We start from the raw sequence: 45,290 nt of genomic DNA, 5'->3' as shown, positions 1-45,290 counted from the left end.
ACTGGACCTTCAGAGCTTCGTCGCTCATGAGACGTAGGTATCCCAGCCGGATCATCGGTGGTCAAACACTCCGGGAAATCCGGCGTTTCTACCGCTGCTCCTACCGGGATTAGCCGGTTAAGAGAGGATCACGTGGCCGGCACTGGTGGACCCCGATGCCCAGGGTGCCGCGGAAGGCCTCGAACTCCTCGGTCAGTTTCGGCTTGCCGGCCCGCCAGGAGCCGACCGCGGCCTCGTTGTCCCAGACCAGCTCGCGCGGGACCGCGCCCATGCGGGAAAGCAGCGCCCAGTGCCCGGCGATCAGGTCCGGGCCCTGGCGGGAGGGGATCATCAGCGCGAACGTCATCCGGGAGTAGCCCGAGACCATCACCAACACCGGCGGGCGCCCGACCTGCCCGGCCCCGAGCGGGATGTCGGCCGGCGGGAACCACAGGTCGCACTGCACCCGCGTCCCCGGGTCGTACTCCGTCCGCGAGGCCGGGTCGGGCGGGAGGTAGAACGGGCGCAGCACCCGGACCCGGTCCTTGAGCACCGTCAGCGACCGGTCCCACCCGATGCGTTCGGCGATCACCGTCGCCGGCATCCTCGGATACTCCCGCAACAGCTCGCGCACCTCCGGCTCGACCGCGTCGACGATCGAACCCGCCGCCGCGCGCACGTACCTCGGCGGGCTGTCGCGGGCCAGCGCCCGCCGCACCGCGTTACGCGAGATGCCCAGCCTGCGAGCGATGGCCTTGATCGCCATCCCCTCCACCCGGTGCAACCGGCGGATCTCCGCCCAGTCCTCCACGGTCATCACCCTCCTCAGCGTTGCGGAGGGGGTCCGTTTTCAATCGTCGCCACGGGGTCAGTTTTCACGCGTCGCCGACAAACCGGTGGAAATTCGGCGTTTGTCGAGGTCACGACGTCGGCAGTGAGCGTTCGAGCAACGGACTTCGGGGAGTGCCCGGCCTTGTGAACCGCCGGGAGAAGGTCGAGGGTTCGAGTCCCTCTAGCTCCACCACAGGCCGCTGACCTGCGGAAACGCAGGCAGCGGCCATTCGTTTGTCCGAACTCGTTCGCAATGTGCGATGACCGGGCTCCTGAGCGGTTCAAGTGGCGCCCATGCGAACTCGTGCCGATGGTCGGTCCAAAACAGCCATGCATCCATCACTCTTCGCTGGGCGAGGCGGTTGTTCCACCAATCTGGTCTTCGGCGCCGTCCACGTCGCAGGCGGACGCCATGGCGGGCATGCCGCAAGATCACTACGGCAGCGGCTCTGACCGACGACTCAGCGGCTCAGCGCGGTGAGCTTGTCCTGGCTGGCAAGCAGGCTGATCGTGGACTGAACCACCCTGGGTCTCCTGGAGATTGCTGACGCCGGACCCAGTTCTACCGAACTGGTGCAGGCTTGCGCACGACCGAACGTGCTCTCTCGGGGCTTCCGGACGGAACTACGTCAGCGCGCGGGCGGCCTCGGTGAACTCCGCCACGGCTCGGTCCGTGAGGTGGTCGATGAAGAGTGCCTCCGCGACCGCAGTGGACATCGTGACTGCGTCGCAGTGCTGGAGCGCGAGCTCGTGGACCACGTCGGCATTGCGAATGCTTGCGGCCAGCACTCGGGTCTCGCTGCCATGGAGCACTGCGCCCATCTGCTCGACCTGCCGCAGGCCGTCTCGCCCGGCGTCGTCCATCCGGCCGACGTAAGGGGCGATGCCCCAGGCGCCGGCACTGTTGGCGAGGATCGCCTGTCGTACGTGATACACGGCCGTGACCAGCACCGGCACGCCGTCATGGGCGAGTCGGGCGGTGGCGGCGAAGCCCTGCCGGGTGGCCGGCACCTTGACGATCACGTTCGACCCGAGCGCGACGATGCGCCGCCCCTCAGCGACGATCTCGTCGGTGTCGGACTCGACGGCCTGCACGAAGACCGATCCGGCACCCGCGTCGATCAGCTCCTGCACCAGCGTGGGCAGATGGGCCGGCGCGACACCGGCACGCTGGAGGATGAGCGGGTTGGTCGTGACCCCCTCGAACAGGCCGGTGTGCAGGAGCGGGGCGACGGCCGGGATGTCGGCGCTGTCAAGGTAGAGCTTCATCGGTTGTTCTCCCATGGGTCGTCGCCGGCGGCGCAGGCCAGGCTGAGGTAGCGGTCACGGATCTCCGCGGGTACCGCGTCGCGGGGGCCGGTGCGGCTCGCGCTCGAGGGCTGCCACGCGTCGCGCAGAGCGCCGACCGGTTCGCCATGGAGGACCGCGGCAGCCTGGATGCACGCGCCGCGCGCCGTCGCCTCCGCGACGTCGCGGGTGTGGACCTCGGTCTCGAGCAGATCGGCGAGAATCTGGCGGTAGGCCTCGGAGCGTGCTCCTCCGCCTGCCACGACGACCTCGCCGTCGGCGCTGGCGCCCGCCTCCTGGATGGCCCGGTGGCCGCGGACGAGTCCGAGTAGGACCCCCTCGAACGCGGCACGCGCGAACTCCTCACGGGTCGTGTCCGACCGGAGCCCGCCGAGGAGGCCGCGCGCTGCGGGGAGGGCGGGGCTGCGCTCGCCGTCGAGGTAGGCCGCCAGGACCGGGCGGTCGGGGCGGAGGTCGGCGTTCAGCGCCAGCCGTGCCAGCTCGGTGTGGTCGACGTCAAGGAGCCGGGCAACGAGATCGGTGACCTTAGTGCAGTTGAGCGTGCACACCAGCGGCAGGTAGCCGCCCGCCGCGTCGGCGACGCCGTTGACCCAGCCGCCGTGGTCGTGGACGGGAGTGGGGGAGGTCGTCATGACGACCCCGGAGGTGCCCAGGCTGTACAGGACCTGCCCGGGCCGCAGGCCTATGCCCAGGGCGGCCGCGTGCTGGTCGCCGGCGCCCGGGCCGACGACGACGTCCTCCCGCAGGCCGAGTGCGCGCGCCCAGCGGGTGATGGCGTGCCCTGCGGCCTCCTCCGGTCCGCGGACGGCGGGCAGCACGGCTGGCCAGTCCACCTTTTCGGTGACGAGCTGGTCGAGCAGATCGGGGAGCCAGCCGCCGGTGTGGGCGGCGTAGTACCCGGTGCCGCTGGCCTCGGATCTGTCGGTGACGGCTTCGCCGGTCAGCCGCCAGTTGAGATAGTCGTGCGGCAGGAGAACGGTGCGCGTTCGGTCGAGGAGCTCGGGCTCGTGCTCTGCCACCCAGGCGAGCTTGGTGATCGTGAACGCCGCCGTCGGCACCGAGCCGATCGCGTCCGCCCACGCGTCCGCGCCCAGCTCGGCCACCATCTGCCGGGCTTGCGGACTCGAGGTTGTGTCGTTCCACAGCTTCACCGGCCGGAGCGCCGCGCCGTCCCTGTCGAGGAGCACGAGCCCGTGGCACTGGGCCGCGACGCTGACGGCGTCGACGTCACGACCGTTGAGGTCAGCCGCCTCCAGCGCGCGGCCGAAGGCGAGGACGAGCGCATCCCACCAGGCCTCGACGCGCTGCTCGCTCACCGGTGGGGTCGTGGGTGGGTGCGGGGCCTGGCCGGTGCCGAGAAGCACGCCGGTGTCTGTGTCCCGCAGCTCGACCGTGCAGGACTGGGTCGAGGAGTCGACCCCGGCAACGACCCCCATCACCCCTCCCGGGCGTCGGCGGCGGGCTCAAGCCCCGGGAGTGCCTCGGGAGCAGCGGTCCGGCGCCCGACCGCGCCGGCCGGGTGCGTGAAGAGGACTTCTTCCCAGCCGTACCCGCGCGCCCGCATGAGGATATACGCCAGGGCGTCGCCCCAGACCGCGGCCACCAGGGTCGAGCCCATGGCGACCAGGCCGCCCGGGTCGACGTCCGGGCCCGCGTCGACGATGACCGTCACGTCGGCCAGCCGGCCGAGGGTGGACTGCGCCTGAGCGGTGAGCGCGATGACGGGCACGCCCCGGCGCTGGACGCGCTCGGATAGCTGGTTGAGCTCATCGGACTCCCCGCCGTGCGAGATGGTGATGAGGACGTCGCCGTGCGCGACCGCTCCCATGGTCCCGTGCAGCGCGTCCATCCCGGGCAGGAAGAGGGCCGGGGTGCCGCACACGGAGAGCAGGTGCGCCATACGCCGCGCGACGGCCCCGGACGTGCCTGACCCGGTGACGAACACCTTGCCCCGGCACTCCAGCAGCAGGTCCACCACGCGAAGGAAGGTCTCGTCCACCTGCTCGGCCACGGACAGGACGCCGGCGCCCTCACGGCGGATGACGTCGCGGGCGGCGGCGAGGGTGGCAGTCGGGTTCGTGGTCACTCGTTCATTCCTCTGTGCTGTGCGGCTGCGGGCCGACTCGCCGGCTGGACATCATGGCTGGTAACGGTCGTCGTCATGCCGCAGTCCAGGCGGCATGACGCAGGTCCCGCGGGCTGCGCTCGTGATCGGCGAGGCGGACGCCGTCGGTCCCGCCGTGGGAGACCACGACGATGTCGTCGGCCACCTCGCAGATCTCCTCCTCCTCGCTGGAGACGAGAACCACGGTCAGCCCCTCCTCATGGGCGAGGGCGCGGATCATGCGATGGATCTCGGTCTTGACGCCGATGTCGACGCCCTTGGTGGGCTCGTCGAGCAGGAGCACCCGCGGCCGTTGCGCCAGCGCCCGGGCCAGGAGCACCTTCTGCTGGTTGCCGCCCGAGAGGCTCGCGACCGGGTTGGTGACGTCCCCCCGCACCTGCAGCCGACGGGTGAGGTCGTGGGCCTCACGGCGCAGGGCTCGGTGGTCGAGCAGTCCGAGGCGACGGTGACGGAGCAGCACCGGTAGGGCCACGTTGGTGATGCTGTCGAGCTGGGCGACGATGCCGTCCTGCTTGCGCTCCTCGGTCACGTAGACAACGCCGGCACGCTGGGCCGCGGCGGGGTTGGTGGGCCGGTAGGGCCGACCGTCGAGCGTGATGGTGCCGCCGGCCAGCCGCTCGAGGCCCACGAGGGACCGCAGCAGCTCCGTACGCCCGGAACCGACGAGGCCGTAGAGGCCGAGGACCCTCCCGGGCTCGGCGGTCAGCGTGGCGCCGGTCAGGGTCGGTCCGGTGAGGTCGCGCACCTCCAGGCGCAGGCCCGCGCCTGCCGCTACGGCCGCGGCGGGAGAAGCGGCGGGCAGCTGCTCGCTCGGAGCAGCCTCCCTCGCCTCCTCACCGGCGATGGCGACGATGACCTCCTCCCGGCTGACCTCGTCCACCCGGGCGTCGATGCGCAGCCGGCCGTCCACGAGGGCGGCGACCCGATCGGCCACGGCGTAGAGCTCATCGAGCTTGTGGTTGACCATGAGAACGCCCATGCCGCGCTCGGATGCCAGGGTGCGAACCACCTCGAGAAAGTTCTCGACCTGCCGGCCCTCGAGGCTCGTGGTGGGCTCGTCAAGCAGGAGGTAGCGCGCGTCGCGGTGAATCGCCACCGCGACCTCCAGGAGCTGCCGGGTGGCCACCGGGTAGTCGCCCAGCTTGCGGTCGACGTCCACCTCGAGACCGAAGTCCGCGGCGAGCGCCCGCGCCTCCTTCCGCATGGCGTCACCCTGGAGCAGGCCGCCGGCGGTGCGCTCGTCGCCGAGGAAGACGTTCTGCGCGACCGTGAGGTTGGGCAGCAGCGACAGCTCCTGGTAGACGGTCGCGATCCCGGCGGCCAGGGAGTCCCTCGGCGAGGCCAAGGTCACCTCACGGCCGTCCACCTCGATGCGTCCGGCGTCCGGGACTGTCGCGCCGGACATCGTCCGCAGGAGCGTGGACTTCCCAGCGCCGTTGTGCCCCACGAGGCCCAGCACCTCGCCGGGACGGACGGCGACCGAGACGCCGTGCAGGACCGTGACGCCTGAGTAGCGCTTCATGATGTCGTGCGCCCGGAGCCCCGCACGGTCCTCTCGCACCCCGGTCGCCATCCGGCCCGCACTCATGTCAGCCGACCTCGCCGGCGGCGGGGGTCTGCCCGACGGTGAAGAGCTTGAGGTCCTTGAGGACCTCCTTCTCCGGCGTGGCCCCGTCGCGCCAGGCGGCGATCTGACCGACGACCTCCTCGCCGTAGATCCGCGGCTCCTGAGCCACGCAGCCGGGGTACTGCTCGGTCAGCGTCTCCTCAGCGGCGCAGAATCCGTACACCTTCACGTCTGATCCGCCCGGCAGCGCCTGGAGGGCGCCGTAGGCTCCCGGGCCGGTAGAGGCGAAGATGACGTTGATGTCGGGGTTGCCGGAGAGCATCTCCGACGTGGCGCGCATGGAGTCGTCGGGCTTGACGTTGCCATCCACCTTCGCGACCACCTTCGCGTTCGCATCGGCCGCGATGGCCTCCTCGAAGCCCTGGTCCCGCAGCCGGGTGGGCACCTCGTCGGGCTCGGTCACGAACCCGATCTTGAGGTCGGCGTCGCTCCCGAGGTCCTTGAGGACCTGCTCGGCGGTCTGCCGGCCGCCGGCGAGGTTGTCGGCGCCGAGGTACTGGACGATGCTGCCGCCCTGCGCCTTGAGCGCCTCCTCGTCGACCGTGACGTTCACCGTGAAGACCGGCACCTGGGCCTGGTTGGCGGCGTGGACGATTGCGGCGGCGGGTTCCGACTTGACCGCGTTGAGCGCGAGCGCGCACGGCTTCTTGGCGAGCATCGACTGCACCTGCGCGAGCTGGTTGGCGTCGTCGTCGTCCGCGATCTGGACCTCGACCTCGAAGCCCTTCTCGGCGCCGGCCGTCTCGAAGCCCTCCTTCATGGCGACGTAGTAGGGGTTGGTGAGGTTGGGGAGCGCGACGGCCAGGTAGGGCGTCTCGTCATCGCAGGAGGCGGGCCGCGGGATGGCACCGGAGGCGGCGGTGCTGCCGGCGCCGGCGGTGCTGCCGGTGCCGGTATCGACGGCGCCGGAGCAGGCCGCGAGGGTCAGCGCGGCCGCCGCGGCGGCCAGGCCGGTCAGGAACATTCGGGGACGGTGCGTCATTGCGATTTCTCCTAGTCGCTCAAGGGGGTTACGACGGATGGGGGTGGTGCGAAGTCAGTGCTCTCGGCGGGCCGTGGCCGCGCTGCTCCCAGCGGCGACGGCGGGGGCCGACCGGTCAGCGGTTGGCGTGACCGGCGGGCCGGCGCGCAGCTTGCGGCGCAAGAGCTCGGTGAGGGACATCCGGCGGCGGTACGTGTCGATCGTGACGCCGGCGAGGATGATGACGCCGATGACCAGTGGCTGCCAGTAGCTCTCGACGCCGACCACGTTCATCCCGTTGGACACGGTGGCGATGAGGATGGCGCCGAGGAGGGCGCCCTGGACGGAGCCGATGCCACCGAACAGACTCACTCCACCCACGACGGCGGCGGCGATCGAGTAGAAGAGCTCGTTGCCCGAGCCGGCGGAGGGGTAGCCGACCATGAGCCGGCTCGTCGTGATGAGACCGCCCATGGCCGCGCAGACGCCGCTGAGGACGTAGACCAGCACCGTCACGCGGCCGCTGGGGATGCCCGCGAGGCGCGCGGTCTCGGCGTTGCCGCCGACGGCGTAGATGTGCACGCCCGTGGCCGTGTGGCGCAGGACGACGTAGAACACGAGCGCCGCGAGGGCCACGAGCACCACCGGCATCGGGATGCCGAACAGCGAACCCCGGCCGATGAAGGCGAACATCGGATCGGTGACGTTGACGGAGTTCGCCCCGGTGAGAATGAGCGGGATGCTCGCCGCGTAGCCGAAGGCCGCGAACGTCACGATGAACGGCGGCAGCTTCAGGTGGTGGACGAGCGAGCCGTTGATGAACCCGACGAGCGCGCCGACGGCGAGCGCGACGAGGGCGGCGGCCCACCACGGCAGACCGGCCCGCATGGCCAGAGCGGCGGTCATGCCCGTCAAGGCGATCACGGACCCGGTCGAGAGGTCGATGCCACCGGTCAGAAGGACAAAGGCCTGCCCGAGAGCGAGGAAGGCGATGACCGTGCCGTTGAGCAGCAGCAGCTGCAGGTTGTCGAGAGAGAGGAACCGAGGAGACAGCAAGCCGATGACTGCCCCGACCAAGAGGATCACCACGGTGATCCCCAGCTCCTCGGGTACGCGTCGCCGTCGCACCATGCCACTGCCTCCTCGCAGACCGAATTCCAGAAGCGCTCATTTGAGCACATTGGTTGCTCAATTGGAGACACTACGATGGTGGCATCGCGAAATCAAGATGGCTCGACCATCGAACGAGCGGCTACTCTGCTCCTATGAGCAATGGTGCAGGTCTCGCGACGCCGTCAGAGCGTGCGCTCATGGTCGAAGCGGCGCGGCAGTACTACCTCCAGGACGTCAGCAAGGTCCAGATCGCGGCGAACCTCGGCCTCTCCCGGTTCAAGGTCGCCCGCTTGCTCGAGGCCGCCAGGGCGCAGGGCATCGTCACGATCGAGATCCACGACGGCGGCTTACCCGTCCCCGAGCTCGCCGACGAGCTGAGCCGGGTGCTGCGGCTCAGGCGCGCCGTCGTCATCGAGGCGCCCGAGGAGGGCGAGGAGGCGCGCCGCCTTGTCGGCGCCGCAGCGGCCACCATGCTCGGCGAGACGCTGCGCGAAGGTGAGGTGGTGGGTATGGCGTGGGGCCGCACCCTGACGGCGATGAGTGCGTCGATGCCCCCGTTGCCCCGCGTCGACGTCGTCCAGCTCACCGGTGCCGTGGGCGGTGACCTCGAGGCCTCACCGGTCGAGGTGGTCCGTCGTATCGCGCTGAGGTCCGGCGGCACGGCGACGCCCATCTTCGCCCCCCTCGTCGTCGACGACCCCCGTGCCGCCGAGGCCCTGCGGCGCCAGCACGACGTCGCCAGGGCGTTGCGCATGTTCGACACCGTGACCACTGCCGTCGTCGCCGTGGGCTCTTGGGACCCGCCGGCGTCCCAGCTGTGGAGCGCACTCGAGCCGTCGGAGCGGGAGCGGCTGCAGGATGAGGGGGTGCGCGCGGAGGTCACCGCCATCCTGGTCTCCGACTCAGGCGAGGTCCTCGCCCCACGGTTCGCCGAGCGGTGCATCGCCATCCACGCCGACCAGCTGCGTCGCGTGCCACGCGTGGTGGCCGTCGCCGGCGGACGGGAGAAGGCGCGAGCCGTCGCCGCCATCGCGCGCGCGGGCCTGTGCACCGAGCTCGTCACCGATCGCAGCCTCGCCGAGACAGTCCTCGAGCACGCCGGAGACAGGGCGGCGCTGTGACCACGGCCGGGTTCCCAGGCACCATTACCAGTGTTCAGATGCTGCGGTTGGCGGCCTCCCTGTGGTCCGTCCCCCGGGAGGAGCAGACGTCGGTCGCCACGCGCCTGACCCAGGCGGGGCTGACCCGGTGGCACTGGGACGTGGCCGACGGGAGCCTCGGCAACCCGGGCGGGTTCCGTCCTAAGGAGGCGGCGCAACTGGCGCGCGGCACCGGGCTCGCGAGCGAGGCGCACCTCATGCTCGACGACCCCGCGTCGGTTGTCCCCGACTGGGCGGACTTCTGCGACACCATCGTCGTGCACCGCGAGGCCCGCGGCTGGGAGGAGGGCTTGGCTGCCGTGCGTGAGTCCGGCCGGACACCTGCCGTTGCAATCTCTCCCTGGACGCCTATCTCCAAGGTGAGCGAACTACCAGGCGACGTGGGCGTCCTCGTCATGTCCGTCCCCCCGGGCGGGGCCGGCTCCGTCTTCGCCCCTGCCACGCTCGACCGCGTGGCAGGCCTCCGCGGACGCAAGCTCCTCGGGGTCGACGGCGGCGTCACCCGAGAGCTTGCGGGGCGATGCGCCGAGCACGGTGCCACCTGGCTGGTCAGCGGCACGGACCTGTGCGGGGCGGCCAACCCCGCTCACTGGCTCAGCACCGTGACGGGCCCCCGTCCCTGATGCCCAGCGCCCGCTGTGTGGACTTGCTATGCCGATGCCGAAGGGCGGCAGTCATGGTGATGCGTCGGATGTGCTCGACCTGCGGAATGGCGAGGTGACCGTCGCGGACAGACAGGGCACTCGCCGGCCGCAGCAAGGAACGGCTGGGATGGCCGCGGAACGTACTGACGATACGGAACGGAAGAAGTAAGCGGAGACGGGCTGTCGATCAGCCCAACCGGTGGGCGAACTGCGCGAGTGCCCCCGCAAGCGCCGCAACGTCGAGCTTGAACAGCGGATCGTATGGCAGGTGCAACGTGATCGCGGTGAGCATGTGCTCCTCCGGACGCCCCACCGCCCGCGCAAGCTGGTGAATGCCGTTCTTTGAACGCCACGTCGACACCTCGGACCGACGCATCCGTTCGACGACTGCATGGATCGCTGACCGTCCATCCCCGTCGAGGCCCTGATGTGCGGCGAACAACTCGAGCTCGGCATCGAGCCCTTCGCCCAGGCTGGCCGCAATGGCGGGGCCCGCGGCGCACTGGAGGAGCGGCGTCCGCGTGCCCGGGCGCGGCGTAAGCGGTAACGGATGACGTCCGAGTCGCACGTTCAAGGTGACCACCTCGCAGCCGACCATCGTGCTCACCGAGAGGGTATGCCCGTCCAACGGGGTACCTTCGAGCGAGGCGCGGATGAAGCCGTCGACCACCGAGGGCGCCGGACTGGTCTGCCTGGCGAGAGTAGATAGGTGACCGCCGAGCCGATAAGTGCCGTCGGTGCTGCGCCTGATCAGATCCGTCCCGACGAGGGTGGAGCAGATGTCCGAAACACTACTCTTCGAGAGCCGGACTCGGTCGGCCAGCTCGGCTAGTCCGAGCGGCTTATGCGACAGCTCGTCGAGGATCATGTCCGCTCGTTCGATGGCAGGGGACTTAGCCCGCGCGTTGCCGGTTACCACGGTTCGTACCCTTCTGCGTCACTCGCTGTGATGAGCTGTGTCGGCAGGAGCACGGTTTGGTTCGCCGGCTTGGCGCCGAACACCAGGTTCAGCCCGAAGCGCACGCCTACGCGCGCGAGTCCGCGCGGGTCCTGGACCGCGGTGCCGACGATTCCTCCGCCCGAGGTAATCTCGGCGAGGGCCTCCGACGAGCCGTCGACGCCGACGATCGGAACGTTCACGCCGCGCTCCCGGCAGGCCCGGGACGCGCCGGATGCTGTGGGGTCGTTGATGGCGAATATCCCCTGAAGGTCGGGATGCTTGCGCAGGAGGGCCGTGCCGAGCCGGTAGCCGGTGGCCTCGGTGTTGTCGCCGGTGACGTGCGCAACAATGGAGAAGGCGCCACGCTCGTTAAGCGCGCGGGTGAAGCCATCAATCCGGTCGGCGATCGCGGTCACCCTCGTCCCGCCGATGACGGCGATGCGTGCACCGTTCGGGAACCGGCGGGCGAAGTAGGTGCCTGCGAGGAACCCGGCCTGCGTGTTGTCGGTGGTCACAGCGGCGTCGAAACCTCCCGCGGCGCCGTTGATAGCGACTAGTGTGGCGCCGCGCGTCCGTGCGTACTCGGCCGCGCCGGCAAGTGACTGCGAGTCCACCGGGTCGACGACGATCAGCTCGGCCCCCGCGTCCGCGAACTCGCGGATCTGGCGTTCCTGCACGCGCGGGTCGTGTGAGGCATGGGCGGCGTCGATGCTGGCGCCCACGTTCATGGCCTCCTCGGTTGCGGCGGAGACCTCGGCCTCGAAGAACGGGCCGGCGCCCTGGACGGTGAGTCCGATCAGCCTGACGGGCCGTTCGGTGCCGTTTACGACGGCACCAAGTTCGATGATCCGCGGTCCCAGGCGGAACGAGCCGTCATGCCCGCGCAGCAGCATCCGTTGCGCGACGAGCGTGTTGCAGATGTTGAGCACGCTGCTCTTAGGGAGGGCTAGCCGACGAGTCAGATCGGCGAGCGTGACCGGGGCGCGCTGCGCAGCAACGACGTCGAGCAGCCTGGCGGCGCGCACGAGCGCCGGCGCCTTTGGGCGTGCGACTTCCGTTGCCATCGAGCTCGGAACTCCTTCCGGTGCAAGGTCACTGGATTCTGGCAAAGGTTCGAGCCGGCACATACACGGCGGCCGCGAGCTCACGGAACTCGCTGGCGCGCGCGGACTTGACACCTCTAGTCGCTCACCCTACGTTGCGTGCAACACTTCGGATCGTGGTTCGAAATACTGTACACCACGAATCGGACAACGACGTTCGAAAGGACCCCCCATGATCACGCGTCGCCGTATGGCCGCAGTTGCGGCCTCCATCGCAGCAACAGCAACCCTCGCAGCGTGTTCGTCCGGCGGAGCCGCGCCTGACGCGAGCGGTGCCGCCGGTGGCGGCGAGTACGTAACCGTCGTCAAGCTGCAGGGCATCAGCTGGTTCGACCGGATGGAGCAGGGACTCGACGCCACCGCTACGGAGCGCGGCCTGCAGTCAACGATGGTCGGTCCGGACGACGCGAGCCCGGAGAAGCAGGTCAAGATCATCCAGGACCTGATCGCCAGACAACCCGCCGCGATCGCCGTCATCCCGCTCTCGCCGCAGTCGATCGAAGGTGTGCTGGGTCAGGCCAAAGCCGCGGGCATCAAGATCGTCACGCACGAGGCACCGGGTCAGAAGAACGCCGACGTCGACATCGAGGCGTTCGACAACACCGCGTACGGCGAGCACATGATGGAAAACCTCGTCCAGTGCATGGGCGGTGAGGGCGAGTACGTCACCTTCGTCGGCTCCCTCACCGCCGCGAGCCACATGGAGTGGGCGGAGGCCGAGCTCGCCTACGCCACCACGAACGCCCCGGGCATCACCCGCGTGAGTGACCCCATCGAGACCAAAGAGGACCTGACCGCGACCTACGAGCGCGCGAAGGAGGTCCTGGCCAAGCACCCAAACATCAAGGGCTTCGTGGGCAGCGCCGCATCCGATGTCGCCGGCATCGGCCGCGCAATCGAAGAGGCGGGCCTTGAGGACCAGACCTGCGTCATGGGCACCAGCATCCCGTCTACCGCCGGGAAGTACGTCGAGACCGGCGCGGTCGACAAGATGTTCTTCTGGGACCCGGCGATCACGGGCGAGGTGCTCCTGACCGTGGCGGACATGCTCGCCAAGGGCGAGACGATCGATGCGGGTACCGACCTCGGCATCGAGGGCTATACCAACCTGCAGCCGGTCGACGGCGCCACGAACACCTTCCACGGAGACGCCTGGATCGACGTGGACGCCTCCAACCTGTCGGACTACGACTTCTGATGAACGGTCCGACTACTGTCCGCGACGAGCGGAAGCCCCTGCTCGTCGCGGACGGCATCAGTAAGCAGTACGGCGGCGTCACCGCGCTCGCCGGCGTGACGCTCCGCCTGCACGCCGGCGAGGTGCATTGCCTCGCAGGCGAGAACGGCTCCGGCAAGAGCACGCTCATCAAGATCATCAGCGGCGTCGAGGTGCCGACAACCGGAACGATCACGGTCGACGGGGTGGCGCGCACCTCGCACACCCCGCGTGACGCGATGGCGGAGGGGCTCGACGTAATCTTCCAGGACCTTGCGCTGTTCCCTAACCTCACCGTCGCCGAGAACATCGGAATCACCTCGGTGCTAGCCGGCCGGCGCGGCATCGTCCGGCACGGCTCGATGCGCAGCCAGGCGAAGCGGATCATCGCCGAGATCGGCGTCCACCTTGACGTCGACGCGTTCGTCGAGGACCTGACGATCGCGGACCGCCAGTTGACCGCCATCTGTCGGTCGCTTGCGAAGAGGGCCCGGGTCATCTTCATGGACGAGCCGACGACCGCGCTGACGCAGCGCGAGGTCGCCACGTTGCTGAAGGTGGTCGAGAACCTGCGGCAGAGCGGCGTCGCGGTTGTCTTTGTTAGCCACAAGCTCGACGAGGTCCTCGCCATCTCCCAGACGATCACGGTGCTGCGTAACGGCGCGGTGGTCGCCGAGGGGGACGCCGCGGACTTCACCGCGGCGTCGATCTCCCGTGCGATGACCGGGAGGGACCTGGGAGAGCTGGCCCCGACCGAGACCGTGCACGCCAGTGCAGCACCCGCCCTGGAGGTTCGGGGGTTGAGCCTTGCGGGCGCGTTCGACCAGATCGACTTCGCGGTTCAGCCGGGAGAGATCCTGGGGCTCACCGGACTGCTCGGCTCCGGCCGGACCGAGATCGCCGAGGCGATCATGGGGCTCGACCCCGCCGACCGCGGAACCGTCGCGGTCGGCGGGACGGAACGCCGCGTGCGCAGCATCGACGACGCTCTCGCGCTCGGTCTCGGCTACGTACCTGGCGACAGGCTCTCGCAGGGCGTGTTCATCGAGCGCTCCATCGCCGACAACATCCTCGTGGCCACCATCACCGAGCAGACCAGCGGGCTCGGCTTTCTGGACGGTCGGCGGATGGACCGCCACGTTCAAGACAGCATCGCGGGCCTCGCGATCAAGACGGCCTCGCCCCACGCGCCGGTGTCGAGCTTGTCGGGCGGCAACCAGCAGCGGGTCGTCCTAGCCAGGTGGCTCGCCAGAAACCCAAAGGTGCTCATTCTGAATAGCCCGACAGTGGGCGTGGACGTCGGCTCCAAGGAAGGCATTCTCGAGCTGCTCCAGGCGAGGGCGGCCGAAGGCATGGCCGTGCTCGTCATCTCCGACGACGCCACCGAGCTTGCCGCGGTCTGCCACCGGATCATCGTCGTCCACCGCGGGCGGCTCGCCCACGAACTGGCCGGCGACGAGATCACCGTTCCGAACATCGTGAGGGAGCTTGCCGCATGAGCGTCGTCAGCCCATCCACGTCGGCGTCCTCGCTCGAGGCCGCGCCCGGACCCGCAGGCGCGCGCCGGTTCCCAGTGTCGCGTCTGCGCGGCCCCAACAACGAGGGCGTGCTCGCACTCGTGATCGTGGTGCTTGCGCTCGTCGTCGGTTTCGTCACGCCGTCGTTCTGGTCGGCGGGCACACTGGTCAACCTGGCCGGCAGTTCGATCAGCACCCTAGTGTTCGCGCTGGGCGTGCTGCTGGTGCTCCTCTCCGGCGGGATCGATGTCTCGTTCCTGGCGATCGGGGCGTTCGCGGCCTACACAACCGTCCAGGCGGTGGCGACTAGCGGGCTCGGCTCCGCATCCGTCGTCATCCCGTTCCTGATCGCTGCGGGGATTGGCCTCCTACTCGGTCTGCTCAACGCCGCGGCGATCGTGGGGCTCAAGATCCCCACGCTCATCGCGACGCTCGGGACCCAAGGCATCGTTCGCGGCGTACTGATCACCTACATCGGCTCACGCGTCATCTCGGAACTGCCGGCGGCCACCGCGAGCCTGTCGACCAGCTACCTGCTGGTGGCGGAAGGCCCGACGAGGACGCCGCTCAGCGTGCTGTTCGTGCCGGTCGTGGTCATCGCGGCTCTCGTCGCGGCGCTCCTGCGCTCGACGGTGTTCGGCCGCGGCGTCTACGCGATCGGCGGGCATGCCGAATTTGCCAGACGCGCCGGATTCCCGGTGATGCGCATCCAGGTCGGCGTGTACATGCTCGCGGGCGTCCTAGCTGGGCTCGGCGGGATGGTGCACGTGATCCTCGTGCGCGAAGCGAATCCGTTCACGCTTGTCGGCGGCGAGCTGGACGTCATCGCGGCGGTGGTGCTGGGCGGTGCGTCGATCTTCGGCGGCCGCGGCTCCGTGCTCGGCACCGTGCTGGGCGTCGTCCTCATCTCACTGATCAACAACTCGTTGCTCCTGCTCGGCGTGCCGAGCTTCTGGCAGCGCGCCGCCGTCGGGCTCATGCTTCTCATCGGTGTCAGCGCGCAGGCCTGGCGTGGCAGGAAGCGCCGTCCGGCGCTCGAGGACCTCCCCGAAGCGACTGAGTTCAGCGGTTCACGAGGCTCGGACGGGCGTCGTGGCTCTGGCAACGGGCTGTCGGAAGGGCGGCTGGCATGAGCGCGACCGTCGGCGCTGCCCAGCAGCGCGGCGCCACACCGAGGGCCGGCTTCAAGGCTCGCTTACCGAAGGGGGTCACGGGGCTGGTGGGCTTCGCGCTCGCGGTCACACTGGTCTGTGCTCTGGCCGCGCCGCGCTTCACGAGCGTCGCGAACGTGCAGTCGATGGCGTTCCAGGTGGCGGAGATCGGTCTGCTCAGCCTCGTGATCGCGGTCTCGATGTACACGGCGGGCATCGACCTGTCGCTCGTGTCCGTCGCGAACCTCGCCGCGCTCGTCACGGCACAGCTGTTCGTCCTCACCGATGCAGCGACCGCCGATGCCGGGACCGCGGTGCTCCTGACGGTGCTTTGTGCGGCCGCGGGGCTCGCGGTCGGGGCAGGGTGCGGTGCGATCAACGGCCTCATCATCACCAAGCTTCGGGTAAGCCCGATCCTGGCGACGCTAGGCACGATGCAGCTGTTCAACGGCATCGCGATCGGCTGGACAAGCGGGGAGTCCGTGTACGGCATGCCCGACGCGTTCCTGGCACTCGGCACGCAGTACCTCATCGGGATCCCGGTGCCGTTCGTCGTCTTCGCCATCGCCGCGACCCTGATCGCGGTGCTGATGGCGAAGCGCCCCCTCGGCTTCCGCATCTACGTGCTCGGGTCGAACCCGGAGGCATCGCGGTTCGCGGGCGTGCCCAACACGCGCGTGCTGTTCGCGACGTACGTGCTGTGCGGGGTGATCTCGGCGATCGCCGGGCTTGTCATCGCCGCACGGTCGGCCAGCGCCAGCCCCGACTACGGGGGCTCGTACCTGCTGCTCGCGATCGTGATCGCGGTGCTTGGCGGGACGAACCCGAACGGCGGGTCGGGCACGGTGCTCGGCGTCGTGATCGCGGCGGTGACGCTCCAGATGGTGTCGAGCACGTTCAACCTACTCGGGCTGAGCCAGTTCACCTACCAGGTGGTGCAGGGCGTGATCCTCATCGCCGTCATGGGCATCGGGTTGCTCTCGAAGTCGTGGAACCTCGGCAAGGTCGTGGCGCGGTTGGCCGGGATCGCCGAGAGTCGCGCGGGCGCCGGCGACGCGGAATCGAAGCGTGGCGAAAGCGCCACCGAAGTGAAGGAGAGTGCGAATGACTGAGCGCCGCGTGCGATGGGGGGTGCTCGGCGTCGCGGGCATCAACGAAGCCACGATCCCGGGCATCCTGGGGGCATCGAACGCCACCTTGCTCGGGATCGCGAGCCGGCGGCCGGGGGTGGCGCAAGCCGACGCAAACCGATGGGGGGCCGAGCGCGCCTACGAGTCGTACGAAGCGCTCCTGGCCGACCCGGACGTCGACGCGGTGTACGTGCCGCTGCCGAACACCGCACACGCCCAGTGGACGATCGCGGCGATGCGCGCGGGCAAGCATGTGCTGTGCGAGAAGCCGATCGCGCTGACGTCGGAGGACGTGAGCGCGATCGCGACGACGGCGGCGCAGACCGGGATGCGGGTCATGGAGGCGTTCATGTACCGGTTCGCGCCCCGCTGGTCCCACGCGATCGGGCTGGTGCGGGGCGGCGCGGTCGGCGACCCGCGCGTCGCGCGGATCGGGCTCGGCTTCAAACAGCACTACGACGGCTACAACATCCGCTTCGACCCCAAGGTCGGCGGTGGCGTGGTCTGGGACATGGGCTGCTACGCGATCGACATGAGCCGCGAGCTGTTCGGTGCGGAGCCGACCGAGATCGTCGCCACCGGGTGGAACCGACCCGGGGAGGACGTCGAAACCTCGGCCGCGGCGATCCTGTCATTCCCCGGTGGCCGCACCGCGTTGCTGCACGTGTCGTTCGACTACCCGAACCCGTACAGCCAGGTCGAACTGGTCGGCACCGAGGGATGGCTCTCCATGCCCGGGACGGGCATGCGCGGCGAACCCTTCACCCGCCTGCTGCAGCATCGCTTCGGCGACGAGATCTTCCTGGACGGGATAGAGCCGAAGTCGACGGACTTCGGGTTCGCGAACACCTACACGCTCGAGGTCGAGCACCTCAGCGAGGCCGTGCTCCGCGACCGACCCGTCGATCGCGGCATCGAGGCCTCGCTTGCGACCACGCAAGCGATCGAGGGCTGGCTCCAATCCATCGCCACGAGGGAACGGGTCCCCCTCGGCCGCGCCGCGGAAGCGCGGACCGAAAACACCCCCGCACACACCGGCACCACAACGAACTGACGAAGAGGTAATCAACCATGAGGAACTACAAGCAGATCGCACTCGTCGTCAAAGACGTCTACGCGGCGATGGACCACTGGACGAACCTGCTGGGAATCGGTCCCTGGGACGTGCGGCACTTCACGCAGGAGACGGTGAAAGGCTTCACGGTGGACGGCCAGGAGGTGACCGAGCCGTTCGACTTCATCTGCGCGGTTTGCTGGAGCGGGCCCATGGAGTTCGAGCTGATTCAGCCGATCCAGGGTCCGAACATCTACTGGAGGCACCTGGAGCAGTACGGAGAGGGGCTCCACCACATCAAGGACGTGATGCCCGACGAGGACATCCCCGCCGTGATCAAGCACTTCGAGGATGCGGGCTTCCCCGTGATCCAGACCGGCTGGATCGACCAGGACGTGCACTACTACTTCGACACCAAGGAGGCGCTTGGCATGATCTACGAGATCGGCAACGGCGGCCCCATCCAACCCGCCAACGAGGTCTACGGAGACGTGTCGCGGGCGACAGGGCCCGCGGCGGCCGAGCCTTCACAGGCCACTACGTGACCGTTCTGGTGATCGGCGAGGCGCTGATCGACCTGTCCGAGGACACGCGGTCAGTGCCTTCCGCCGTCGCGGAGCACGTCGGCGGCTCACCCGCGAATGTCGCGCTCGGGCTGGGGCGCCTGGACGTGGACGTGGACCTGTTGACATCGCTGGCGCCAGACGAGCGCGGACGCCGGATCGCGGCACACCTGGAGGCCTCAGGCGTCGCGCTGCTCGCCCCGTCTTGGGGTGCGGCACGCACTCCAACGGCGCACGCAGTCCTGCGAGCGAACGGCGCAGCGGAGTACACGTTCGACCTGACGTGGACCGTGCCTTCGCCATTGCGGATCGAAGATCACCCACGCCCTGAGGGGGCCGAACTGTCCCCAGCGGTGGTGCACACCGGCTCGATCGCATCGTTCCTGACGCCCGGATGCGAGGCGGTGCTGCGGCTCCTCAAGGAAGCACGCGCTATCGGAGCACATGTGACCTACGACCCGAATGTGCGTCCGGCCCTGATCGAGGGCGAGGCCGTGGCGCGCGACCGCATTCTCGCCGCCGCAGCGCTCGCGGATGTGGTGAAGCTGAGCGACGAGGACGCCGCCTGGCTGTTCGGCTGCGAGGTAGAAGAGTCGGTCCGTGCCTTGCTCGATCTGGGCCCGCAGCTGGTCGTCGTGACGGTAGGCGCCGAGGGCTCGATGCTCGCGACCCGGACCGAGTGGGCCGATGTGCCTTCAACGCGCGTGGAGGTGATCGATACCATCGGCGCCGGCGACAGCTACATGGCGGCCCTGATCGCCGAACTCCTCGATCGAGTTGTGGAGAGGCACCGCCGTGCCGGTGACCTGGAGCGCTGGGAGCTCGCCGAGATCGGCGCCCGCTGCGCGGCCGCCGCTGCAATTACGGTCTCGCGCGCCGGCGCCAACCCGCCCACACGCGACGAGTTGGACGCTGCCGTACGCGAAGCCGCCGAGGGAGCATGACCCACGAGCTCATTGGAACGGCGCAAGGTCAAGGGGCCAGTGGGGTGGCGCGCCCACCAGGGGCCCACGGAGGTCCCAAAGTCAGCAGAAGATGCTGCTGGGCGAGCCACAGGCAACTGGTTACCAGTGATGCCGGAAGTGCTTGAGCTAGCCGAGTCGTGACCAGCTGACGGTCACCAGACTCGCGCGACGGCGGTTTCAAGTGGTCGTCGCAACACCTCGATGAGAAGAGGTGGTGCGGGTGCCGCGTCCGATGGTGTGGGTGCCGGGTCGCAGGGCGTTCTGGCGGGCGATCAGGGCGGGGAACTGGACGTTCGAAACCGCCGCGCTGGCTGGGGGCGTGTCGAAGGACGGGACACAACCCCACGCGCCCATCATGACTTTACTGACGAGCGTCAAGCCGCGCCCGCTCTCAGGTAAGAGCGCTCTGCGGAGATCACTCCAGGCGATCTCGTAGCGGTCGTAACGCACCTCATCGAGGTAGAAGGGCACGTCCCAGTCGCGCATGACGACGTTGTGCTGCTCGATGGCCCCGATCACCGGTTGGTAGTGCAGGGCATTCGTCTCTCCGAAGAGAAAGGACGAGCCCCGGAGCATCCCCCATTAAGCGAGGTAGTAGCCAAGATGGAGGCATGACAGTTCCATGGTCTCGGTGGGCCGGCGGTGGTTGCGGAAGTAGTCGTAGCAGAAGTCCCACGACCGCTCCCTGCGCCGCGATGGGGCACGTCCCTCTGTGGTGTCGAGGAAGTTGTCCACAGCGACCCTGATTGCTCCAGGGGGATGTCGTGTGGCTCAGGCTCGGATGGCCGCCCCCTGGGCTATCTCGAGCAGCTCCAGGTAGCCCTCCAGCTGCCAGGCCGCCCGGCCCACGAACAGGCCCTCGACGCCGGCGATGGTGAGCAGTTCGGCGGCGTTGCCCTGGTGGACGGAGCCGCCGTAGAGGACACCCGCGGCGCGCCCGCCGTACTCGGCCGCCAGCGCAGCGAATGGCCCGGCGAGCTCGGCCGCGGTGGCTGGGCGGCCGTGCTCCCCGATGGCCCAGACCGGTTCGTATGCGATGACGACATTGGCGAGTTCCCCCGCGGTAAGGCCGCCGAGGGCGCCTCGGGCCTGCGCAAGGATGTACGCGGTGGAGTCGCCAGCGTCCTTCACCTCCGCTGGCTCGCCAATGCACAGCAGCGCGTGCAGCCCGTGCCGCAGCGCGGCTCGGACCTTTAGTCCGGTGGTCTCGATCGTCTCGGCGAAATGCTCGCGCCGTTCGGAGTGGCCGATCTCCACCAGGCGGGCCCCGGCGTCGGCCACCTGCGGGACCGACACCTCCCCCGTCCACGCCCCGGCGTCCTCCCAGTGGGCGTTCTGGGCACCGAGCAGGATCCGCGGTTCGGCGACGAGCACGTCTGCCACGGGGGTCAGGGCCGTGAACGGCGGGATGATGAATGGTTGCAGCCCGGCGAGGTCGCGGCCATCGAGGGCCGCGACGAGTCCGGCGGCGTACGCCCGCGCCTCGGCGAGCGTCTTGGTCATCTTCCAGCTGGTGCCGAGCCAGATCACCTCAGCAGCCCTCGTAGGCGCGGATCGCGTCCACCTTCGCCGCCGAGGCGGAGGTGGGGTCGAACTCCAGACCGATCCACTCCTTCGCCAGCGTGCGGGCGAGCTCGAGCCCGATGACCCGCTCGCCCATGCACAGCACCTGGGCGTTGTTCGACAGCACCGAGCGCTGCACGGAGTAGATGTCGTGCGCGGTGACCGCGCGTACGCCCCGGACCTTGTTCGCCGAGATGGCCACGCCCAGGCCGGTGCCGCAGATGAGCACGGCCCGGTCGGCCTCCCCGGCGGCGATCTTCTCCGCGGCCGTGACGGCCACGTCGGGGTAGTACGTGAGGTCGTCCGTGCCTGTCACGCCGACGTCGATGACCTCATCGACCAGATTGTGTGCCTGCAGGTCCCGCTTGATCGCCTCCTTATAGCTGAACCCGGCGTTGTCCCCGCCGACGATGACGCGCAGTCCCATGGTGTGCTCCGTTCGTGTCGTTACTGCCGGGCGCCGAGGTAGTCGGCCACGGCGCCCATGAGGATCGAGAAGGACACCGCGCCGGGGTCGGGGGTCCCCAGGCTCTTCTCCCCGAGGACCCGGGCCCGGCCCAGCCGGGCGACGAGCTCGGCGGTGCCCTCGGCGGCCTGCCGGGCCGCGTCCGCCGCGGCCCGGCAGGCCGCCGGCAGGTCACCGGTGCGGTCGAACTCGCGGCGCAGGGTCTCCCGGAACGGGACGACGGCGTCGACCATGGTCTTGTCGCCCACCCTTGCCCCGCCCAGGCGCTGGACCGCGTCGGCGCCGGCCAGCAGCGCCGCCACCACCTGCGCGTTGCCGGTCCCGCCCGCGTCGTCGAGCGTGCCGCCGGCGGCGGTCAGCGCCGCGCCCCACAGGGCGCCGGAGGTGCCGCCCGCCGCCTCGGCCCAGGCGGTGCCAGCGTGCACGAGCGTCGTGCGGGCCCCGGCCCCCCGCTCGAGCGCCCGGCGGCCCGCCGCGGCGGCGCCGAGAGAGCCGAACGTCATGCCTTGGCCGTGGTCGCCGTCGCCCGCCACCGCGTCGAGCTGGCCGAGTGTCTCCTCGTGTGTCTGGCAGGTGCGGCCCAGCACCTCCAGCAGGTCGCCGATGCGGCCGGCGACCTGCTGGGACTCCGGGCTCGAGGCGGGCACCTCCTCCTCGCCCACCTCGTACACCCAGGTGCGGGCGGTGCGCTGCCCGGGCACGGTGTCCCCGCGCCGGTAGGCCGGGGTGTCCACCGGCGCGAGCCAGTACCGCTCGAGCTCGTCGTCGAGGAAGACGAGGGTCAGGGAGAGCCCGGCCATGTCGAGGCTGGAGACGAACTCGCCGACCTCCGGGCGCACCGGGGTCAGGCCCCGTGCGGCCAGCCGCTCGGCGACGCGGTCGTAGATGACGAACAGCTCCTCGTACTTCACGGTGCCCAGGCCGTTGAGCAGGACGGCGACGCGCCCGCGGTAGCCGCCGGTGCGGGCCGGCTCCTCGGCCAGGACGCCGTCGACGAGCAGGTCGGCCACCTCCTGGGCCCGGCCCAGCGGGACGTCCCGGACGCCCGGCTCGCCGTGGATGCCGAGCCCCAGGGCCATCTGGCCGTCCGCGACCCGGAAGAGCGGCTCGCTCGCGCCCGGCAGGGTGCAGCCGTCGAAGGCGAGGCCGAGGGAGCGGGTGGCGTCGTTGGCCTTGCGGGCGATCCGCTCGGCCTCGTCCAGGTCCGCGCCGGCCTCGATGGCGGCGCCGGTGATCTTGAAGACCGGCAGGTCTCCGGCGATGCCGCGGCGGTCGCGGTGCTTGTCGGGGGTGTTGGAGGCGATGTCGTCACTGACGGTGACGATGCGCACGTCGATGCCCTCGGCGCGCAGCTTCTCCGCGGCGGCGCCGAAGTGCAGCACGTCCCCGGCGTAGTTGCCGAATCCGAGGAGTACCCCGCCGCCGCTCTCGGCCGAGCGGGCGACCGAGTACACCTGGGAGGCCGAGGGGGAGGCGAACACGTTGCCGCACGGGGCGCCGTGTCCCATGCCGGGGCCGACCCACCCGGCGAAGGCAGGGTAGTGGCCGGACCCGCCGCCGATGACGAGCGCCGGCTGGCCCGCCGGGGTGTCGGTGGATCGGACCACGCCCCCGTGCACCACCGTCACGTACTGCGGGTGCGCGGCGGCGAAGCCCCGCACGGCCTCGGCGGCGAAGTGGGCCGGGTCGTTGAACAGGTACGTCATCTTTCGCTCCTCGTCGGTGGGTCCGGCGTCAGCGCCGGACCTGGGCGGCGGCGGTGCGGGGGGCCCACAGGTCGGCCCGCCCGGTGTGGGGGTCGCGGGGCAGTGGAGCGCCGTCGTCGGCGACGACGGGGCCGGGCAGGGTGGAGACGAACTCCAGGTGCACGCCGTCCAGCGCCGCCTTGTCGGTGAACCACAGCAGGATGCGGCCCTCGGCGTCCCAGGAGATGCCGTCGTCGCCGACGCCCAGGGCCGCGAGCTCGGCGCGGCGCGCCGCGCAGTCCTCCACCCCGGAGAATCCCAGGTGGTGCACCCCGAGGTGGGCGGCGGAGTGGGTGCCCGCGCCGGTGGCCTCCATGAGCTCGATGCGCGGCGGGCCCTGCAGCGAGAAGCTGATGCGAGCGTCGTGGAAGTGCGGGTGCGGGTTCTGCTGGTCGGTGTAGCGCTCCGTGCGGTATCGGGCGATCGGGCTGAAGGTGTACCCGGTGGCGCGGGACCACCGCGCGATGCCCTCCTCGAGGTTGGGCACGAGGATCCCGATGTGGTCGATGGTCGGCGTGGTCATTCAGTCGCCCTTCGTGGGTGCGGGGTGGGGGCGGCGCCGCTCGAGGCAGTGCCGCAGCGTGGCGAGGATGCCGAGGAAGGTGGCGGAGGCGCCGACCATGGCGGGGGACTTCGGGGTGGTCCAGGCGACGACGAGGCCGCTGGCGGGGTCCGCGGCGACGGCCGAGCCGCCCGCCGCCTCGTGCCCGAAGGATCCCGGGCCGAGCAGGGGCAGCTGGGGGAAGGGCAGCTGGACGCCGGAGCCGAACGCGATGGGGACGCCCAGGACGCGGTCGACGCCCTCGGCCTCCGGCCGCAGCAGGCGGGCGAGGGCGTCGTGGCCGAGGAGGGTCCGTCCGTCCAGGGCGGCGGAGAAGACCGCTGCCAGGCCCCGGGCGCTGGCGATGCCGCTGGTCGAGGGCAGGCACGCCGCCCACAGGGCGGGGTCGTTGTAGAGGTCGCGGAACCGTGCGATGCGGGCGGTGGTGCTGCCCGGGATGCCCGAGGCGGCCGCCCACTCGGCGCGGTGGGCCGTGGTGGCGGCGGGGGAGGGGTCGATGCGCTCCACCCGCGAGTGGACCGTGGTGGGCGCGCCAAGCCACACCTCCGCGCCGACCGGCTCGGCGACGTGGCGCTGCAGCGCCTCGCCCACGCTGGTGCCCAGCGCGCGGCGGAAGAGCCCGTTCATCAGGGTGCCGAACGTGAACGCGTGGTAGCCGTGGGCGGTCCCTGGCTCCCAGTAGGGCTGCTGGCGGGCGATCTCGGCGTCGTCCGCACCGGCGAGGACCTCCTCGAGGGTGAGATCGCGGTCGAGGGAGGCCAGCCCCGAGCGGTGGCCGAGGACCATGCGCGCCGTGATCGCCGCAGTGGCGGGGCGCGCCAGCTCCGGCCAGTGCTCGGCCAGCGGGGCGTCGAGGTCCAGCTCGCCGCGCTCGTGGGCGCGGGCCGCGACTAGGGCGGTCAGCGCCTTGGAGACGGAGAAGACGAGCTGGAGCCCGTCGGGCGCGTAGTCGCCGACCGTGACGTCGACGACCACGCGGCCCTGGTGGTACACGCACAGCGCCCCGCCGCGGGCGCCCTCCAGCGCCACAAGGCGGGCGAGCACCTCCGGCACGCTCTCGAACCCGCCCGTGGCGTCCCCGACGAGGGCGAGCGTGCGCGGGGCGCCGGCCGGCGGGGTGGTCACCGGTAGATCGGGGCGAGCGCGCGCTGGAAGTACTCCAGCCCCTGACGCAGCTCGCCGACAGGGTCGGGCGACATGTCGATCTCCTCGGTGGCCCACCCGGACCAGCCGTGGTCGCGCAGGATCCGCATCCACTCGTGCCAGTCCACCCGGCCCGAGCCGAGCACCCGGAAGTACGTCAGCATGACGGCGTGGCGCTCCTTCTGGTCGCCCCGCAGGGTGTGGGGCAGGAGCGGCTCGTGGCAGTCCTTCCAGTGCATGGTGGGGATCCGGTCGATGTGGTCGCGCAGGACGGCGACCGCGTCCCCGCCGTCGAGGGTGATGTGCCCGGCGTCGGGGCACAGCTGCACGGTGGCAGGGTCGGTCAGCGATAGGACGGTGGCGATGTCCGCGTTGCGTGAGCACACCGAGAACGCGTCGGTGTGGATGGCGATGCGCACGCCGAGCTCGCCGGTGATGGCGCCGAGGCGGTTGAGGTGGTCGGCGAACCGCTCGTGGAGGTCCCGCGGCACGGGGGCCGCGTAGTCGGCGGCGGTGGCGGTCTCGTCCGGGCTGTTGTTGCCGAACCGCGAGCGGGCGAGGTTGCCGGTCACGATGGTGTCCGCGCCCATCTCGGCGAGGAACTCGGCGTGCCGGCGGAAGGCGTCGTCCGCGACCGGGACGAGGTCAGGGTGCTCGATGGCGTTGCCGATGAGCTGGCGGCCGTGGGCATAGCTGGAGGTCAGCACCAGCCCGCGCTCCTCCAGGGCGTCCGCGAGCTGGCGGGTGCCGCCGAACGCGGCGAGGGCCCGCTCCCAGCCACCCGGGTCGGGGGCCAGCTCGACGCCTTCTAGGCCGGCGTCCCGCACGCCGTCGAACATCGCCTCGAAGTAGCGGCGCGGGTCGGCGTCGAACGCGGCCACCCACTCGGGGTGGCTCAGATCGGCCGGCAGACCCCAGTGCGGTGGGTGGAAGAAGGTGATGATGTTCGTGCCGAAGCGGATGCGCGGCTGGGCGCTCATGCGAGGACCTTCCTCTCGGTGCGGACCGGCACGTCGACCCACCGGTCGGTGACGGCGGCGGCGTGGATGGCCTCGACCACGCCCTGGATGTGGGCGGCGTCGGCGAAGCTCGGGCTGGCCTGCCCGCCGGCAAGGATCGCGCGGACGAACTTTTGGAACTGGATGGCCGAGACGTCCACGTACCCGGTGCCCAGCCCGGCCAGGCGCCACCACCCGTCGGGGTGCTGGTCGTTGGTGTGGATGGTGCGGAAGCCCCGGTGGTCGGCCGACTCGTCGGTGTAGGAGACCCGCAGGAGCTCCTTGTCGTTCCAGTTGAACTCCACCGCCCCGCGGGTGGCGTCGAGCTCGAAGCGCACCTGGTTCTTCCGGCCGGAGGCGGCGGCGTTGACGGCGAAACTGCCGATGACACCGGAGGCGAACTCGGCGACCCACACGCCGCCGTCGTCCACGAGGTCCTCGCCGAGGCGCACGCTCTCGTCAGTCCAACCCTCGGTGCCGGGCACCCAGGCGCGCACGCGGGCGGCGACGCGCACGACGTCGCCGAGGAGCATCTCGGCCATGTCGATGACGTGGGAGCCGATGTCCCCTACCATCCCGGAGCCGCCGGTGGCCCGCTTGGCGCGCCACCGGTGCGGGTCGGCGCCGAAGGCGGTCTCCTGCAGGTAGGCGCCGCGGAACTGCAACGGCGCCCCGAGCTTGCCGGAGTCCAGTAGCTGCCTGGCGAAGGAGATGGCCGGAGTGTGCCGGTAGTTGAAGCCCACCTGGGTCACCACGCCGGCCTCCCGGGCGGCGGCGGCCATGCGCCGGGACTCCTCGGCGCTGTTGCTGATCGGCTTCTCGCAGAACACGTGCTTGCCGGCCGCCATCGCGGCCAGGGCGATCTCCTCGTGGAACTGCGGGGGCGTGCAGATGTCCACAATGTCGATCGCCGGGTCCGTGATCGCCGCGCGCCAGTCTGTGCCGCTGCGGCGCCAGCCGAGCTGGCGGGCCTGGCGCGCCGCGAGGTCGGCGTCGACGTCGACGAGCACTTCCGGGACGATCCTCGCGCCCAGATCGGCGGCGAGCGGGGCCACCGCATAGGCGAGGCTGTGCGCCCTGCCCATGAAACCGCCACCGATGAGCGCGACCTGTAGTTCCCTCACGGACCGTCCTTCCTGATCGTGTCGTGGGCGCGGTGCGCCCCTCCTCCCAGCCTGGAGTGGCCCCGGCCGGGCTTCTTGCGTGTACCGGACTGGTGCTTGACGCTCCGCGCCGCGTTCACACCCCGGCCGCCATGGCGGGCCGGCACGCCTCGTCGCAGCGGTGCCCGAGGTGCTTGGTGCGGTAGGCGCGCGGGGACACACCGAACGCGGCCTTGAACAGCCGGCTGAAGTGGGCGGGGTCCCACAGGCCCCAGCGGGAGCCGATGCCGCTGACCGGGATGGTGCGCATCTGCGGGTCGACCAGCTCGGCGCGGCAGTGCTCCAGGCGCCGGGCGCGGATCCAGCCGGCGATCGTCAGGCCCTCGGCCTCGAAGAGGCGGTGCAGCGTGCGGGTGGACATGTTCTGCGCCCTGGCGACCCGGTCGGAGGTGAGCTCGGGATAGTTGAGGTTCTCCTCGATGTACTCCTTGGCCGCGCGGAGGGCGGCGGCCCGCTCGTCGAGCGGGGCGGCGCGGGTTTCGTCGGCGCAGAGCAGCGCGAGCAGGCCCACGATGTGCTGAGCCAGTCGTACAGGGTTCTCGGGGTGCAGCTCGCCGGCGTCGGCGGCCAGCCCGCGCAGCAGGTGACCGACCAGCCCGGCGGTGCCGCGGTCGGCGTCCACGGGCCGGCAGTCCACCGCCCGGAATGCGGGGGCGTACTCGCCGGCCATGACCTCGGGGATGCGCACCAGGAGCACTTCGGCGCTGTCGCCGACCTCGAGCCGGGCGGCGGTGCCGCTCCACACGGTCGTGAACTGGCCCTGGGACAGGGACAAGCCGTGGTCTCCGTGGCCGACCCGCAGGGCGCCTCGCAGGACATAGGCGGCGAGCACGTAGCGCCGGTGGGTGGGCAGCGACGCGGGGAAGTGCCAGCTGCCGGTGCCGAGCTGGATGATGTCCAGGCGGTCGAGGCGGCGGCTGGCCGGGCGGGCCGCCCGGGAGTCGCTCGTCGTGGTGGCGGACGACCGGGAGAGCTCAGCGGTGAGGGCGGCCATCGGCATTGGGGGTACCTCCTTGTAGCGCCACGGGTGTGCACTCGGCACGAAGAGTAGTTACACGAGTAACTTCAGACAGGACGGCGGGGAGCGGTCGTTGCTCGGGGTCCTGCACGAGGGGGAGGGAGGGTTACTCGTGTAAGTGACGCGTGTAACCTCGCATATCGGAGGTGATCGGCGCAAGTCCCCAGAATGCCTGCGGACGCCCGGAAGCTGTTTTCATCGGTGGCGGCGGGCCGGGCCGGTGCGGCGGGGATGGCATTGGTGCACTAGACGCTGGCGCGGGAGGACAAGCGTTCTTCCGGGGCGCGGGGCATCGTGGCCCCGTGACGGACACACCCGTGAACGCGGCCGGGTCGCCGGCGCTCATCGACCACATCGCCTTCCTCGTGCCGGACCTAGAGGAGGCGATCCTGTGGTGGAGCGCCGCCACCGGCTGCACCTTCAGCCCGATCGCGCGCTACCGGACCTCGCGCTGGTCGGACCGCAGCGACCCCGAACTCCACGACCACGACGCCCGCATCAGCTTCTCGAAGGAGGGCCCGCCGCGCATCGAACTCATGGAGGTCACCGGCGAGGGCGCGTTGGGGGCCGCGGAGATCGGCCCGCACCACCTCGGCTTCGCCCAGGTCCGCGACGTGCGGGCCCGCATGGCTCGGCTCGCGGCGATCGGTGTGGGCGACGACGGGTGGTCCTTCACCAAGGACGGCACGGCGCTCGTGGCCTTCACCGAACGGTCGGCGCTCGACGGGATCCGGCTCGAGATGGTCTCGCCGCTGCCCGGGCCCATCGTGGCCGACGACGGCTCACTGCTGCCGCTCGACCCGGCCACGGGACGCACCGACCTCTGGGCGCCGCGGTAGGACCCACGCAGGCGCGGGGAACGTGGACGTTCCCCGCGCCTGATGATGGCCGGCGCCTCCGAACGTGCCGGGGCGCGCTGGTTCAGTCGTTGGGGGAGGGGGGCGGGGTGCCCAGCTCGCCCACCGCGCTCCAGAACTCCTCGGTGATCTGAGTCTCGGTTAGGCGCGGCAGGTCCTGCAGGCGTTCGAGGGAGTAGATGCCCACCACCGTCGAGTGGATGCGTGGCTCGCGCAGCGAAAACTGCAGGGCCGCGGCGGTGAGGTCCACCCCCAGGTCTGCCGCCGTGGTGTGCAGGCGCTCGATGAACGCCAGCAGCTCGGGGGAGGCCGGGCGGTAGCCGTAGGTCGCCCCCCGAGTTTGGGAGCCGGCCAGGATCCCCCCGCCGAACGGGGCGGCGTTGAACACCGCCATGTCCCGCTCTGCCGCCAGCTGCAGGATGCGCTCGGCGCTGCGGTCCACGAGCGTGTAGCGGTTGTGCGTCAGGACGGCGTCGAAGGCGTCCGAGGAGACGTACCGCTCCACGAGCTCGCGGGTGCCGGCGGCGATGCCGATGGCGTCGACCGCGCCTTCGTCGCGCAGCCGGGTGAGTGCCTCCACCGCGCCGCCGGGGGCCATCGCCTCAGCGAAGGTGATCGTGTACGGGTCGTGCAGGTGCAGCAGGGGCAGGCGGTCCAGACGCAGCCGCTCCAGGGTCTCCTCGAAGGAGCGCAGCACGCGGTCGCCGTCGAACCTGCCGGTCTCCGGGTGCTGGTCGACCTTGGAGAAGACGGTCTTGCCGGCGGGTAGGCCGCCGGCGCGCCCGATCGCGTCGCCGAGGAGCTTTTCGCTCTGGCCGGCGGCGTAGACGTTGGAGGTGTCGATCTGCGGGAACGGCGAGGCGAGGAGGGCGTCCGCGAGCTCGGGGTTGGCGCTCTCCCGCTTGCCGAGGACCGTGGTGCCCAGGGTGACCGGCGCGAGGTGGTCGGCGTCGAAGGTCATGTGTTTTCTCCTTACCAGCGGATCCAGGTCTTGCCAGGGACCTGGCGGACGGCGGCGAACGCGGCGACCGCGTCCTCGGCGGCGAAGGTCGCCTGAACGGCCTGCTCGGGGACGAGCCGACCCTCGGCAACGGTCTCGATGGTGGCGGCGAAATCCGCCGGGTGGTCGTAGATGAGGTGGCCGCGGACCGTGATCTGGCGGCGCACTAGCTCCACCGGGGTCAGCTCCACGGTGTCGCGCATGAATCCGATGAGGGTGATGACGCCGCCGCGCGCCGCGGCCTCGAGCGCACCGGGCCACACCGCGCCCACCCCGGACGTCTCGAAGACGTGCGGGTACCGGCCCGCGCGCGGGCCCTCCTCGACGCGGGCCCCCAGGCTCGTGGCCACCTCGAGCCGCCCCGGGTGGGGGTCGGTCACGACCGGCACGCCGCCGACGGCCAGGACGCACTGGCTGATGAGCTGGCCGACGGATCCGGCGCCGATGACCAGGCACTCCTGCCCGGCCCGCACGCCCGAGCGCAGCACCGCGTGGTGGGCCACGGCGAGCGGCTCGAGGCAGGCGAGCTGGACGTCGCTGATGCTCTCGGGCACCACCCACGTGTACTCGGCAGGCACCGCGACCAGCTCGGAGAGTAACCCGGGGACGTTGAAGCCCGCGCTCAGGCGCGCGTCACAACGCGAGGTGTGGCCGGCGGCGCAAACGGCGCATGTGCCGCAGCCGAAGTTGGGTTCGATGACGACGCGGTCGCCCACCTTACGGTCGGTCACCCGCTCGCCGACGGCTGCGATGACCCCACCCCCCTCGTGGCCGATCACCCAGGGGAACTGCGGCGGCGCGGCCTTGCCGTCGACCATCGCCAGGTCGGTGCCGCACAGCCCCACGCCGCGCATCTCCACGACGACGTCGTCGGGTCCGCACTGAGGGTCCGGCCACCCCTCCACCACCTCGACCCTCCCGGGTTCGGTCAGCACCACTGCGCGCACAGCACATCCCTTCTTGGCATTGGTAACGTTTTCAGGAATGTAGAGGTGCCGGCCCCGTAGGTCAACCAGCGGTGCGGCAGCCGACCTCTCGACCTCCCGTGATGGGGTCTTTCCTAGCGAAATAGTCGAAGTTTGGGGCCCGCTCGTCTCCCCTCGGAGCCGCGAGGTGCCCGGTCGCATATGCTCGGCAGGTGGAAACGTTTTCGAGCAGCGACTCGGTCGGCCCGCAGCGGCGCGCCACCATGCGTGACGTCGCCGCCGTCGCGGGAGTGAGCCTGAGCACCGTCTCCCGCGTGGTCAACGGATCCGGCGCGGTGGCCCCCGAGGCGTTGCGCCGGGTGCAGGATGCGACCGCGCTGCTGGGCTACCGGCCAGACCGCCGGGCGAGCGCGCTGCGCCGCTCCGACGGTCGCTCCGGCCTCATCGGCCTCGTGGTGGACGACGTCGCCAACCCCTTCTTCTCCCAACTGCACCGCGGGGTCGACGAGGTGCTCACCGCCCACGGCTCCGTGGCGCTGGTGGCCGGGTCGGGGCGCGACCCGCGGCGCGAGGACGAGATTCTTTCGGCCTTCTCCTCCCACGGCGTCGACGGCCTCATCGTCGCGCCGGCCGGGCCGGAGACGGGCGCGTTGGAACGCGAACGGCGGGCGGGCGTGCCCGTCGTCGTCGTCGACCGCGCCCCCCGGGACTCCACGTTCGACAGCGTCATGGCGGACAACGCCGCCGGCGTCACCGCCGCGGTGGAGGCGCTCACCGCGGCTGGGCACCGACGCATCGCCTTCCTCGGGGGCCGGCGCGGCATCACCTCCACCGAGCAGCGTCTCGAGGGGTTCCGCACTGCGCTCGTCGCCCCCGGCGGGTACGACGACGCCCTAGTTCTCACCGAGGTGGAGGAGGAGGGCCTGCCGCACCGGCTAGACGCCATGCTCGCCGGGCAGCGGGCGCCGTCGGCGATCGTCAGCACTCAGAACGTGATCACGGAGTGGACCCTGCGTCACCTGCATGCGAGGAACTTGCAGCATCGAGTGGGCGTCGTCGGCTTCGATGACGTCCCGCTCGCCGAACTGCTCGACCCGCCGCTCAGCACCGTGATCGCTGACCCGGCGGAGATCGGGCGGGAGGCCGCGCGGATCCTGCTGGACCGGCTGGACGAGAGCGGCCCGCAGGAGCTGCAGGCGCGGGTGGTCGCGACCCGGCTCGTCCTGCGCGGCTCCGAGCGCGTGGGGGTGCCGGTGGAGTAGGAGGAACGGCGGCATCACGCAAGTGGCGGTTCCTGCCAAGTGCGCGTCCCTCCCGTGCAAGACCGCTCCCCGGTGCTCAGGCGAGAGTCGGTTGACGATTGGAGAGGATTCGGATGCAGCCAGATTCGCAGATTACCCTCGCGAGCGCTGAGCCACCGCAGGTCGACGCGCCGGCCGTGCGGCGCGGTCCGGAGCGGGCGCCGCGCAGGCGCGCGCCACGCCGGCGCATTTCGCCGCTGTGGTGGTTCCTGCTCCCGGCGGCGATCCCGTACGTCTTCGTCGTTATCATGCCCAGCGCTCAGGGCGCCGGGTTCGCGCTGACCGACTGGGACGGGCTCAACCCCGAGTGGTCCTTCGTCGGGCTCGACAACTTCATCCGAATGTTCAACGACTCTCAAGCGGTCCGGGCGATCGTCAACACGCTCCTGCTCGCCGTGGGGGTGACGATCGTGGAGAACATCATCGGGCTCGCTCTCGCGCTCGCGGTTAACTCCAAGATCAAGAGCCGGCACGCGCTGCGCCTGATCTTCTTCGCGCCCGTCGTCGTGCTCTCGATCGTCGTCGCCTTCCTCTGGCAGTTCATCTACACACCCAACGGGCCCATCAACGAGCTGCTGCGGCTCGTCGGCCTGGGCTCGTGGGCTCAGAATTGGCTCGGGGACCCCAACATCGCCCTGGGGGCGATCGCCGTCATGGTGGTCTGGCAGTTCGCCGGCTACGCGATGATCATCTACCTCGCCGGGTTGCAGGGCGTGCCGGAGGAGCAGATCGAGGCCGCTGCACTCGACGGCGCCAACGGCGTGCAGCGGTTCTGGTACATCGTGCGCCCGATGCTGGCGCCGGCCATCACCGTCAACCTCATGCTCTCCCTCATCCGGGGCCTGATGATCTTCGACCAGATCTGGGTCACCACACAGGGCGGGCCGGCGTCCTCGACGAACTCCCTGTCCACGCTCGTCTACCGCAACGCCTTCCAGTACGGCGAGTTCGCCTACAGCGCCGCCATGGCCGTCGTGCTGACCGTGTTCGTCGCGGTGCTCGGCGTCATCCAGTACCGCTTCCTGCTCAACACGAAGGGGAACAAGTGAACCGCTACACCTGGCGTACCGGCACACTCGAGAGCGGGATGTTGCTGCTCGCGCTGGCCTTCCTGTTCCCGATCTACATCCTGATCAACCTCGCCGTCCGCCCGGCGTCGGATCTGTCCTCGCCCCTCGCGCCCACATCCCGGCCCACGTTCGACAACTTTGCCCGGGCGTGGGAGGAGGCCAGCCTGGGCGGGGCGATCGGCAACTCCGTGGTGATCACCGTCGTTAGCGTCACACTGCTGGTGGTGCTCTCGGCGATGGCGGCCTACCCGCTCGCCCGGCTGACGTCCCGCTGGTCGGCGCCGGCGTTCTACGGGTTCATGGTGGGTCTGCTCGTGCCGTTCCAGCTGGGCCTCATCCCGCTGTACCAGACGTTCCGCGACCTCAACCTGATCGGCACGCTGGTCCCGCTGATCGTCATTTACGTCGGCATGAGGATCCCGTTCTCCCTGTTCCTGTACGTGCAGTTCCTGCGGCAGATCCCGCGTGACTACGAGGAGGCCGCCGCCCTCGACGGGTGCTCGCCCATCCAGGCGTTCTTCCGCGTGGTCTTCCCGCTGCTACGCCCGGTCACCGGCACGGTCGTGATCCTCAACGGACTGTTCATCTGGAACGACTTCCTTAAGCCGCTGCTCTACCTCAGCGGGAGCGGTAACCAGACGATCCCGGTGGCCATCTACAGCTTCGTCGGCCAGTACGCCACGGAGTGGGAGCTCGTCTTCGCAGCGCTCATCATCGGCGCCCTGCCGGTGCTGGTCGCGTTCTTCTTCATCCAGAAATCCCTCATGCAAGGTCTCGCCGGCGGGATCAAGGGCTGAGGGACCTTAACGGTCAAACACGTCCACCCTGACACAGCACAACATGCCCATCCCCCTGACACAGCACGACATGTCCATGCCCCTGACACAGCAACGGAAGGAATCACGTTGAGCACGACAGCGCGACGCACGAAGGGAGCGCTCGCCGCGATGGCCGCGGCGGCGCTGACCTTGACCGCGTGCAGCACCGACAACAGCGCAGGCGCCAGCTCCGGCGACGGCGGGAGCTCCGGGGGCGGGAAGTCCCTGAGCATCTTCTGGAAAGGTTCGGAGTCCGCGGGCATCGAGGCCGCGGTGGCCGCGTACCAGGAGCAGAACCCGGACCTCGACATCAAGCTGAGCACCGCCGACGTCGAGCAGTACCAGGCGACCATCCGCACCCAGCTGAGCGCCGGCACAGCCGCCGACGTCGTCTTCGTCTGGCCCGCCCGCGGCAACCCGGCGTCCATCGCCGAGATCGCGCCCGGCGGGTTCCTCGAGGATCTCTCCGACCGGTCCTGGGTGGAGAACTACCCGGACCCGATCCGCGAGCTGACGTCGATCGACGGCAGCGTGTACCTCATGGCCCCGGCCATCTCCTCCTGGGGTCCCTGGTACAACCAGACCGCCCTGGATGAGGCCGGCCTGACCCCGCCGTCGCAGTGGAGCGAGGTCATCCCGTTCTGCGAGGACGCCAAGGCGCAGGGCAAGGCGGCCTACGCGATCGGTTCGGCCACGCTGAACGCCAACCAGAACATCCTTTTCGGCCTCGTGCCGGACCTCGTCTACGCGACGAACCCCGACTTCGGTGAGCAGATCCGCTCCGGGGAGACCACCTTCTCCGAGGAGCCGGGCTGGGTCGAGGCGATGGACAAGTTCTCCCAGATGAACGAAGCCGGCTGCTTCAACAAGGACGCCACAGGTGCGAACCAGGAGGAGCAGAACCGGCTCGTCGCCACGGGTGAGGCCGTTGCCTACTTCGGCATCGCGACGCAGCTGGCGGCCATGGAGTCCCTCGCCCCCGACGTCGAGTTCCGCATCCACCCGTTCTCCGGTGACGACGACCCGAACACCAGTCTCATGGTCGCGTCGAACGCCGGTGGCGCGGCGGTGAACGCCGCGGCCAAGAACAAGGATGGCGCCTTCGACTTCGTCGACTTCCTGGGCAGCCCGGAGGGCATCGCCGCATACAACGGCGCGCTGGTGGGCACCGTCCCCGCCATCCCGACCGGCGAGGAGTACGACGACGTCAACCTGGTCACGACGAACGAGTATCTTTCCGATGGGCGGACAGTTCCGTTCCTCGACCAGGACTGGCCGAACCCGCGCATCCAGCAGGCCATGTTCTCCGGGGTGCAGTCGCTCCTCGCGGGCACCGGCACCGCCGAGGACATCCTGAAGGCGATGGACGCCGAGCTGGGCTAGTTGACCACCGCGATGGGCCGGGCCACCACGGCCCGGCCTATCGCCCTGCTGAGGGAAGTGCACGATGGCCGAGTCCGCGACGAGCGACGAGGGCCGCCGCGCGGTGCCCCGCCACGAGCTGGCGGAGACCGGCCGGAGCGGGCGCCCGCCGCGCCGGGTGACGAGCGCGGACGTGGCCAGGGCCTCTGGTGTCTCCCGTGCGACGGTGAGCTACGTGCTCAACGACGTCCCCGGGCGCTCGATCTCCACCGCTACGCGCGAGCTCGTCCTGCGCACCGCCAAGGAGCTCGGCCACGTGCCGTTCGCGCCGGCGCGGTCCCTACGGCTGGGCACCAGCAACATCGTGCTCGCCCTGGTGCGTGACTACGCCATCGGCTTCGTCTCGAGCCGGGTGCTGCGCCAGCTCGACGTCTCCCTCGCCGAGCACGGCTACGTGGTGCTCAGTCACCGCGTGGACGAGTCCGTGCGGCCGCTGGACGACCTGTGGCGGCTGGTCTCGCCGTCCCTCGTCGTCGGGATGGGCGGGCTGAACCTGCCCGACGACTTCGTCCCCCCGGGCGACGCGAAGGTCCTGCGGGTGCACGGCATCGTGCCGCACGAGGAGATCGGGCGCATGCAGGCCCGCTACCTGCACTCTCGGGGGCACCGGCGCCTGGGGTACGCCTTCCCGAGCAACCCCAGCCTCGAGCTGATCGCCCGCGAGCGGCTTGAGGGGGTACGCCAGGCCTGCCACGAGCTCGGCATCGGCCAGCCGGTCGTCGTCGACGTCGACACCGACGACCCCGAGACCGCGAGCGCGGCGATCGACCGCTGGCTCGGCACCGATGACGCTGTCGACGGCGTGTGCGCCCACAACGACGAGATCGCCATCATCCTCTCCTCCGCGCTGGCCAGCCGCGGCCTGCGTGCCGGCCACGACCTCGCCCTCATCGGGGTCGACGACATTCCCGCCGCGCGGCTGTCGCTGACCAGCATCGCGATCGACGCCGACGCCTGGGGCCGGTTCGTCGCGGACAGCGCCCTGGCCACACTGGAGAACCGGGAGCCACCTCATCTCGAACGAGACCTGCTGCGGCTGGTGGTGCGGGACACCGCCTGAGATGTGGTCGTGGTCTACCACCTGTGTCCGGTCGCCGGTCATCAGAGGCGAAGCGATGGGTGCACGCGGCAGCGAAGGCGAGAGAAGCCTGCTCGAAACAGGAGCCGAGGGCTGTCGATTCCGCTGGCGCCTTTGTAACGGGCCCTTCGACCGTGGCACTCCCGTGGCGGTCAAGCTCTCCAGCGGATTCGCCGAGCGAGCGCGCCGTCGCCCCGGGAACGATGAGGAGCGCGACGAGTAGGGCCGAGTGAGTGCCGGCCGTGAGGCCGTGGGCGCCAACTAAACCCCTACCTACGATCAGTTTGAGTTGGTTAGCGTCAACCACGAAAGCCGACCAGTCGAGCACCACTGCACCGTCTCGGTGACATGTCGGCCTTTGGTCTCGGCAGCCTCGGCCCGCGACGATGGGGGCTCTCCGTTCGCAGACCCTGCGACGGTGGATGAGTTCGTGCCACGGTTGTGCCACGGAATGGGCCCCTGCCACGGTTCTGCCACGGGTTCAGCAGCCACGTTCGGGTGCGATTGCGCGTGATCGGGAAGGTCTGCGAAACTCGTCTCGAGGGCCGGAGATCCGCGAAATTTGCGGTTTTTCGGGCTCCTGTGACAAACAGTCAGCCGTCTTAGCTGGGTAGGTCGGGAGATCTTCCGCCGGGAGAAGGTCGAGGGTTCGAGTCCCTCTAGCTCCACCGAATGGCCGCTGCCTGCGAGAACGCAGGCAGCGGCCAGTTGTTTATCCCGAATTCGTTCGCAATTTGCCGGGACCGGCTCCACGGTGGTTCAAGTCTGCCCACCGCAACGTGTGCCCGCCCACTCAGGGGAAAAGCCGCATCGTGCACGGCGGCATCGGCGACTCTGCGCCGCGATGCTTTGGCCTGCTCTCCGGGCGAGGAGCGCGGCAGGGTTGAATGGGTGCTTCTTCGTGCTTGCGGCGTAGGTGTGACGACGTTGTCTTTCGACCTTGCGACACACGGGCATGCGTCGTCGTGGGGTAGCACGGCGGCGATCTCAGGTCGTTGTCCGCCCTCGAAGCCGAGCTGCACTCTCGTCGCTCATCGGCGTTTTCGTGGACGCCGTCCCGTCGGGGGAGCGGCGCCAACCGGGCGGTGACCTCGTACCTTCGTCAAGGCATCGACGCAGAAGCAGGTTCTATAGTGCGGGTGGCAGTGGGGTCGGGCTGATTGCTGGGTTACTGCGCGCCTACGCGGAGCCAGTCCACTCGTGACTACCGTCAGGGAAGACCTGGCGCTTCCAGACCGGCAGGCGACGCTTCACCTCATTGACCAGTTCGGCGCACGCGGCGAATGCCTCGGCGCGGTGCGCCGCGGACACTGCAGCTGCGAGCGCTACGTCGCCGACGGCGAGTGTGCCGACGCGGTGCTGGACTGCGACGGCGTCGACGTCGGCTCGCGCGGCGATGTCGGCGGCGACCTCGGCGAGGATGCGCGCGGCGTCGGGGTGGCCGACGTACTCGATCTCGGTCACCGAGCGGCCCTCGTCGTGGTTGCGCACGACGCCGGAGAAGCTCACGACGGCGCCGGCCGCCGGGTCGTCAACGACCTTCGTGCAGAGGCTCGCGTCGGCGACGTCTTCGCGAACTTCGGCGATCGCCACGCGGTGAGCGGCTGGCGAGAGACGGGCGGGGACGGTCATGCTTCGCTCCCTCTGAGCATCGGGCTTCTCCGTGGTGGGGCGGAGTGGCCGGTCAGCCACCCGCGAACGGGGGGAGCACGTCGACGCGGACGGCGTCGCCAAAGGTGAGCGGCGCACTCCTGTCGTCGCACGTGACTCCATCGACGAGCAAGGCGCTGATCTCCAGGACGCGGCGAGCGCCCGGATGAGCGGCCGCGATGGCGGCTGCGAGGTTCTGTGCGTTCGCCCCTGCGGCGAGAAGGAGCCGTTCCTCGTGCAGGCCCACGGCCTCGGCGGCGGCGGCGAAGTACCGCAGATGGACGGTGATGGTCTGGGTGCTCGTGATGGTCGTATCAGCCTCCGATAGCGCTCATGAGCCGGTCTGGTTGGAGGAACCCGGGGTCGTCGATGCCGTGGCCCGCCAGCTTCCCCCAGTGGGCGCCACGCCAGATCTGCGCGAGCTCCTCGTCCGTGGAGCCGGAGCGCAGAGGGGTACGCAGGTCGTGCTCTGAGCGGGCGAAGAGACAGGTGCGGACCTGCCCGTCGGCCGTCAGCCGGGTGCGGTCGCATGCGCCACAGAAGTTGTCGGTGACCGCCGCGATGATGCCGACGGCGCCGAGGCGGCTTCCGTCGCGGTCGAGAACGTGCCACCGCTCGGCGGGAGCGGAGCCGCGCTCGGTGGCATCCGCGCGCCGCAGGTCGTAGCGGACCCGGAGGCGGGAGAGGATCTCCGCTGCGGAGACCATCTGCTCGCGGTTCCATGCCTCGTGCGGGCCCAGCGGCATCTGCTCGATGAAGCGCAACTCGTAGCCACGGCCGAGTGCATAGGTGAGCAGCTCGACGGCCTGGTCCTCGTTCTGGCCACGCATGAGTACGGCGTTGAGCTTGATCGGCGCCAGGCCGGCGTCGGCGGCGGCCTCGATGCCGGCGAGTACGTCGTCGAGCCGGTCACGCCGGGTGATCGCGGTGTACGTGGCTCGGTCGACGGAATCGAGAGAGACGTTCACCCGGCGGAGCCCGGCCTCGGCGAGGCCGTGGGCCCGGCGCGCCAGCCCCAGCCCGTTGGTGGTCAGTGAGGTCGCGGGCGGTTGCCCCTCATCGGTGCGCAGCGCCGAGGTTGCCTCGATGATCCGCTCGAGTCCCTTGCGCAGCAGGGGCTCGCCGCCGGTGAAGCGGATCTCCCGGACCCAGAGTCGTTCGACCGCGACGCGCAGGACGCGGATAACCTCGTCGTCGCTGAGCACCGTCGAGGTTGGTGCCCACTCGAGGCCCTCTGCGGGCATGCAGTACTGGCAGCGCAGGTTGCAGCGGTCCGTCAGGGACACCCGGAGGTCGCGTGCCGTTCTGCTGTAACGGTCGATGAGCGAGCGCGTAGCTGGGCGACCGGGCGCCGGTGCCGGGCGCCCTCCTCCGGCAACAGTGGCGCTTTCCGCGCGAGGCGGGACGAGAGGAATACCCAGGGGGACCGGCGCGGTGGTCGGCAGTGCCATGCAAGGGTCTCCTCGTGCTGGAGCGTGCCGCGCCGACGCGGAGGACGGCGGTCTTTCGTCACCGCAGTCGCCCTCAGGAGCGACGTGCGGGCGCAAGACGCCAGCGGCTCTAGACGCCCAGCCTGCCCGATGGTCGTGGAACCCGCGCTGTGGCACGCCACACTGTTTCTTGAGTCTGCTGTGGTGTTGGCCATGGCTTGCGTCAGGGGCGCCTTTCCATACTTGGAGCCCATTGCCAGGTCACAGGCGATCGATGAGATGGACCGACGAGAAGGAAGCGCAGGCACTCCATGGCAAGCAACTACGAGGGCAGCCGGGCTCTGGTTGTGGGCGGCTCGATCGGTGGGCTGACCGCCGGCCTGCTCCTCCGCGACCTGGGCTTCGACGTCACGGTCGTCGAGCGCACCCCGCAGGTGCTGTCCGGCCGCGGCGGCGGGATCGTCCTCCAGCCCGACACCCTCAGGTGGTTCGCCGAGCGCAGCCGGCGCAAGCCGGAGGAGGTCAGCACGTTCACGAACCACCTTCGCTACCTCGGCGCCGGCAACGCCGTGCTCCACGAGGAGTCCGTGGAGTGGCGTTACAGCTCGTGGAGCACCATCTACCGCGCCCTGTTCGAGGACTTCGACCCCGACCGCTACGTCCTGGGCGAGTTCGCCGCCGGCTTCAGCCAGGACGACGACGGCGTCGACGTCCGGTTCGTCAGCGGTCGCACCGAGCGCGCCGAGCTCGTCGTCTTCGCCGACGGGATCTCCTCGATCGGACGTCGCCGTCTCAGCCCGGACTCCGCCGCGAGCTACTCCGGCTACATCGGCTGGCGCGGCACGGTGCCGGAGCGAGAGGTCTCGCGAGAGACTCACGCGCTCCTAGGCGACGCGCTCGCCTACTCGGTCGGGCCCGACACCCACATCTGCATGTACCCCATCCCCGGCCCCGACGAGGCGTTGAGCGTGGGGGAGCGACTGCTCAACTACGTGTGGTACCGCAACGTTCCCGAGGGACCGGAGCTCGAGGAGATCCTCCTGGACAAGCAGGGGATCCCGCGTCCCGTCTCGGTGCATCCGGGGCAGGTCCAGGACCGGTACGTGGCCGAGATGAAGGAGGCCGCAAGGCGCCTGCTCGCACCCGCGGCCGCGGAGCTGGTGCAGCGGACGGCAGAGCCCTACATCCAGGCCGTCCTCGACATCCGTTCCGAGCGCATGGCGTCGGGGCGGGTGGCCGTCATCGGCGATGCCGCCTTCGCAGCCCGTCCGCACGCCGCGGCGGGGACGGCCAAGGCGGCCGCCGACGCCTGGGCCCTGGCCGAGACCCTCGAGGCAAGCGCGGGGGACATCGCCGGCGCGCTCGCCGTCTGGGAGCCGACACGTCTGAAGATCGGCAACGCGCTCGTCGACCGGGTGTCCCAGATGGGGGCGCGGTCCCAATTCCTGAACACCTGGACCCCTGGAGATCCCGAGCTGCAGTTCGGGCTGTACGGTCCGGGCATCCTCACCCAGGCCGCACCGGTTGCCTGACCACACCAACCCGGCCACGCCAGAACGCGGAGAAGGAGAGTAATGAAGGCACTCGTGTACGACGCCCCGGGCCAGATCGAGTGGCGGGAGCATCCCGACCCCACGATCCAGAACGACACCGACATCATCATGCGGGTCACGACGACGACGATCTGCGGGTCCGACGCCCACATCATCAAGGGCGGGGTGCCGGACACACCCGCGGGAACGGTCCTCGGCCATGAGGGCGTCGGCGTCGTCGAGGAGGTCGGGGCTTCCGTCAGCAACGTGAAGCCAGGCGACCGGGTCATCGCCACCTGTGTCAGCGGGTGCGGCTACTGCCGTTTCTGCACCGCGGGGATGGTCGGACAGTGCCAGAACTCGGGCGGGTGGGCACTCGGCCACCTCGTCGACGGGCTGCAGGCCGAGTACGTGCGCATCCCGTTCGCCCAGAACTCGCTGTACAAGATCCCGGACGAGCTCGACGACGAGCAGGTCCTGTTCCTCACCGACATCCTGCCGACCGCGTACGAGGTCGGGATCCTGCGCGGCGAGGTCGGGCCCGGCGACACCGTCGTGATCGTCGGTGCAGGCCCCGTGGGGCTCTCCGCCACACTGACGGCGCAGCTCTTCAGCCCGGCCAACGTCGTCGTCGTCGACCTCGTCGAGAGCCGGCGGGCGAAGGCGCTGGAGCTCGGCGCCACGCACGCGGTCTCCCCAGAAGCGGCGCGCGAGGTCGTGAACGAGCTCACCGGAGGCCTCGGGGCGGACGTCACCATCGAGGCCGCCGGCTTCCCGGCCCCGTTCGAGCTGGCCGCCGCGCTCGTCCGCCCCGGCGGGCGCATCGCCAACATCGGCGTGCACGAGGAGCCGGCCATGCTGCACCTCGAGAGCCTGTGGGCGAAGCAGATCACGCTCACCACCGGCATCCCATCGGCGCTCAGCGTCCCGACGCTGATGAAGGCCATCGCGGCCGGCACGCTCGACGGGACCACACTGATCACCCATCGCCTGCCACTTCAGGAGATGAAGCAGGGGTACGAGATCTTCCGTAACGCTGCGGACACGAACGCGCTGAAGGTGGTGCTGAACCAGTGACGACATCAGGCTTCCTCAACGACCTCCCGCTCGCCGGATCTCTGGTCGGAGAGAACTTCGAGGGCTGGTCCGACGAGTTGAAAGTGGAGTTTGAGCTGTTGGCCTTCGACGGCCACGTCGGCTCCCGGCTGCTGAGCGAGAACGACCGGGTCCGGGTTTGGGAGATTCGGCTCGCGCCCGGCGAGCGCTGGCACGCTCACCGCCACGTCCTCGACTACTTCTGGACTGCCGTGACCGCCGGCAAGAGCCGTCAGCACACCTTCGACGGGACGACCCGCGAGGTGGCGTACGAGGCGGGCGAGACCCGGCACTTCCACTTCGGGCCGGGGGAGTACCTGCTCCACGACATCGAGAACATCGGGACCGAGGAGCTGGTCTTCACCACGGTCGAGCACCTGGACAGCGACAACGCCCCGCTGCCGGTCGGAAACGACTGACTTCAGGGAGTGTCGCGCTCTACTGAGCCGGGACGGGCGCAGCGGGGGCAGACCTCGCGAGCGCTCGTCCCGGCGTGTCTGGTGGCCGCAGCAGGCGGTTGGGGCCTCACGGCTGCCGGGGCCGGCGCCGGCACACTCGCGACCCGCTACGACACGAGTCTCGTCGTCATCGGTCTGCTGACGACGGTGCTCGCCGTGCCCTACGCCGCGATGCAACTGCCGGCCGGTCATCTGGTGGACCGTTTCGGCGCTCGCCGCACGGCGCTGGTCGGTCTCGGCGTGGTCGTGCTGTCCTACGTGGCTGCTGTCGTCGTGCCGGTCCTGGCGGTCGCCTTCGGTGCCCGGATCCTGGCTGGTGCCGGGAGCGCGGTCGGGTTCGTGGTGGGCGCCGACCTGGCCCGCCGCGCGGGTGTCGGGCCGGTCGGTCTCGGCGTGTTTGGCGGGGCGGCCATCGGTTCCGGTGGGCTGGCCGTCGGCGTCGTCCCGGCGCTCGAGCCGCTCCTCGGGTGGAGCGCGGCGTGGGTGACCTGTGCGGCTACCGCTGCAGCCGCCATCGTCGCGGTGGCCGTGGGGGTGGATGCGCCGTCGGCCCGCGCGGCGCGCCCGGCCCGACTCGCTGCCGGCCCCTCAGTGCTGGGCGACGGTGAGCTTTACCGGCTCGCCGCCGTCCATGGCGTCACGCTTGGGCTCGGTGTGGTGCTCGGCAACTGGGCGGCGGTAATCCTTCATGACCGCTGGGGCCTGCCGTCCGGCGCCTCCTCGGCGATCGCCTCGCTGGTCTTGCTGACGACCATCGTCAGTCGGCCGCTGGGCGGCTACCTCGCCGAGCGGTTCCCGCACCAGATGCGGTGGGTGGTCGCGCTTGCGCTCGCGGTATGTGCCATCGACACGGTGGCGCTGGCGTTCCCCTCGACCGCCGCGGTCGCCGTGGCCGTCGTGCTCACCCTCGGGGTGGCGAGCGGGCTGCCCTTCGCCGCGGTGCTCGCCTCCGCCCAGCGATGGCGGCCCGACCGGCCCGCCGCGGCGGTCGGGCTCCTCAACGCGATGGCCAACTCGCTCGTCGTCATCGGAACTCCGCTGCTAGCCGCCGCCATCGAGAGCGGGCAGAGCGTCCTCGCACTGAGCGTCACCGGCGCACTCTGGCTGGTACCGGTCGCCGCGCTGCCCAGATCGCTCAGCCGGACGTCGTCGCGCCGGCGATCTGCACGACCTGGTCCGCCATGAGCGCCAGGCCGACATGGATGACGGAGTCGGTGTCAGCCACGGACATTCGCAGCAGCTCTTCCGCCCGCCGAACGCGCAGGCCGACGGTGTTCGGGTGCACGTGGAGCTCAGCCGCGGTCTCGGCCGTGTTGAGGTTGTGCCTCAGATAGGCGTCCAGGGTCTGGGTCAGCGACGTGCCGCGCTTCTCGTCGTACGTACGCAGCGGCCCGAGCACGCGGTCGGTGAACGCGACGAGCTCCTCGATGTGCTCGAGCTGGAGCAACAGGCCGAGCGGTCCGAGGTCGGCGAGCGTGACCGTCGTGTCGGTGCGGCCGCGAAGCCGTGCCAGCTCGACCGCCCCGCGGCTCAGCCGGAAGGCGCGGCCGTACTCCTCGAGGGAGCGGCACAGCGGCGAGACGGCGACCGAAAGTGTGCCGCGGCCGCCGGCCCGCCGGAACGCCGTGCGTATCTTGTCCGCGACGGCGGCTGTCGCGCCCGTGCTGCCGGTTCTTGGCCACAGCGCAACGACGTACGCCCCGGTCTGCGCCACCAGGGGGCGGGGGCGCACGGGCGATGCCACGGCCCGGACGGTGCTCAAGATCCTCGGGACGACGTCCTCGATGTCGGCGTCGGCCCGGGCGACGAGAGCGATATGGGGCTGGCCGAGGTCGTGACCCATGCGCTCCGCACGCGGAACGAGCGTGGCCCGGGCGGCCGGATTGGCGGTGATCAGGTCGGTCACCAGTTCCCCGGCCATGCGCCATTCGACCTCCAGGGCCGTTCGCATCCGCAGCAGTTCCAGCGCCAGGACGGTGGCAGCGTGCTCGACCGCGCGGTGGTCGAGCGGCGCGAGATCCGCGACCCGGCCTGGCAGCCAGATCCTCGCGACGACCTCCCCGTCGAGCTGCACCGGCGCGGCCATGCGCGGCCCGGGCGTCACCGCGCCTTGCCAGTCCGGAACGTCGACCAGAGCGCCCGTCACGCCGGCCTGGACCAGGACCGCCCGCAGGGCGTCCTGCTGCTCGTCGTCCGGGACGTCGAGTGTCACCCCGTCAACGGGGACGGAGGCGAGCGGCCGTCCGGAGGCGTCCTCGACGAGGACCGGCCGTGCCAGCAGCTCGCAAAGCGCCTCGGCGACCCCGGCCACGCCACCCTCGCGGAGAGCGACGTCGGTCAGGCGCTGGTGGATCGCCTCGCCCTGGCGCAGGAGGCCGTGCTGTTCCTCCAGCGAGGTATTGAGGTCGCGGAGGTCGGCGATGGTCCGGGCCTCAGCGGCGCGCATCCGCGTCGTGGCGATCGCGACGGCCGCCTGGTTCGCCAGCGTGGTGAGCAGCTCGACCTCGTCCTCGGCGAACTCGTGCGACCGGGTCGTGTAGCAGTTGAGCGTGCCCAATGCCGAACCGGACACCAGCAGGGGGACGGCAATCATCGAGGTGAAGCCCTG

General features: G+C 70.3%; 42 protein-coding genes and 1 pseudogene (1 of these 43 only partly in view). 19 read left to right on the top strand and 24 right to left on the bottom strand.

What is annotated here, in order from left to right; translation table 11 throughout:
- Positions 1–124: 124 nt before the first annotated feature.
- The 7 genes and pseudogenes from GD970_RS08205 to GD970_RS08175 all read right to left on the bottom strand — a co-directional run.
- Positions 125–799, bottom strand: a pseudogene (locus GD970_RS08205) (DDE-type integrase/transposase/recombinase); the annotation flags it as partial.
- Positions 800–1,434: 635 nt separating this feature from the next.
- Positions 1,435–2,079, bottom strand: coding sequence for a transaldolase family protein (locus tag GD970_RS08200; RefSeq protein ID WP_170297164.1), 645 nt, complete (start codon positions 2,077–2,079; stop codon positions 1,435–1,437).
- Complete coding sequence (xylB, locus tag GD970_RS08195) at positions 2,076–3,554, bottom strand: xylulokinase (protein WP_152202396.1); 1,479 nt, start codon at positions 3,552–3,554, stop codon at positions 2,076–2,078. The genes GD970_RS08200 and xylB overlap by 4 nt, the downstream gene beginning before the upstream one ends.
- Positions 3,554–4,204 carry a KpsF/GutQ family sugar-phosphate isomerase gene (locus GD970_RS08190; RefSeq protein WP_152202395.1) on the bottom strand — a complete coding sequence of 217 codons (651 nt, stop codon included), beginning with the start codon at positions 4,202–4,204 and terminating at the stop codon, positions 3,554–3,556. Before GD970_RS08190 ends, xylB begins: the two co-directional genes overlap by 1 nt.
- A 73-nt stretch (positions 4,205–4,277) precedes the next feature.
- A complete protein-coding gene (locus GD970_RS08185; RefSeq protein WP_152202394.1) occupies positions 4,278–5,831 on the bottom strand; it encodes a sugar ABC transporter ATP-binding protein in 1,554 nt (517 codons plus the stop codon).
- A 1-nt stretch (position 5,832) separates the two neighbouring features.
- Positions 5,833–6,852 carry a substrate-binding domain-containing protein gene (locus GD970_RS08180; protein ID WP_152202393.1) on the bottom strand — a complete coding sequence of 340 codons (1,020 nt, stop codon included), beginning with the start codon at positions 6,850–6,852 and terminating at the stop codon, positions 5,833–5,835.
- Between the two features lie 54 nt (positions 6,853–6,906).
- A complete protein-coding gene (locus GD970_RS08175) occupies positions 6,907–7,962 on the bottom strand; it encodes an ABC transporter permease (protein WP_193314905.1) in 1,056 nt (351 codons plus the stop codon).
- Positions 7,963–8,096: 134 nt separating this feature from the next.
- Between GD970_RS08175 and GD970_RS08170 the strand changes: the two genes are divergently transcribed.
- Both GD970_RS08170 and GD970_RS08165 read left to right on the top strand, forming a co-directional pair.
- The gene (locus GD970_RS08170) at positions 8,097–9,065 is read left to right on the top strand and encodes a sugar-binding transcriptional regulator (RefSeq protein WP_152202392.1); all 969 of its coding nucleotides are present in this window, start codon (positions 8,097–8,099) and stop codon (positions 9,063–9,065) included.
- Between the two features lie 38 nt (positions 9,066–9,103).
- Positions 9,104–9,727: a beta/alpha barrel domain-containing protein gene (locus GD970_RS08165; protein ID WP_152202391.1), complete on the top strand. Its 624-nt coding sequence runs from the start codon at positions 9,104–9,106 to the stop codon at positions 9,725–9,727.
- Between the two features lie 208 nt (positions 9,728–9,935).
- Here the strand turns inward: GD970_RS08165 and GD970_RS08160 are convergent, their stop codons facing one another.
- Together GD970_RS08160 and GD970_RS08155 are read right to left on the bottom strand one after the other, a co-directional pair.
- Positions 9,936–10,667 carry a helix-turn-helix domain-containing protein gene (locus GD970_RS08160; RefSeq protein WP_226925227.1) on the bottom strand — a complete coding sequence of 244 codons (732 nt, stop codon included), beginning with the start codon at positions 10,665–10,667 and terminating at the stop codon, positions 9,936–9,938.
- Positions 10,661–11,752: a substrate-binding domain-containing protein gene (locus GD970_RS08155; RefSeq protein WP_170297162.1), complete on the bottom strand. Its 1,092-nt coding sequence runs from the start codon at positions 11,750–11,752 to the stop codon at positions 10,661–10,663. The genes GD970_RS08160 and GD970_RS08155 overlap by 7 nt, the downstream gene beginning before the upstream one ends.
- A gap of 211 nt (positions 11,753–11,963) precedes the next feature.
- Here GD970_RS08155 and GD970_RS08150 point away from each other — a divergent pair, with 211 nt between their 5' ends.
- Genes GD970_RS08150 through GD970_RS08120 form a run of 7 tightly spaced genes read left to right on the top strand, consistent with a single transcriptional unit; the run spans position 11,964 to position 19,366 of the window.
- The gene (locus GD970_RS08150; protein ID WP_211489660.1) at positions 11,964–12,989 is read left to right on the top strand and encodes a substrate-binding domain-containing protein; all 1,026 of its coding nucleotides are present in this window, start codon (positions 11,964–11,966) and stop codon (positions 12,987–12,989) included.
- Positions 12,989–14,506 carry a sugar ABC transporter ATP-binding protein gene (locus tag GD970_RS08145; RefSeq protein ID WP_152202388.1) on the top strand — a complete coding sequence of 506 codons (1,518 nt, stop codon included), beginning with the start codon at positions 12,989–12,991 and terminating at the stop codon, positions 14,504–14,506. The genes GD970_RS08150 and GD970_RS08145 overlap by 1 nt, the downstream gene beginning before the upstream one ends.
- Positions 14,503–15,657 carry an ABC transporter permease gene (locus GD970_RS08140; protein WP_152202387.1) on the top strand — a complete coding sequence of 385 codons (1,155 nt, stop codon included), beginning with the start codon at positions 14,503–14,505 and terminating at the stop codon, positions 15,655–15,657. The genes GD970_RS08145 and GD970_RS08140 overlap by 4 nt, the downstream gene beginning before the upstream one ends.
- A complete protein-coding gene (locus tag GD970_RS08135) occupies positions 15,654–16,787 on the top strand; it encodes an ABC transporter permease (RefSeq protein WP_152202386.1) in 1,134 nt (377 codons plus the stop codon). Before GD970_RS08140 ends, GD970_RS08135 begins: the two co-directional genes overlap by 4 nt.
- Positions 16,780–17,859, top strand: a complete 1,080-nt coding sequence (locus tag GD970_RS08130; protein WP_152202385.1) for a Gfo/Idh/MocA family protein — start codon at positions 16,780–16,782, stop codon at positions 17,857–17,859. Before GD970_RS08135 ends, GD970_RS08130 begins: the two co-directional genes overlap by 8 nt.
- A 17-nt stretch (positions 17,860–17,876) precedes the next feature.
- Positions 17,877–18,404 carry a VOC family protein gene (locus tag GD970_RS08125; RefSeq protein WP_152202384.1) on the top strand — a complete coding sequence of 176 codons (528 nt, stop codon included), beginning with the start codon at positions 17,877–17,879 and terminating at the stop codon, positions 18,402–18,404.
- A complete protein-coding gene (locus tag GD970_RS08120) occupies positions 18,401–19,366 on the top strand; it encodes a carbohydrate kinase family protein (protein ID WP_152202383.1) in 966 nt (321 codons plus the stop codon). The genes GD970_RS08125 and GD970_RS08120 overlap by 4 nt, the downstream gene beginning before the upstream one ends.
- A gap of 198 nt (positions 19,367–19,564) precedes the next feature.
- On the opposite strand, the gene GD970_RS08115 is transcribed toward GD970_RS08120, so the two are convergent.
- The 9 genes from GD970_RS08115 to GD970_RS08075 all read right to left on the bottom strand — a co-directional run bounded on the left by GD970_RS08115 (position 19,565) and on the right by GD970_RS08075 (position 28,027).
- Positions 19,565–19,906, bottom strand: a complete 342-nt coding sequence (locus GD970_RS08115; protein ID WP_152202382.1) for a hypothetical protein — start codon at positions 19,904–19,906, stop codon at positions 19,565–19,567.
- 252 nt (positions 19,907–20,158) lie between these two features.
- On the bottom strand, positions 20,159–20,917 hold the full coding sequence (locus tag GD970_RS08110; protein ID WP_226925226.1) for a triose-phosphate isomerase: 759 nt from the start codon (positions 20,915–20,917) through the stop codon (positions 20,159–20,161).
- Between the two features lies 1 nt (position 20,918).
- A complete protein-coding gene (locus GD970_RS08105) occupies positions 20,919–21,377 on the bottom strand; it encodes a ribose-5-phosphate isomerase (protein ID WP_152202381.1) in 459 nt (152 codons plus the stop codon).
- Positions 21,378–21,397: 20 nt separating this feature from the next.
- Positions 21,398–23,122, bottom strand: a complete 1,725-nt coding sequence (locus tag GD970_RS08100; RefSeq protein ID WP_152202380.1) for a dihydroxyacetone kinase family protein — start codon at positions 23,120–23,122, stop codon at positions 21,398–21,400.
- Between the two features lie 28 nt (positions 23,123–23,150).
- Complete coding sequence (locus GD970_RS08095) at positions 23,151–23,684, bottom strand: VOC family protein (RefSeq protein ID WP_152202379.1); 534 nt, start codon at positions 23,682–23,684, stop codon at positions 23,151–23,153.
- Positions 23,685–24,848, bottom strand: coding sequence for a serine hydrolase domain-containing protein (locus GD970_RS08090; RefSeq protein WP_170297161.1), 1,164 nt, complete (start codon positions 24,846–24,848; stop codon positions 23,685–23,687).
- Complete coding sequence (locus GD970_RS08085) at positions 24,845–25,846, bottom strand: sugar phosphate isomerase/epimerase family protein (RefSeq protein WP_152202377.1); 1,002 nt, start codon at positions 25,844–25,846, stop codon at positions 24,845–24,847. The genes GD970_RS08090 and GD970_RS08085 overlap by 4 nt, the downstream gene beginning before the upstream one ends.
- On the bottom strand, positions 25,843–26,988 hold the full coding sequence (locus GD970_RS08080; RefSeq protein WP_152202376.1) for a Gfo/Idh/MocA family protein: 1,146 nt from the start codon (positions 26,986–26,988) through the stop codon (positions 25,843–25,845). Before GD970_RS08080 ends, GD970_RS08085 begins: the two co-directional genes overlap by 4 nt.
- A 115-nt stretch (positions 26,989–27,103) precedes the next feature.
- On the bottom strand, positions 27,104–28,027 hold the full coding sequence (locus GD970_RS08075; protein WP_152202375.1) for a helix-turn-helix domain-containing protein: 924 nt from the start codon (positions 28,025–28,027) through the stop codon (positions 27,104–27,106).
- A 320-nt stretch (positions 28,028–28,347) separates the two neighbouring features.
- Here GD970_RS08075 and GD970_RS08070 point away from each other — a divergent pair, with 320 nt between their 5' ends.
- Complete coding sequence (locus GD970_RS08070; protein WP_170297160.1) at positions 28,348–28,884, top strand: VOC family protein; 537 nt, start codon at positions 28,348–28,350, stop codon at positions 28,882–28,884.
- A gap of 82 nt (positions 28,885–28,966) precedes the next feature.
- Here the strand turns inward: GD970_RS08070 and GD970_RS08065 are convergent, their stop codons facing one another.
- Positions 28,967–29,863, bottom strand: a complete 897-nt coding sequence (locus GD970_RS08065) for an aldo/keto reductase (RefSeq protein ID WP_152202373.1) — start codon at positions 29,861–29,863, stop codon at positions 28,967–28,969.
- Between the two features lie 11 nt (positions 29,864–29,874).
- Positions 29,875–30,849, bottom strand: a complete 975-nt coding sequence (locus GD970_RS08060) for a zinc-dependent alcohol dehydrogenase (protein ID WP_152202372.1) — start codon at positions 30,847–30,849, stop codon at positions 29,875–29,877.
- A gap of 191 nt (positions 30,850–31,040) precedes the next feature.
- Between GD970_RS08060 and GD970_RS08055 the strand changes: the two genes are divergently transcribed.
- The 5 genes from GD970_RS08055 to GD970_RS08035 all read left to right on the top strand — a co-directional run bounded on the left by GD970_RS08055 (position 31,041) and on the right by GD970_RS08035 (position 36,499).
- Entirely contained in the window at positions 31,041–32,090 is a 1,050-nt protein-coding gene (locus GD970_RS08055) for a LacI family DNA-binding transcriptional regulator (protein WP_152202371.1), read from the top strand.
- A gap of 287 nt (positions 32,091–32,377) precedes the next feature.
- The gene (locus GD970_RS08050) at positions 32,378–33,178 is read left to right on the top strand and encodes a carbohydrate ABC transporter permease (protein ID WP_211489659.1); all 801 of its coding nucleotides are present in this window, start codon (positions 32,378–32,380) and stop codon (positions 33,176–33,178) included.
- On the top strand, positions 33,175–33,996 hold the full coding sequence (locus GD970_RS08045) for a carbohydrate ABC transporter permease (protein ID WP_152202369.1): 822 nt from the start codon (positions 33,175–33,177) through the stop codon (positions 33,994–33,996). The genes GD970_RS08050 and GD970_RS08045 overlap by 4 nt, the downstream gene beginning before the upstream one ends.
- 108 nt (positions 33,997–34,104) lie before the next feature.
- Positions 34,105–35,400: an ABC transporter substrate-binding protein gene (locus GD970_RS08040; RefSeq protein WP_152202368.1), complete on the top strand. Its 1,296-nt coding sequence runs from the start codon at positions 34,105–34,107 to the stop codon at positions 35,398–35,400.
- A 64-nt stretch (positions 35,401–35,464) separates the two neighbouring features.
- Positions 35,465–36,499 carry a LacI family DNA-binding transcriptional regulator gene (locus GD970_RS08035; RefSeq protein ID WP_152202367.1) on the top strand — a complete coding sequence of 345 codons (1,035 nt, stop codon included), beginning with the start codon at positions 35,465–35,467 and terminating at the stop codon, positions 36,497–36,499.
- Between the two features lie 1,197 nt (positions 36,500–37,696).
- On the opposite strand, the gene GD970_RS08030 is transcribed toward GD970_RS08035, so the two are convergent.
- The 3 genes from GD970_RS08030 to moaA are packed head-to-tail and all read right to left on the bottom strand — an operon-like array spanning position 37,697 to position 39,618.
- Positions 37,697–38,149, bottom strand: a complete 453-nt coding sequence (locus GD970_RS08030) for a molybdenum cofactor biosynthesis protein MoaE (protein ID WP_152202366.1) — start codon at positions 38,147–38,149, stop codon at positions 37,697–37,699.
- A 52-nt stretch (positions 38,150–38,201) separates the two neighbouring features.
- A complete protein-coding gene (locus tag GD970_RS08025) occupies positions 38,202–38,444 on the bottom strand; it encodes a MoaD/ThiS family protein (RefSeq protein WP_226925228.1) in 243 nt (80 codons plus the stop codon).
- A 37-nt stretch (positions 38,445–38,481) separates the two neighbouring features.
- Positions 38,482–39,618, bottom strand: coding sequence for a GTP 3',8-cyclase MoaA (gene moaA / locus GD970_RS08020; RefSeq protein ID WP_152202365.1), 1,137 nt, complete (start codon positions 39,616–39,618; stop codon positions 38,482–38,484).
- A 290-nt stretch (positions 39,619–39,908) separates the two neighbouring features.
- Between moaA and GD970_RS08015 the strand changes: the two genes are divergently transcribed.
- From GD970_RS08015 to GD970_RS08000, 4 genes are all read left to right on the top strand, one after another.
- Entirely contained in the window at positions 39,909–41,129 is a 1,221-nt protein-coding gene (locus GD970_RS08015; protein ID WP_152202364.1) for an FAD binding domain-containing protein, read from the top strand.
- Between the two features lie 42 nt (positions 41,130–41,171).
- The gene (locus GD970_RS08010; RefSeq protein WP_152202363.1) at positions 41,172–42,206 is read left to right on the top strand and encodes an alcohol dehydrogenase catalytic domain-containing protein; all 1,035 of its coding nucleotides are present in this window, start codon (positions 41,172–41,174) and stop codon (positions 42,204–42,206) included.
- Positions 42,203–42,643, top strand: coding sequence for a cupin domain-containing protein (locus GD970_RS08005; protein ID WP_152202362.1), 441 nt, complete (start codon positions 42,203–42,205; stop codon positions 42,641–42,643). Before GD970_RS08010 ends, GD970_RS08005 begins: the two co-directional genes overlap by 4 nt.
- An 81-nt stretch (positions 42,644–42,724) precedes the next feature.
- Complete coding sequence (locus GD970_RS08000; RefSeq protein ID WP_170297159.1) at positions 42,725–43,867, top strand: MFS transporter; 1,143 nt, start codon at positions 42,725–42,727, stop codon at positions 43,865–43,867.
- Here GD970_RS08000 and GD970_RS07995 read toward each other — a convergent pair.
- Positions 43,818–45,290: the 3' portion of a helix-turn-helix domain-containing protein gene (locus tag GD970_RS07995; protein WP_211489658.1), read on the bottom strand. It continues 369 nt past the right edge of the window; the window shows 1,473 of its 1,842 coding nt (coding positions 370–1,842); its start codon lies off the right edge, out of view; it ends in the stop codon at positions 43,818–43,820. The two genes, GD970_RS08000 and GD970_RS07995, sit on opposite strands and share 50 nt — an antisense overlap.

Source organism: Georgenia thermotolerans, from assembly GCF_009193185.1.
In the GTDB taxonomy this organism is placed as follows: domain Bacteria; phylum Actinomycetota; class Actinomycetes; order Actinomycetales; family Actinomycetaceae; genus Georgenia; species Georgenia thermotolerans.
The sequence above is the reverse complement of the archived record's forward strand: the minus strand, read 5'-3'. Positions and strand labels throughout refer to the sequence as shown.

Excerpts from the sequence above, each read along its gene's own strand:
- GD970_RS08200 (WP_170297164.1), bottom strand. The coding sequence starts at position 2,079 with ATGAAGCTCTACCTTGACAGCGCCGACATCCCGGCCGTCGCCCCGCTC.
- xylB (WP_152202396.1), bottom strand. The coding sequence starts at position 3,554 with ATGGGGGTCGTTGCCGGGGTCGACTCCTCGACCCAGTCCTGCACGGTC.
- GD970_RS08185 (WP_152202394.1), bottom strand. The coding sequence starts at position 5,831 with ATGAGTGCGGGCCGGATGGCGACCGGGGTGCGAGAGGACCGTGCGGGG.
- GD970_RS08180 (WP_152202393.1), bottom strand. The coding sequence starts at position 6,852 with ATGACGCACCGTCCCCGAATGTTCCTGACCGGCCTGGCCGCCGCGGCG.
- GD970_RS08175 (WP_193314905.1), bottom strand. The coding sequence starts at position 7,962 with ATGGTGCGACGGCGACGCGTACCCGAGGAGCTGGGGATCACCGTGGTG.
- GD970_RS08170 (WP_152202392.1), top strand. The coding sequence starts at position 8,097 with ATGAGCAATGGTGCAGGTCTCGCGACGCCGTCAGAGCGTGCGCTCATG.
- GD970_RS08165 (WP_152202391.1), top strand. The coding sequence starts at position 9,104 with ATGCTGCGGTTGGCGGCCTCCCTGTGGTCCGTCCCCCGGGAGGAGCAG.
- GD970_RS08155 (WP_170297162.1), bottom strand. The coding sequence starts at position 11,752 with ATGGCAACGGAAGTCGCACGCCCAAAGGCGCCGGCGCTCGTGCGCGCC.
- GD970_RS08150 (WP_211489660.1), top strand. The coding sequence starts at position 11,964 with ATGATCACGCGTCGCCGTATGGCCGCAGTTGCGGCCTCCATCGCAGCA.
- GD970_RS08145 (WP_152202388.1), top strand. The coding sequence starts at position 12,989 with ATGAACGGTCCGACTACTGTCCGCGACGAGCGGAAGCCCCTGCTCGTC.
- GD970_RS08140 (WP_152202387.1), top strand. The coding sequence starts at position 14,503 with ATGAGCGTCGTCAGCCCATCCACGTCGGCGTCCTCGCTCGAGGCCGCG.
- GD970_RS08135 (WP_152202386.1), top strand. The coding sequence starts at position 15,654 with ATGAGCGCGACCGTCGGCGCTGCCCAGCAGCGCGGCGCCACACCGAGG.
- GD970_RS08130 (WP_152202385.1), top strand. The coding sequence starts at position 16,780 with ATGACTGAGCGCCGCGTGCGATGGGGGGTGCTCGGCGTCGCGGGCATC.
- GD970_RS08125 (WP_152202384.1), top strand. The coding sequence starts at position 17,877 with ATGAGGAACTACAAGCAGATCGCACTCGTCGTCAAAGACGTCTACGCG.
- GD970_RS08105 (WP_152202381.1), bottom strand. The coding sequence starts at position 21,377 with ATGGGACTGCGCGTCATCGTCGGCGGGGACAACGCCGGGTTCAGCTAT.
- GD970_RS08100 (WP_152202380.1), bottom strand. The coding sequence starts at position 23,122 with ATGACGTACCTGTTCAACGACCCGGCCCACTTCGCCGCCGAGGCCGTG.
- GD970_RS08095 (WP_152202379.1), bottom strand. The coding sequence starts at position 23,684 with ATGACCACGCCGACCATCGACCACATCGGGATCCTCGTGCCCAACCTC.
- GD970_RS08085 (WP_152202377.1), bottom strand. The coding sequence starts at position 25,846 with ATGAGCGCCCAGCCGCGCATCCGCTTCGGCACGAACATCATCACCTTC.
- GD970_RS08075 (WP_152202375.1), bottom strand. The coding sequence starts at position 28,027 with ATGCCGATGGCCGCCCTCACCGCTGAGCTCTCCCGGTCGTCCGCCACC.
- GD970_RS08065 (WP_152202373.1), bottom strand. The coding sequence starts at position 29,863 with ATGACCTTCGACGCCGACCACCTCGCGCCGGTCACCCTGGGCACCACG.
- GD970_RS08050 (WP_211489659.1), top strand. The coding sequence starts at position 32,378 with ATGCCCAGCGCTCAGGGCGCCGGGTTCGCGCTGACCGACTGGGACGGG.
- GD970_RS08035 (WP_152202367.1), top strand. The coding sequence starts at position 35,465 with ATGGCCGAGTCCGCGACGAGCGACGAGGGCCGCCGCGCGGTGCCCCGC.
- GD970_RS08030 (WP_152202366.1), bottom strand. The coding sequence starts at position 38,149 with ATGACCGTCCCCGCCCGTCTCTCGCCAGCCGCTCACCGCGTGGCGATC.
- moaA (WP_152202365.1), bottom strand. The coding sequence starts at position 39,618 with ATGGCACTGCCGACCACCGCGCCGGTCCCCCTGGGTATTCCTCTCGTC.
- GD970_RS08015 (WP_152202364.1), top strand. The coding sequence starts at position 39,909 with ATGGCAAGCAACTACGAGGGCAGCCGGGCTCTGGTTGTGGGCGGCTCG.
- GD970_RS08010 (WP_152202363.1), top strand. The coding sequence starts at position 41,172 with ATGAAGGCACTCGTGTACGACGCCCCGGGCCAGATCGAGTGGCGGGAG.